We start from the raw sequence: 55,255 nt of genomic DNA, 5'->3' as shown, positions 1-55,255 counted from the left end.
GATCGGCTTGAAGCCGTCCAGATCCAGATAGCAGACCACCCCCATGCCGCCCATGCGGTCGTCCAGTGCAAAGGCCTGCCGCATGCGATCGGACAGCAGCAGGCGATTGGGCAGCCCCGTGAGCGGGTCGTGAAAAGCGATGTGCTCGACCTGCTGCTGGTACTGCTTCATCTCCGAGATGTCTTGCATCAGCCACAGAGAAACCCCTTGCGCCTCCGAGAACTGCAGGCTGTTCATGTCGATCCAGATCGGGTCACCATTTTTGCGGGCCATCTGGATCTGTTTTCTGAAATGCACACCGCTGCGTATCAACGGATAGGCCTCACGACCCACCTCATCGTACGAGGCATCATCCAGGTAGAGACATCGGGCCGGCTGATCCAGCAATTCATCGGGTCCGTAACCAAATATGCGTTCCAGGGCTTTGTTCTTCCAGATGAGGCGGCGGTCCTTGAACTTGGCAATGCCCACCAGATCGTTGTCCAGCATGGCTTTTTGTTCATGCACCAGGGCGCGCATCTGGGTGCGCACCCCATAAAGTTCGGTGATGTCGTGCATCACCGAGCGGCTCATCAGGAAGTGGCCCTGCTCATCGCGCAGGGCCGTGGACAGAACACTGACTCGCCTTTTCACGCCCCGGGCGCTGATCAGGTCGCACTCGATGGCCCGGCTGTGGTCCTCGATCTTGAAGCGCTCGTAGTGGTGGCTGAACTTGCTTTTGCCCTCTTCAGGAAAAAAGTCCATGGGCCCCATGCGGTGCAACACCTGCTCGGCAGAACAGTCCAGCCAGGACAGGGCCACCTTGTTGAGCGAGATGAAACGGCCCTTCTCGTCGAGCGAGCAATAGCCGCAAGGTGCGTTGTCATACAGGTCCTGCAGTCGCTCGGCCGTCGTGCTCAACTCCTGCTCAAGCAGCTTCTGGGGCGTGATGTCACGGCCCACGGTCAGAATCTCGATCAACTGGCCTTGTTCATCAAAGGTCGCGCGGTTGTTGAACTGGCCCCAGCGCACGGCGCCATGGGCGTCCACGATGCGGTTCTCAATGGTCACGATGGGGCAATCCGGACTCAGCCTGGACAGCGCGGCATGCACTTGTGGCAAATCTTCGGGCAACACCACGGGAGACCACCTGGTGTTCAGCACCGCCTCGGACTCCACACCAAAAAGTCGGCAGTAGGCCTGATTCACGTAGGTGAGGCGGTGGTCGTGGGTGTGGCGACAGATGATTTCCGTCTGGTCCTCCAGAATGGATCGGTAGTGCTGTTCGCTCAGGTACAGCTGCTGGGTGCGTTCGGCAATCCTGTGCTCAAGGTTGGCATTGGCCTGTTGCAGTTCCCGGCCCCGCTCGATCAGCCGGCTGGTCATGCCGCGCAATGATTGACTCAAGCGCTGCAACTCGGCGCTTGCGCCATGCATGTCCCACCGGACATCTTCGTCACCGGCTTCGATGCGTTGGGCTGCCTCGGCCAGCACCTCCAGCGGACGGCTGAAACGACGCGCCAGCGCATACACCAGCGCCATCACCATCAGCAACAGTGCGCTCCCACCGAGGAGCAGACGTTGACGTGCCTCTGCCACCGGTGCCAACGCCATGGACAGCGGCTGCCGCAAGACCACCCGCCAGCCCAGATCGGTTTCGGTGCGGCTGCGCACGCGCAGCGCGCTGGTCAGGTACTGCTGGTCTGAGGCACCCCACTGGGTCACCGCATAAGGGTGCTCATCCACAATCAAAGCGAAGGGTGCCAGGGCCGCACCAACGGCGCTGTAAGGGTGCAGGATCTCACCGCGCCCGTCGAGAATGAACACTTCGCTCCCGCGGAATTGCTCAGTTCCCCCGAGCGAAGACCGGATCACCTCATTGATCCAGCTCAGGGTGACATGCGCTGCGATCACACCCCGCACTCGGCCATCGGAGCCCCGCAAGGGGGAGGCGAAATCGAGAAAGCGCAAGGGCTCTGCATTGTCCTGGGGCGGCAACAGGCGCTCCAGCATGACCGCTTGATGAGCGTCTCCCAGGTAGGGCCCCTGCTGCCCACCACTGAACCAGGGACGTTGGCGCACACTGGCCCCGGTCAACAGGCCGGACGTGGCCGCCTGCACCCGCCCTTGGACATCGGCCACGCCAATCCATGAGTAATTCGGGAAGGTTCGCTGTATTTCGTTCAGATAGGGCTCGACCCAGTCGGCGCCCAAGGGGCCCGACTGAAGCCCCGGCAGGCGTGCCAACATGGCGATTTCACGGTCACGCTCATGCAGGCTTTCCCCCAAGGCGTTGGCGATGGCCTGGGTTTGTTGGTGCAATGCTTCGCCCTGCGTTTGGGTGATGCGTTCCGTGAGGAACTTCGCCATGTACAAACCGCCCAGCCCCAGCACCACCAGGTAAAGCGCACCAAAGATCAGAGACAACTGCAGCCAGAAGGAGCCATACCAAAAACGGGGTTCTATTTTCAGCTGGAGGGCGGTTCCCGAATCTGACTCTCTTGGTTTGACCATTTGTCGATTCTCGCTTGATCTGGCGTGTCAGGACAGATTAGCACCCCATGCCAGGAAATGACAGACGAATAACCACTGGGTCTCATTCGTGAGCGAACCGGGCTGTGCATTCGCAAAGGCAGGCACGAGCACTGGTCGCAAGGGCTGGAAGTCGGGTCGACAAAACCATGCACATTACATTTAAATCACCTGATTCAATGCAGGCGTTTCATGTCGTCATGGGCTGTCCCAGGCGATGCCTGCACTGCCAGGGGCACCCATGAAAGGCATGCGCTATGGCATGCCGGCCAGGGAGGTGATCCCCTGGTTGGCCCATCTGCGGCCAAGCAGGGCCCCTTCGAAGGGCGTTGTTGAACGCGTTATTTCAGGTTCTCGGCCGACATCAACACCACCTTGTCCACCGCAAAGTTCACACGGATGCCCCGACTGGAGTCGCCCCATTGGCAGGTGCGCACACCCAGCGTCTCATCGCAGTGGGCTGGGTCGCCCACAATCTGGCGGACCTCCTCATAACTCTGGCCCACCTTGATGCGGTTGTAGTTCTCGAGACTCAATTTGTTGCCGCAGGCACTCAACAAGCCAACGCCCAACAACAGACAGAGCGCCTTCGCCCCGGGGGATAAAAAAGTCATCACTTCTCCTTGTTGAACAAGTCGCAACCCTCTGCACAAGACACGGCAAAAGGCTTGATCCGGGCTCAGTCCTACCCAGGACTCACCGATGGACGGGCTTCATTGTGGCCTGCCACCCCTCCAGCCCCACCGAGATCGACAGCCAATCCGCCAATTTGGACACACCAGCGCCCGATTTAGCCCCCAGACCGACCTGTGAATCTGGCGTACTGGAAACATCTTGGTATGCTTGTAGCATTATTAAAAATCTGCCTGGTGGGCTACACGCGAAGGCGGCCCAACCAAGAAATGGGAGTGTTCTTCACATGATGCGCACGCGAGAGTTCGTCTTCAGAGACCGCTTGCTGGATTGGAGCGCCACGCTGCCGTGGTGGCTGGACAGCATCGTGGCCGTGCTCGTTTTCGCCCTGCTTCAGATGCTGAGCCAGGGCACGCAACCCCTCCCCCATGAGCCGGCCCCGCAAGGGTGGCTGTCTGATCTGGTGCTTTATGGTCGCTTCGTGGTGCCCGCCCTGTTCTTGATGATGGCCGCGGCATCGGTATGGCGCAGGCACCAGCGAAAGCGCCTGATACAGCAGGCCGCCGTGAACCCGTCAGCAGATATGCTCGACAAACTGAGCCAGCGCGACTTCGAACTACTGGTCGCCGAGATGTTCCGAATCCAGGGCTACGAAGTCGATGACCTGGGCTCTGACAGCACCGACCAAGGCGTGAATCTGGTCCTGTGGCAAAACGATTGCAAGACATTGGTGCAGTGCAAACCATGGACCTCATACCGCGTGGGCGTCGAAGTGGTCCGCGAGTTGACCGGCCTCATGCATGCGGTGGGTGCCAGTTCCGCGTTTTTGGTCACCTCGGGTACCTTCACCCGCGCAGCGCGTCACTTCGCAGCCGGTCAAGCGGTCAAGCTGCTCGATGGCGCAGCACTGCGCGAATGGATCGCCAAAGTGCAAGCCCGACAGACAGCCTCGGCAGCCAACACAGCCCCGGCGAGCGCCACACCCGGCACGCCCACCAAAGCCGGACTGCTGGCCGCCCGCCACGGCGAGGTTCAACCCCCGCTCGACGCCGCCGCTCTGCTTGCCCTGGCACAAGCCAGGGAGGCGGTGATCCCGGCTTGCCCTCGCTGCGGCAAGGCCATGCAACGACAGGCAGCCCGGACGGATGCACAAGGCGGCCCGTCTTTCTGGGGCTGTACGGCGTTCCCGAGCTGCAGAGGCACACGGGAATTGCTTCAGTCGGCGCGCCTCTGAACCGGGGCAAGGCCAACCGGATTGGCACGGCCGCGACAGGGACAGCCACCCGCAATTCAGCAAGCAGGTCTCAGCCACGACATACTAGGCAGGAAGGAACGGCCATCTGGCGCCTATCCCAACCGCTTGACAGATGCGAGGCCCGATTGCAAGAACAACACCCACCCAAGTCCAAAGACCCCCTCGATTACCCCTTCGAGACCGTGCCCCCGCGCGGCACGACCCTGGAGGTCGCCCCCGGCGTGCACTGGATCCGCATGCCCCTGCCCTATGCGCTGGACCACATCAACCTCTGGGCGCTCGACGACGAAGCTGGCTGGGCCATCGTCGACACGGGTACCCGCACGGACGAAAACGCCCAGGTCTGGCGTGAGCTCTTTGCCCATGCGCCCGACCAGCGCGGCATCACCCGCATCTTTGTCACCCACATGCACCCCGACCACGTGGGCATGGCGGGCTGGCTGACCCGCAAGTTCAACGCCCGGCTCTGGATGACCCGGCTCGAATACATGAGCTGTCGGGTGATGGTGTCCGACACCGGGCGCGAGGCCCCGCCCGAAGCCATCGAGTTCTTCCGCCAGGCCGGTTGGGGCGAGGCCGCCATCGAACGCTACCGCCTGCGCTTTGGCAATTTCGGCAAGCACATTCATGCCTTGCCGGAGAGTTTCAAGCGCCTGCGCGACGGCGACATCATCCGCATCGGCCGGCACGACTGGCGCGTCATCGTCGGCACCGGCCACTCGCCCGAGCATGCCTGCCTGTATTGCGCCGACCTGAAGGTGCTGATCTCTGGTGACCAGGTGCTGCCACGCATTTCGTCCAATGTGTCGGTGCACCCCACCGAACCCGACGCCGACCCCATGAGCGAATGGATGGCCTCGATCGAGAAGCTGCGCCGCGAGGTGCCGGACGACGTGCTGGTGCTGCCCTCGCACAACGAGCCCTTCCGCGGCCTGCACCTGCGGCTGGACCGCTTGGCGGAGGGTCAGCACAAGGCCTTCAACCGCCTGCGCGAGACGCTGGGCAGCGAGCCGCGCCGCGTGGTGGATGTGTTCGGTGCCCTGTTCTCACGCCCCATCGCCGAGAGCGACACCGGGCTGCTCGGCATGGCCACGGGTGAGACCCTGGCCTGCCTGAACTACCTGATTGCCCGCGGCGAAGCCACCCGCACCTTGAGGGATGGGGTTCACTGGTATGCGCTGACGACCGGCACGCCTGGCACGCCGGGATGAGGGCCGCAACCCGGCGCCGATGCGCCAGGGACTTCAGGCCTCAGCCAGCGCCGTAGCCAAAGCCAACGAAGGCGATCAGTCGACCAGGCCCACGTAGACGTGCTGCACGTCGTCGTTGGCGTCGATGGCCGACAGGAAGGATTCAACTTCTTCCAGTTGTTCGGCGCTCAGGTCCGAGGCCTTCACCGGGTTCTTGGGCTTGTAGCCCAGCTTGGCGCTCAGCACGGTGAAGCCATGAGCCGGCAGCGCACGGCTCACCAGGTCCAGATCGGTGGGGTCGGTCAGGAACACGGTCACGCCGTCTTCATCGGCCGGCTCGAAATCCTGGGCGCCGGCTTCGATGGCAGCCAGTTCAGCGTCGGCGCCGGCAGCGGCGGGTTCGGCCTCGATCAGGCCCAGGTGGTTGAAATCCCACGACACCGAGCCCGAGGTGCCCAGCTGGCCCTTGCGGAACAGCACCCGCATCTCAGGGGCGGTGCGGTTCACGTTGTCGGTCAGGCACTCGACCATCACCGGCACGCGCTGCGGGCCGTAGCCCTCGTACATCACATGCTCGAAGCTGACGTTCTCACCCGTCAGCCCGGCGCCCTTCTTGATGGCCCGCTCCAGCGTGTCCTTGGGCATGGACACCTTGCGCGCCTGTTCCACCACCAGGCGCAGACGCGAATTGGCGGCCGGGTCGGCGCCGCCGCGTGCGGCCACCATGATTTCCTTGGCCAGCTTGCCGAACAGCTTGCCTTTGGCATCCGCAACCTGTGCCTTGCCTTTTGCTTTCCACTGCGCGCCCATGTCTGAAATTCCTTGTGTTGGCGGGCACACCCGGTGCCCATTGGGGTCAAGCCTGTGTTTTGTACGGACAGCACACAGGCCCTGAAGGGGGTCGGTTATACACCGAGCCGGTCGCCTGGCGGGGCTGAGCGGCCTGCGCTGGCGCAAATTCCAGCGTTCGGAGGCCAACCCTTCCAAGCACGCGCCAATGCGATTCGGCCTACAATTTTGCCGCTGACTACCGTCTCTGGGGTCACCGACGCAGTCCCTGACTCTCTTGCCTCGACCCGCTCCAGCCGCCATGCCCCACCCTCCCACCCCACGCCTGCCCTTGCGCCAAGCTGCATCTGGCTGCCTGGCCGTGGCCTGCCTCGTCATCGGCTCGCTGACCGGCGCGAGCGCCTGGGCCCAGGCCGAATTCCGCGACATCAAGCCCGACGATGTCGCCGTGGTCTTCGGCAGCGAACTGATCGAGATCAGCCTGGACACCCTGGCCCCCGTCACACCCGCCCAGGCCTGGGCCGTGCTGACCGACTACGAGCACATGAGCCAGTTCCTGCCCGGACTTGAGCTCAGTGAGGTCTACACCCGGCAGGGCAACACATTGCGGGTGCACCAGCGCGGCAGCACGCGCGCCGGTCTGCTGCACTTCGACTACGAGAACGTGCGCGATGTCAGCCTCTCACCCCAGCGCCTGATCACCACCCATGGTGTGTCAGGCGACGCGAAGCGCCTGGACAGCAGCACAGAACTGCGCCCGCGTGAAGGCGGCGTGCAACTGCACTACCACGTGGCTTTCGAGCCTGCCCGTCCCCTGCCCTCGTTTTTGGGCAACTCGGCCCTGAAACGCCAAACGGCCGACAATTTCAACGCTTTCATCCGTGAGATGATCCGCCGCCAAGACAATGCCCCCCGCCGCAGCACCGCAGGCGCCCCCACACCCAACAACACTGGCCTGCCCGACAACCGGGCCATGGCCGCCGAAGGCACGCCAGGATCCGCACCATGAACACCCCCTTCCACAACGAGCTGTTTCACCGCTTCACCGATCTGTTCGCGCAACTGGGCTTGCCGTCCGACCCGCACGCCATCGCGACCTTCATCGGCCACCATGCCCCGCTGGCCGACGACCTGGACTTGGCCGATGCGCCGTTCTGGACCGCGTCCCAGGCCGCCTTCCTGCGCGAGCAACGCTTGCAGGATGCAGATTGGGCCGAACTGGTCGACCAACTGAACCTGGCGCTGCGCTGAGCGCGCCGCATCACGCTGGCGGGCGGGCCTGACCCGCGATGCAGGGCAGCAAAGAGAAATCAATCACCGCGCTGACCAAGCCCTGCATGGTGGGCACCAGGCTGCGCGCATCACCCCGCCGCCACTGAAACGCATATTGCAAGGCCGCCAACTCGGGCTCAGCCTGCAGGCGCCGAAGGCCCAGGCCCTCAATCCAGCCCTCAGGCAGAAAGCCCACCCCCACCCCCTCACGCAGCATGCCGGCCACAGCAGCCCAGCTGTTGCACAGGATGCGCTCCTGCCGGTCACCCAGGCCCTGGGCCAGCAGCCAGTCGTCCAGCAGCCGCGTGGTGCCGGCCTGGGGGGGCAAGGTGATCAAGGGGTGGCGCTGCAACAAACCCGCCACCGACGACGCTTGCACGCCGGCCAGGTGAGGGGCCACCGCCCAGGCAAAATGCGCCGCCCCCACCGATTGGGACACCAGGGCACTGCGTGACGAACGCCCCGCGATCACCGCAAAGTCCAACTCGCCCTCAGCCAGGCGGTGCTCCAGCACGCCGCCCACATCCACACAGGCTTCCAGCGTGAGGCCGGGGTGATGCCGCCGGGTGGCCGCCACCAACGCGGGCAGCCAGGTCAGGGCCGACAGATCGCCCACACCAAAGCGGCAATGGCCTGAGAGCGACCCGGCCTCGGCCAGGCTGCGCCCCAATTCGGCCACCGCATTGAGCACCCCCAAAGCCGCCGGCAGCAGGCGCCGCCCCGCCTCGGTCAGCACGGCCTTGTGACCGCTGCGATCAAACAGCGCCTGGCCCAACACCCCCTCCAGCTCAGTGATGCGCTTGGACAGCGAGGACACCGACAAATGCAGGCGCTCAGCGGCCGTGCTGAAGTTGCTGCAGGTGGCGGCCCACCAGAAGGCCTCCAGTTGTTTGACGGAAGGTGTGGCCATCTATTTTCTATTTGGTGAACAAACTTCTTCTGAATATATCGCTTTCTTTCGCCAAGACGGGCTCCTACAGTGCGCTTCATTCCTTTGCCCAGAGGGCCCCCATGAACGCCACGCCGACCCACCTCAGTCCAGCCTCCCCAGCCAGCGCAGCGCCCGCGGCTCAATCCGGCGCACCGCCAAGGGTTCTGCGCCGCATGCTGTCCTTGCAGGATTTCGAGGCCGCGGCACGCCGTCGCCTGCCCCGCCCCATCTTTGGCTACATCGCCGGCGCGGCCGAAGACAACGCCTCCCTGCACGACAACCGCGCGGTATTCGACGAGTACGCCTTTGTCACCCGGGTGCTGCGCGACGTGTCGCAGCGCAGCCAGGCCGTGGAACTGTGGGGCAAGCGCTACCGCTCGCCGTTTGCGATCGCCCCCATGGGCATCAATGCCCTGTCCACCTACCGCGGCGATGTGGTGCTGGCCCGGGCGGCCCAGGCCGAGGGCATTGCCTCGATCATGAGCGGCACCTCGCTGATCCCCATGGAGACCGTGGCCCAGGCCTGCCCGGGCACCTGGTTCCAGGCCTACCTGCCGGGCGATCAGGCCCGCATCGATGCACTGATCGACCGGGTGAGCCGTGCCGGCTTCGACACCCTGGTGATCACGGTCGACATCCCCATCTCCGCCAACCGCGAGAACAACATCCGCACCGGCTTCTCCACCCCCTTGCGCCCCAGCCTGCGCCTGGCGCTCGATGGCGCGCTGCGGCCGGGCTGGGTGCTGGGCACCTTCGCCCGCACCCTGCTGCGCCATGGCATGCCGCATTTCGAGAATTCGTTTGCCACCCGGGGCGCGCCCATCGTGTCGTCCACGGTGCTGCGTGATTTTTCAGCCCGCGACCACCTCAGCTGGCAGCACCTGCAAAACATCCGCCAGCGCTGGTCCGGCCGCCTGGTGGTCAAGGGCGTGCTCAGCGTGGCCGATGCGCAGGCCGCGCGCGATGCGGGCGCCGATGGCGTGATCCTGTCCAACCACGGCGGGCGCCAGCTCGACGGTGCGGCCTCAGCGATGCGGGTGCTGGAGGCCGTGGTCCAGGCCCTGGGGCCTGACTACCCGGTGCTGATCGATGGTGGCTTTCGTCGCGGCTCCGACGTGCTCAAGGCCCTGGCCCTGGGCGCCCGCATGGTGCTGGTGGGCCGGCCCTTCAACTACGCCGCGGCCGTGGCGGGCGAGGCGGGGGTGCGCCACGCCATCTCCCTGCTGCGCGACGAGGTGGACCGCAACCTGGCCATGCTGGGCGTGAACCAGCTGGACGAGCTGGGCCCGCACACCCTCATCCGCAAGCGCTGAGCCGCCCCCCCCTTCAACAAGCACGGAGACCTGAGTCATGACCCTTTTTCACCTCTATTCCAACCCAATGACACGGCGCGCCAGCACCACACTGCTCGCCGCGTTGCTGGCCGCCCCCGCCTTCGCAGCCGAGCCCTACCCCAGCAAGCCGGTGCGCCTGATCGTGCCCTTTGCCCCTGGCGGCACCACCGATCTGGTGGCCCGCGCCATCTCGCAGCGCACGGGCGAAGCCCTGGGCCAGCCCCTTGTGATCGACAACAAGGGCGGTGGCGGCGGCTCCATCGGCGCCCATGAGGCCGCCCGCGCCCTGCCCGACGGCTACACCCTGGGCGTGGCCACCGTGTCCACCACCGCCACCAACCCGGCCATCAACCCGCGCCTGCCCTACAACCCGCTGACCGATTTCACGCCCATCACCAACATCGCGGCCACCCCCAACGTGCTGGTGGTCAGCCCTGGCTTCAAGGCCCAGAACTTCGCCAGCTTTGTCGACGAGGTCAAAAAGAACCCCAACCGCTACAGCTACGGGACGGCCGGCACCGGCTCGATCGGCCACCTGTTGATGGAGCTGATGGCCAGCAAGAGCGGCCTCACGCTCACCCACGTGCCCTACCGGGGTTCGGGCCCGGCGCTCAACGACGCGATTGCCGGGCAGATCCCCATCGTGTTCGACAACCTGCCCTCCGCCCTGCCCTTCATCAAGAGCGGCCGCCTGACCGCCCTGGCCGTGGCCGCGCCCAAGCGCCTGCCCCAGTTGCCCCAGGTGCCCACGTTTGCCGAGCTCAAGCTCGACGAAGTGAACCGCAGCGCCTTCTATGGCCTGGTGGGCCCCAAGGGCCTGCCGCCCGAGATCGTCAAGCGGGTGCACGCCGCCGTGCAAAAAGCCCTGGCGGCCCCCGAGGTGCGCCGCCAGATCGAAGACACCGGCTCGCAGGTGGTGGGCAACCGCCCGGATGAATTCGCCCAGGAGATCGCGACCGAAAACGCTGTCTACAAGAAGATCGCGGCCGAGCGCCACATCAGCGCCGATTGAGCCAAGTTGGCCGCGCCAGGCCGAGGCGCCTCAATCCCGCATGTGGGCGTAGTCCACCAGGCCCGCGTACAGCCGGGTCTCGCGGGTCATCATCGCGGCCAGGTCTTCGCGACCGGTGGCCAGCACATTGCCGCCGTCCTCCAGCTTGCGGCGCACCGCCGGGTCTTGCAGCACCTCTTGCAGGGCCTGGCTCAGGCGCTGGGCGATGGCGGGCGGCAGGTGGGCCGGTCCCATCAGCGCAAACCAGCCGCTGAGCTCATACCCCTTCAAGGCCGGCACTTCACCCACTGTGGGCACCTTGGGCAGGGCCGACAGGCGCTGCGCCCCGGTACAGGCCAGGGCCGTGATGCGACCACTTTGCAGAAACGGCAACGCCGCCGGCACCGACAGCATGGCCAGGTCCAGGTTGCCGCCGGCCAGATCGCTGGTCAGCGAGGCCACGCCCCGGTAAGGGATGTGGGTCATGAAAATGCCCGCACGCTGCTTGAGCAACTCGCCGGCAAAGTGCAGCGTCGAGCCCACCCCCGAGCTGCCATAGCTGAGCTGGCCGGGCTTGCGCCGCGCCAACTCGATCAGCTCGGGCAGGGTCTTGACGGCGGCACGCGGTCCGGCCACCAGCAGCACCGGCGCGGTGGCGATCAGGCCCAGCGGGGTCATGTCCTTCTGAGCGTCGTAGCGTTGGGCGGGGTTGACCAGGCGGGTGGCCACCAGCTCGTTGCTGGAGCCCACCAACAGGGTGTAACCGTCGGCCGGGCTGCTGACCACGCGCTGGGCGGCGATAGCACCTGCGGCGCCGCCCTGGTTGTCGATCACCACCGGGGTTTTCAGGCGTTGCCCCAGGGCCTCGCCCACCAGACGGCCGACATAGTCGACCGAACCCCCAGGCGGGTAGCCGATCACGATCTTGATGGGTTTGTCGGGGTAGGCCGGCTGGGCCAGCGCCGACCGTGCGGGGGCCAGCAGGCTGCCGGCCAGCAAGCCGCCCAGCGCGCGGCGATTCAGGGAGATGGGCGAGTTCATGGTCATGGTGGTGCCTCTGGTACAGAGCAGACTCAGGCTGCGGTGGCCAAAAAACGCTCGGTCAGGCGCACCCAGTAGGTGGCCGCCAGCGGCAAGATCGCATCATTGAAGTCGTAGCCCGGGTTGTGCACCATGCAGCCCCCGCTGCCGTGGTGCTCGCCCACCCCGTTGCCCACGATGAAGTAGCTGCCCGGGCAACGCTCCAGCATGAACGAGAAGTCTTCGCTGCCTGTCAGCGCCTGCACGTTCTCCATCACGCCCTGCGGGCCCAGCCAGTCCAGCGCCACCTGGCGGGCAAATTCGGTGCTGGCCGGGTCGTTCACCAGGGCCGGGTAGCGCCAGTGGTAATCCACCTCGGCCACGCAGCCCAGGGCCGCCGCCTGGGCCTGGGCTAGCTCGGTGATGCGCTCGCGCAGTTGCGCCCGCACCTCGGGCCGGTAGGCCCGCACCGACAGCTTGAGCGCGACCGACTCGGGGATCACATTCGGGGCATCGCCGGCGTGGATGGCGCCCACGCTCACCACCGCCATGTCACGCGGGTCCACATTGCGCGCCACCACGGTCTGCAAGGCCAGGATCAGGGTGGCCGCCGCCACCACCGGGTCGCGCGACTGATGGGGCGCCGAACCATGGCCGCCCTGCCCCTTCACGGTGATCAGCACGGTGTCGGACGAGGCCATGAACGAGCCCGACTTGAAGCCGAACTGGCCCACCGGAAAGCCCGGCATGTTGTGCAGCGCAAAGATCGCATCACACGGAAACAACTCGAACAGACCGTCTTCGATCATGCGGCGCCCACCGCCCAGGCCCTCTTCGGCCGGTTGGAAGATCAGGTTCAGCGTGCCGTCGAACACGCCCTCTGCGGCCAGGTGGCGCGCCGCCGCCAGCAGCGTGGCCGTGTGGCCGTCGTGGCCGCAGGCGTGCATCTTGCCGGCATGGCGGCTGGCATAGGACAGCCCCGTGTTCTCGTTGATCGGCAGCGCGTCCATGTCGGCCCGCAAGCCCAGGCGGCGCCCGCCAGCGCCTCGGCGCAGGGTGCCCACCACCCCGGTGCCGCCCAGGCCACGGTGCACCTCATAGCCCCACTCGGCCAGGCGCTCGGCCACCAGATCGCTGGTGGCCAGTTCTTCAAAAGCCAGCTCGGGGTGGGCATGCAGGTGATGGCGCAGGGCCACCATCTCGGACTCGATGGCACGGATGCCGGGGGCGACAGGGTCGGCTGCAGCCGACGCTGCAAGAGTGGGGACAGTGCTCATGGGGGTCTTCTGTTCAGGCCGGAGCCGGGAGGGGAAAGGTCGCAGTCTAGAAACCCACCCCCGCGGCCATAAGACAGGGATGACCTGCCTTGAAAGGTAGTATCTGTCGGGCGAACGGCTGGCCCAGGCACAATCCCTGCTGCCCTGGGTCGAGGTCTTCGCCGTGAAACTGCACCAAATCCGCTACCTGATCGCCGTTGCCAGCCAAGGCAGCATCCGCGCCGCAGCGCGCGCCCTGGGCCTGACCCAGGCCACCCTCACCCAAGCCCTGCGTGAGCTTGAAGAGGGCCAGCAGATGCCCTTGTTCGTGCGCCAGAGCTCGGGCCTGGCCCTGACCGAGGCGGGCGCCGCCCTGCTGCGCCATGCCCGCCTGATCGCCGATCAACTGGAGCATGCAGAGGCCGAGATGGCCAGCCTGCGCCAGGCCGGCAGCGTGCAGCGCCTGAGCGTGGGCGTCACGCCCTGGATTGCCCAGAGCATCCTGCCCGGCGTGGTGCAGGCCTTCACCCAGGACCAGCCCCAGGTGCGGCTGGAGCTGTTCGATGGCCTCTCGGCCGTGTCGCTGCCCCGTCTGCGTGAGGGCGCCCTCGACCTGCTGCTGGGCCGCCTGCCCGAACCCGGCGCCGCGCACGATCTGCATGTCACCCCCTTGTTCCGCTACGAGGTGACCGTGGGCGCCCGCGCCGGCCACCCACTGGCCCAGGCCCGCTCGATGCAGGCCCTGCGCGAGGCCCGCTGGCTGCTGAACTACGCCCCGCAAGAGGAGGCCGCGATGTTCCACACCCTGTTCGAACAACATGGCCTGCCTGTGCCCCACGGCCGCATCCACCTGGCCCAATCGGCCGCCCTGATGCTCAAGCTGGTGGCCAGCACCGACATGCTGACCCTGCTGCCCTGGCCCTTGATCGAATGCGAAGGTGCCCATGGCCTGCTGGTGCCGCTGAACCTGGACACCCGCTTCGCCCCGCGCGAGATCGGCGTGCTGCGGCGTCGCCAGGCCCCCCTGAGCGCCCCGGCCGAGCGCTTTCTGCACCACCTGATGGCCCAGGTGCGACTGTGCCAGACCTCGTCTGACGCCATGCTGCAGCGCGTGTTCCGCTCGATTGATCTGCTCGATCTCGGAACACGCAGCGTGTAGCGATCGCGGGATAGCGAGCGGCTCGCCCCAAGCTCAAAGGCTGCGCCGATTCAACAAAATGGCCAGCGCAGCCAACACCGCCGGGGCCGCCAGCGCCATGAAGATCCCGTCAAAGCCCCAGCCCTGGCTCAGCAGCACGCCCCCAATCGACGAGCCCAGGATGCTGCCCAGGCGGCCCACGCCCAGCATCCAGCTCACGCCCGTGGCCCGGGCCACGGTGGGGTAGCAAATCCATTTTTCGGGGCGAATCCCAGACGCCAGTTTGAGACGAAAACCAGACAAAGGGGCTGCTCCAGAAGACTAATGCGCCGTGAACTGGACAAAAGCCCACAAAAATCGATGCCACCATCCTCGCAGCAATCAGAACGCAGTCAAAAAATATCGAATAAATGACACAAAGCGACAAAAAAACACAGCACCACCCAAAGAGGTTCAAACATCGAATAGGAGTAAATTATGCTGGAAATAAAAAATGGAGTAGTCAGGCATAACCGAATAACACGACGCATCTCCCCAGGCATCGAGCACGGTGAAATGAAGTTCATTCATGGCATCATAATTCATCAAACAAGCAGCAACAGCACGACAAAAACACTATTGGAATACACATTCTCCTTCATTAACCATGGGAACGGTGCCCACTTCCTCATCGATCCATCCGGAATTATTTACCAAACTGCGAGATTGAATAGAGAATGCTGGCATGTGGGGCGCATCAAATCCATGTGCGCAACTGTGCATTCATGCGCCCCAAAATACCAAGAAATCCTTCATCAAATAGATGTAGCTTTGAAGGCAAAAAAAATTTCAAAGGAGGAGGCCTGGAAAAAAAATTGATCTACTCGAACAAGCCAAAGATGCAAAAGAAAGATACCCTACAAATCATGACTCTATCGGTATCGAGTTGGTCGGAGCGCCTGTCCAAGACGTATATCTTGCACCACCACCCGCGCAAAATGACGCTGCTCAATGGCTTCTTCATGAGTTGCTCGACACCTTTCTGTTGAAAATAGATCGTGTCTGTACACATGGCTTCATTTCACCACATAAAAACCAAACCGAAGCTGGATTGTTCAACTACTTCCCCCACAATTAATGCTCGCCCTCATTAAGATAGTGATTAAATTCATTTTGACATCATTTCTCGCACTGACCGCCGCCATCTTGCCATTTCAGATTTGGTGGCACTTCCCCATCTGGGTGAGTGCCCATAATATCGAAAAATCAATTCCCCCAGAAATAACAGATGCCGATGAACTGGAAAATTGCCAGCAGACCTCGATAAGTGATGCCGAATTCAACGACTATTGGCAAGAAGTTCGCCCGCTGTTTTCAGGAGAATTACACGGATACGGGTCCATGGGATGTTATTACAGCTTCAAAAGCGCAAGCAATAAGGAGTATCGCGTCGGCATCGAAAAAGACATCAGCGAGATCATCAAAAATGGAAAGACATACCACTATGTCAAAAAGAATGCAGTCCCCGATTTAGCCACCGAGCAAGATCTAAGAGACGTAAAGGCACCCAATCTTTTCGAGCAGGTGTTTGAATGTTTGGCGGCATACTATGCAGGCATCATTTTCATCGCCTTCGAGTTGGCCGACTGAGCCCCTGCGGCATAAGGGCCCCTCGTCGTTTCGTGTGGAAAGCAACATCAATAATGACGTGGTTGAGCCGGGCCCTGTGGGCTTTTGAAGAGGTTGAGGCAAAGGGTTGAGATGAGCATTGGGGTCGAAGCGCTGTTCACCAGCGCGCTGGGGTTGGTGCCCCTTGGGAAGTCCAGGACGTGCAACTGGACGCCGTGCGCAAGCGCATTGACTTCGAGGTTCGATGCGGCGCGGGTTTGCTGGCCTGCCCGGCTTGTGGCGCTGCAGCCCAGAAGGTCCACGACCGGCTGCGCCGCTCCTGGCGCCACCTGGACTTCTTCCAGTTCGAGGCCTGGCTGCACGCCGATCTACCGCGCGTGGTCTGTTCGGGCTGCGGCAAGACTACCCAGCTTGAAGTGCCATGGGTGCGACCGAGCTCGGGCTTCACTGCAGCCTTCGAAGCGCTGGCCTTGGCCCTGTGCCGCGAGCTCCCGGTACGCCAGGCAGCCAAGCTGCTGCACTGTGCCGACAAACCCCTGTGGAGGCGTATCGAGTTCTACATTGCACAAGCCCGCGCGCTCGAATCCTTTGCCGGCGTGGAGCTCATCGGCATTGACAAGACCAGTTTGCGGCGAGGCCAGCGCTACATCAGCGTCGTGCATGACCTGCAGGCCAAGCGGCTGCTCTTGCCTGCGAGGGGCGCAGCCACCAGACGGTGCAGGACTTCGTGGTGGATCTCAAGGCGCATAGTGGGGGATCCGGCCCAGGTGCGCCATATCTGCATGGACATGAGTGCGGCCTACACCAAGGGCGCGGCACTGGCCCTGCCGCAGGCCGCTATCAGCTACGACCGCTTCCATGTGGTGGCACTGGCCATCGAGGCGATGGACGCGGTACGCCGCCAGGAACTGCAAGACGAGCCGCAAGCGGTGCAGCGCACACTGCAGGCGGCGGGCCCCAAGGCCCGGCGGCAGTTGATGTGGGGCATGCGCAAGAACCCGGCCGGCTGTAGTGCAGCGCAATGGCAAAGCATGCACAGCCTGCAGCGCTCGGGCCTCAAGAGCGCACGTGCTTGGCGGCTGAAGATGGCCTTGCGCGAGGTCTACGCCCGGGCACGTGCACACAACGACGAGGCCATCGCCCGGCAGGAGTTGAACGCTTGGTTGAGTTGGGCACGGCGTTGCCGACTGGCACCGATGCAGCAACTGGCCCAGACCCTCAAGACAAGGCTGGCCGGAATCGTGCGCGGGATGTTGGATCACCGCTCCAACGCACTCGTGGAGTCTATAAACGGACTTCTGCAACAGGCCAAGCGCGCGGCGCCCGGCTTCAGGACGGCTAAGCATTTCATCGCGGTGGCCTATCTGCGGATGTCAAAGCTGAGCAACTTGCCGGTCAACCCCATGAGCCCGGCAGACGCGCGCTGAGGCCTTGGGGTTCCACACGAAACGGCATAGTGCCGTGAGGACGATGAGAGAACAACGTAGCCCGATACGGACAAGACTTCAAGAACAAGGCATTGGCAAAGCTGTTGCCACCCGAAAGCGCTCCACTGGACCAAGTGGCAGCCGAGGTCGGTGTGAGCGCCTCGACCCTGGAGCGTTGGCGCAGTGATGCTTTGAGCCAGCCCCGCAGTGACAGCAAGGTTTGGAGCGCAGCTGCCCGCTTTGATGCCCTGCTGACCACAGCCGCCATGGACGAAACCACCAAGAGTGCCTGGTGCCGAGCCAATGGGGTGCTGCTGCACGATCTGCAACTGTGGCGGCAAACCGCGGCCCAGTCGCTGGCCGATCCTCAAGATCAACGGGCCAGCCCTTCACAAACCGCCCAGGACCGGCGCCGAATCAAAGAGCTCGAGCGCGACCTGCGTCGCAAAGAGAAAGCCTTGGCAGAAACCGCAGCCTTGCTGGTGCTGTCAAAAAAGTTAGAGACGATCTTCCAAAAGGACAGAGACGAGGACAAATGACCTCGCTTGAAGATCGTCAACAGATGTCTGAACTCATCACCCAGGCCTGCAACGCCGGGGCCCGACTGGCACAGGCCTGCGAGCTGTGTGGCCTGAGCGAAAGCACCCTGCAGCGCTGGCGAAGCCGGGCAACGGGTGCCGTGCTGGGTGGCGATCAACGCCCCCATGCCCATCGCTCAAGCCCTTCACATGCCTTGAGTGAGGCCGAACGCGCCGAACTGCTGCGCGTGGCCAACGAGCCGCGCTTTGCGGACTTGCCGCCAGCGCGCATCGTGCCCCTGTTGGCCGACGAAGGCCGATACCTGGCCAGCGAATCGAGCTTTGCTCGGGTGCTGCGCCAGGCTGGGCAAAACGCCCACCGTAGCCGATCCCGAGCACCGAGAGCGCAACGCCCACCGACCACGCACATCGCCACAGCATCAGGCCAGGTCTGGTGCTGGGACATGACCTACCTGCCAGCCACCGTGGCTGGGCGTTGGTTTTACCTGTACCTGATCGTGGACCTGTACAGCCGCAAGGTGGTGGACCGGGAGGTTCACGCCGAAGATGATTCGGACCACGCGGCTCGCCTGGTGCAGCGCACGGCCTTGGCCGAAGGGATTGCCGCCCAAGACAGCAAGCCTGTGCTGCACGGCGACAACGGCGCCACGCTCAAGGCCACGACGGTGCTGGCCATGCTGCACTGGTTGGGGGTCAATCCCTCTTACTCGCGGCCCCGGGTGAGCGACGACAACGCGTTTGTCGAGGCGCTGTTCAGAACAGCCAAATACCGCCCGGAATACCCCAAGAGCGGGTATGAGGACCTGAGTGATGCTCGGGCCTGGGCTGCGAGATTCGTGCGTTGGTACAACCTGGAGCACCGCCACAGCGGGATTCGATACCTGACACCAGCGCAGCGACACAGTGGGCAGGATGTGGAGATATTGAAACGCCGCGATGAGCTGTACCAGCGGGCCCGCCAATGCCATCCGGCGAGGTGGGCAAGGCACACCCGAAACTGGGATCACATTGCGGTGGTCAAGCTCAATCCGGAGAGGGATTCAGAGCCTATCGCAGCGCTGGCATCAGCACTGGATAAAGCGCCTCGGCGCGCATGAATCAGGCGACAACTGTCTTGACACGCACCGACCCGCTGCGGACAAGGTCCACGGCCTGTGGCTCCGCGCTGAACCAGGTGGCTGAGCTTCAAAGGGTGCGCCGATTCAACAAAATGGCCAGCGCAGCCAACACCGCCGGGGCCGCCAGCGCCATGAAGATCCCGTCAAAGCCCCAGCCCTGGCTCAGCAGCACGCCCCCAATCGACGAGCCCAGGATGCTGCCCAGGCGGCCCACGCCCAGCATCCAGCTCACGCCCGTGGCCCGGGCCACGGTGGGGTAGCAACCGGGCGCAAAGCCGTTCAGCCCGGTCTGTGCGCCGCTGAGGCAAAAGCCCACGGCCATCACCAGCCACACGATGGATTCGGACATCAGGCCGTTGAAGCCCATCACCACCAGGGCCACGGCCCCCAGGGCGTAGGCGCCGGCCATCACCCGGTTGGGGTTCATGCGGCCCATCAGCCAGCCCACCAGCAGCGCGCCCACGGTGCCTCCGAGCTGGAACATCGCGGTCACGTTGGCAGCGCGGTCGATGCTCATGCCGGCGTCTTTCATCATGGTGGGCAGCCAGCTGGTGGTCAGGTAGATCACCAGCAGGCCCATGAAGTAGGTGACCCACAGCGTGGCCGTGCGCAGCCTGAAGCCCTGCTCGAACAGCACCGCCAGGGGCTGGCGGGCCGGCACGGCGGCTTCGCCCGAGACAAAACTCTTCACCCCATCCAACGAGGCCCGGCACACCCGGCCCAGCACCGCGCTGACGCGCTCAGGCGCCATGTTGCGCGCCACCATGAAACGGGCCGATTCGGGCAGGTAGACATACAGAACCGGCAGCAGCAGCAGGGGCAAGGCCCCGCCCAGCACCAGCACCGAGCGCCAGCCCGCGTGCGGAATCAAGTCTGCTGCTGCAAAACCCACCAGGGCCGAGCCCAAGTTGAAGCCCGTGAACATGGCCGCCACCAGAAAGGCGCGCCGCCGCTCCGGCACATACTCCGACAGCAAGGTGGTGGTGTTGGGCATGGCCGCGCCCAGGCCCAGGCCGGTCAGAAAGCGCAGCGCGGCCATCTGGGTGGTGTCTTGCGCCAGCGGCGTGAGCAAGGTGCACAGGCCAAAGCCCAGCACCGAGCCCATCAGAACGCGGCGCCGCCCCCACCAGTCCGACGACGATCCCGCCAGCACCGCGCCCACGGCCAGGCCAATCGGGGCCGCCCCCATCACCACTCCAAAGGCCGGGCGAGAAATGCCCCACTCGGCCAGGATGGAGGGCGCGACAAAGCCCATGATGGCCACGTCCATGCCGTCCACGGCCACGATGAAAAAGCACAGCAGCACCAGCACCCACTGGTTGGGCGAAAGCGCTCGCGCGTTGATGAACTCCCTGACATTCAGGGTTGTTGTTGCGTTGCTCATGAAGTCTCCGTGTTCTTGTTCAGGCTTGAGTCGGCGGGGCTCAGTTGTTCCAGCTCAGGGTCTTGCTGTCCTGGCCGGCCACCGAGTACAGGGCCCCGGGGGCGTTGCGCGTCTTCTGGAACTCTTCCAGCGACTCGCCCCGCATGGCGGCATAGATGTGCAGGTTGGACACCCCGATCACCGCGCCCAGCTTCTCCAGCATGAAGAAGATCACGCCGTAATGGATCAGGCCGCGCCAATGGCGCTCGCGCACCAGCGTGCGCTCCTCGTCGCTCAGGCCGGCCTGCTCGAAAGCAGCCTCAGGGTCGGCCATGAAGGCCTGGCGGTGTGCCGGCACGATGAGCTCGTGCAGAAAACGGTTCAGACGGTAGGCCTTGACGCTGCGCGCCAGGTCGAAGGGGTAGGTACCGCTCAGGCCGCCGGCCCCAGCCAGCTCCTTGGCCATGTGGGCGCGATGCCGCTCCACCTCGCCGGCCACGGGGCCCGGTGAGGCCTGGTTTTCATAGATGGCGGTGGCAATGCCCGTCATCGAGGGCAGGTAGTAGCTCTGGTGGATCTTGCGCACATTGGCCGACAGGGCGCCGCGCATGATCAGCCACATGATGACCTCGGCGCCCTCCATGCCGCCCAGGCTGGCGAACTCGGCCTGCGTCATGCCGGCCAGGCGTTCCGGGTCTTGCTCGATCAGGTCCAGAAAGCGCTGGTCCCAGGCCGGGTTGTTGAAGCCGGCCCGCTCACCATGCACCTGGTGCGACAAGCCGCCCGTGGCCACCACCGCCACCTTCAGGTCTTCGGGGTAGCTTTCGATGGCGCGGCGCAGGGCCTGGCCCAACTTGTAGCAGCGCCGCGCCGAGGGCACCGGAAACTGCAGCACCCCCACCTGCAAGGGCACGATCTGCACTGGCCAGGCCGGCTCGTGCGGGCACAGCATCGACAGGGGTGAGAAGCAGCCGTGGTCCAGCGGCTTGTCTTGAAAGAACGACATGTCGAACTCATCGGCCACCAGCGACTGGCCCACGTGCCGGGCCAGGGCCGAGTGCCCGCCCACCGGGGGCAGGTCACGCGCACCGCCTCCTTCGTCGGCCACCTCGTAGCGCTCGCCCACGCCCAGGGCAAAGGCCGAGTAGTGGTCGAAGAAGAACGAGGTGACGTGGTCGTTGTAGATCACAAACAGCACATCGGGCTGGCGATCTTTGATCCATTGCTGCACCGGCTTGAAGGCCTCGAAGATGGGGGCCCACACCGGGTCGTGCTGCTTGTCGCGGTCAAAGGCAAAGCCGATGGTGGGGGTGTGCGAGGTGGCGATGGCGCCGATGATCTGTGCCATGGGGTGCTTTCGGAAAACGGTCCTGGGGCAGGCCACCCGCCAGGGCGACCCGAGTTGAGCGCCGGATTCTCAACAAGCCCGCACCGGCCGAAAAGATGCCACGCACCAAGGCGCGATACAGCTGGGTTATCGGCGCGCCTCAGGCCCTGACGACCGCCTCATGCGCAGAGCGACTATCCATGCGCCCAAATATTCGCCCCGGCCCAGCCCAGGCTTTCTATATTGGGCACCCAGGCGGATTGACCGCCATCCACCCAGAACCCCCATGACCCGCTACCTTGCCGCGCCCGATCGCTACACCCGCATTCCCTACCGCCGCACCGGCCGCAGTGGCCTGCAACTGCCTGCCCTCTCCTTGGGCCTGTGGCACAACTTCGGCGACACCACGCCGCTGAGCACCCAGCGCGAGTTGCTGCGCACCGCCTTCGACCTGGGCATCAACCACTTCGACCTGGCCAACAACTACGGCCCGCCCTATGGCAGCGCCGAGACCAACTTCGGCCGCCTGTTGCGTGAAGATTTCAAACCCTACCGCGACGAGCTGATCATTTCCAGCAAGGCCGGCTGGGACATGTGGCCCGGCCCCTATGGCCAGGGCGGCGGCAGCCGCAAGCACGTGCTGGCGAGCCTGGATCAGAGCCTGCAGCGCCTTGGCCTGGACTACGTGGACATCTTCTACTCACACCGCTTCGACCAGCACACCCCGCTCGAAGAAACCGCCTCGGCCCTGGCCCAGGCTGTGCAGCAGGGCAAGGCCCTGTATGTGGGCGTGTCGTCCTACTCGGCCACCAAGACCCGTGAGATCGCCGCCCTGTTGCAAAGCTGGAAGGTGCCACTGTTGATTCACCAACCGGCCTACAACCTCTTCAACCGCTGGATCGAGAAAGACCTGCTCGATGCCACCGACGAACTGGGCGCCGGCGTGATCGCCTTCACCCCGCTGGCCCAGGGCCTGCTCACGGACAAGTACCTCGACGGCACACCGGCCGACGCCCGCATCAACCGCCCAGGCGGCCAGTCGCTCAAAGCGGCCCACCTCTCAGAAGCCAACCTGGCCCGCGCCCGCGCCCTGCGCGAAATTGCACGCCGGCGCGGCCAGAGCCTTGCCCAACTGGCGCTGAGCTGGACGCTGCGCGACCCGCGCGTCACCTCGGCCCTGATCGGCGCCAGCACCGCCGAACAAGTGCGCGAAAACGTGGCCGCCCTGAGCCACGCCCCCCTGAGCCCCGCCGAACTGGCTGAGATCGATCAGCACGCGGTGGAAGGCGGCATCAACCTCTGGGAAAAGCCCTCGACCGACTGGGCCTGAGCCCCTCCTCAAACCGCAAGCCCTTCACCAGAAGAACACGCCCATGCCACAGACCCTCCAAGCCGTGTCGGCGCCCCACCTGCCCCTTCACGACGAACCTGCACCCAGCCTCGACCACCCCAACCTTTGGCTGGACCTGGCCCAGGCCCTGGGCATTGCGGTGCTGCTGGTCAGCGCCCTGTTCCTGATCATGGGCTTCCTGATCATGCCCGGCACTCCCGGGGTGTGATCCAAGTGATCTCTGACTATCGTTATGCAAGCTCCTTCGTTCACGCAAGCCGGGCTTGATGCGACAGTAGAACCCAAGCAACGATGAGTTGAAGCCCACGGACCAGCAAACCGGATTTCATCTCATCGGCACCGAATGGCTCGCGGGGGTGAGCTATGTCCGGCCCACAGACCGGACCTTCCTGATGGCCGCCAGAAGTCTCTTTCTGGCGGCCTTTTTTTGTGTCCAGGCGCCGCCTGGCATGCTGGCTAGAATCTCGGCCAGCCCCCTCAGAAGGAGACACTCCGTGCCCATCCCCCGCAGAACTGCACTGACCCTGCTCGCCCTGGCGGCCGCCAGCGCACCAGCCCTGGCGCAAGACAGCAAGTACCCCAGCAAGCCCGTGACCCTGGTCGTGCCCCAGGTGGCCGGCGGGGCCAACGACGCGATCGCGCGCATCGTGGCGCAGAAACTGTCTGAGACATTGGGCCAGCAGTTCATCGTGGACAACCGCCCCGGCGCCGGGGGCAACATCGGCACTGCGGCCACGGCCCGGGCCAAAGCAGATGGGTACACCCTGCTGCTGACGGCCGACAGCGCCTATGTGATCAACCCGGCACTGTACAAGTCCACCGGCTTCGACCCCTTGAAAGACTTCGAGCCCGTGGGCACGGTGGCCTCGTCGGGCTATGTGGTGGTGGCCAACAACCATTTCGCGCCCAACAACATCGCCGAGCTGATCACGGCCGCCAAGGCAGCACCCGGCAAGATCAACATCGCGTCGGCCGGCAATGGCACGGTCAACCACCTGTTCGGCGAGATGCTGGGCAAGGCTGCCGGCATCGACATGACCCATGTGCCCTACAAGGGCGCCTCGGCCGCGGTGACCGATCTGGTGGGGGGCACGGTGCAAGTGTCGGTGCAAAGCCTGCCCTCGTCCATTGCCTTCATCAAAGGTGGCAAGCTCAAGGTGCTGGCCGTGGTGAACGAAAAGCGCATCGCCGCCCTGCCCGACGTGCCCACCGTGGGCGAGACCGTGAAGAACCTGGGCTACACCCCCTGGTACGGGGTGTTTGCACCGGCTGGCACGCCCAAGGCCATCGTGGCCCAGTTGCAGGCCGCCATCGGCCAGGTGCTGGAGGCGCCCGATGTGCGCGAAAAGCTGGCCGGCATCGGTTGCGAGCCCTTGAAGATCGGGCCCGAGCCTCTCGCCGCCCTGATCCGCAAGGAGCTGCCGCGTTGGGCCAAGGTGGTCAAGGAAGCCGACGTCACCCTCGATTGACGAAACAAGTTCACTGACTTCTCACAGAACTTTACCGTTGCATTGCCACGGTGGCCGCCTGCCGCGCCAGACAGAGCCAAGACCGCCGATACACTGGACCAGCCCCTTTTCAGGGGCTTTTTCTTTGCTGCCCGCAAGCTTGTCTGTGGGCCCCGGCCATGTCTGTCTCACTTCCAATCCTCTGTCGCCTGCGGGCCTGCTCCTGGGCCTGCACTGCGGCCTGGGCGCTCGCGCTTGCGGGCCATGCCTCTGCCCAGAACGCAGCGCCCAACCAATGGACGCTGTCCCTCTCGCCCTTCACCCAGCACTGGCACGACGACCCGGCCCACCGCCACGTCTACCTGGCCGGCCTGGAGCGCTCCGGGCCTGAGGGCAGCTTCACGGGCCTGAGCCTGTTCCGCAACTCCTTTGGCCAGCCCGCCGCCTACGCCTACCGAGGCTGGCAATGGCAGCCCTGGGCGGCGTACCCGGCCCTCTACACCAAGCTCAGCGTGGGCGTGATCTATGGCTACCTGCCGCCTTACAACGACAAGGTGCCACTCAACTACCACGGCTTTTCGCCGGGCCTGATCCCGGCACTGGGCTACCGCCTCGGCAAGCGTGATGCGATCCAGATCAACCTGCTGGGCACGGCGGGCTTCATGCTGGCCTACAACCACGACCTTTGACGGCCGGGCGATGGGGCCCACGCAGGGGCCATTTTTCGTGCTTGCTTATGCGTTTTTCAAACAACGCAGGCAGGCCGGGCTGCAGACAATCGCGGGCACAAGGCCCGTGCAGTGACCAGAAACAGCGCCTGGCCTGCACCTCTGCCCACACACCCCATGCCCCACATCGCCCCCCACACACCCGCCACACCCACCGATGCGGTCCACCTGGACCACAGCGTGGAGCAATTGCTCAGCGGCCTGCAGTGGCAGGGATTCGATCTGCATGTGGGGCAGTACTGCGGGCCCTGGACGGCCTCCACCGCAGGCCACCAACGGGCCAGCTTTCACCTGGTGCTGCAGGGCCATTGCCACCTGCACCGGCCAGGCCTGCCCAGCGTGCACCTGGGGCCCCGTGACGGCGTGTTTCTGCTGCAGGACCAGCCCCACCACCTGTCACCCAGGCCCACGCCGGACACCCCCCGCCAGCCTTCGCCCGCCATGCAAAGCCTGCGCGATGTGACTGAAGCCGGTACCGGCCTGGCCTGTGGCTTTTTTGAATTCAAAGGCGCCTACAGCCAGTTGCTGCTCGGCACCTTGCCGGCCCAGTTGGTGGTGCGCGCCGGCAGTGCCCCCGCCAACCAGCTCGATGCCCTGTTCACACTGCTGCTGGCCGAGGCCCATCAGTCGCCTTACCCAGCACTGCAGGGTGACTCACCGGTCGCACGGCGGCTGATCGAGCTGATCTTCTTCCAGGTGCTGCGCCAGCACGCCCGCAGCCAGGCGGCCCAGGGGCTGTGGTCGCTGGTCAGCGAGCCCGCCCTGTTGCCCCTGCTCGAGGCCCTGATGCGCCAGCCCGAGCTGGACTGGACGGCCGACACCATGGCCCGCCACGTGCACATGTCGCGAGCCCGGTTCTTCCGGGTGTTCACCCAGGCCTGCGGACAAAGCCCGGCCCAGTTCCTGGCCAGCCTGCGCATGCAATTGGCGGCGCGGCAGATCGACCGGGGGGCCAACCTGGCCCGCACGGCCCAGGCCGTGGGCTACCAGTCGTATGCAGCGTTCTCACGCACTTTCAAGAAGGTGATGGGCCAGCACCCCGGTGGCTACCAGCAACGCGACCCAGCCCGCCTGCTCACCGCCATCCGAGACGCTTGAGCATCAAAGCGGGACGGCTGAAGGGGCGAGAGAGGTAACAAACGGTAGACAATTCAGTATCGGCGTAACAGCCTTCATTCCTCCCACCGCCTTCAAGCCATGACCCGTCTGCCCCTGCACACCCTCGAAACCGCCCCCGAAGCCAGCCGCCCTTTGGTGCAACAGGCCCTGAACAACAACGGTTTTCTGCCCAACCTGATCGGGGTGCTGGCGAATGCGCCCGCCGCCCTAGAGACCTACTTCACCGTGTCGGGCCTGAACGCCCGCGCCAGCCTGAGCCTGGCCGAGCGTGAGGTGGTGCAGATCACCGCGGCGCGCCTGCATGGCTGCGAGTTCTGCGTGGCCGGTCACACCTCGGTGGCGCTCAAGAAGGCCCAACTGGACAAACTCACCGTGCAGCAATTGCACCTGGGCGGGAGCACCGGCAACACCCGCCTGGACGCCGTGGCCCGCTTCACCGCCGAGGTGATCGCCTCGCGTGGCAATGTGGGCGACGGCGCCCTGGCCGACTTCGTGGCTGCGGGCTTCGAACCGGCCCAGTCTCTGGAAGTGGTGCTGGGGGTCAGCCTGGCCACGCTGTGCAACTTTGCCAACAACCTGGGCCGCTCGCCCATCAACCCCGAGCTGCAAGCCTTTCGCCCCGGAGCACTGAACGCATGAGCACGAGCCGCCTGTTGCCCCAACCCTTGCTGAACTGGCTGCAGCAACACGCCGACGCCCTCGACCAGGGCCAGGGCCCGGCCGATGAGCTGGTACCCCGCCTGGGCCAGGCCGGCCTGCTGCGCCTGGGTGTGCCCAGCGCCCTCGGCGGATCCGATGGCACCATCGGCGACGCCATCGAGGCCATCGCCCAGGTGGCCGAACATTCGCTGACAGCCGCTTTTGTGTTCTGGGGCCAGCGCACCTTCATCGACTACGTGGTGAACGGCGAAAGCCCTGCTCTGCGCGAGCGCTGGCTGCCCACCCTGCTGACAGGCGAGTTGGCCGGTGCCACCGGGCTGTCGAATGCGATGAAGTTCCTGTCGCAGATCGAGCAGTTGCAGATCCAGGCCAAACCCAACACTGACACCGAGCAGCCCAGCGGCCTGCGCCTGGATGGCGGCCTGCCCTGGGTCACCAACCTGCAGCCCCAGGGATTTGTGGTGGCTGCGGCCGTGGACATGGGCCCGGGCCAGCCCCCGGCCGTGGTGGCCATCGAAAGCGGGCGCACCGGCCTGCAACGCACGCCCGATCTCGGTCTGGTGGCCTTGCGCGACAGCCGCACCGCCGCGCTCAAGCTGAAGGATGTGGTCTTGCCGGCCGATCAGGTGCTGGCCCGCAATGGCCCCGACTACCTGCGCCGCATCCGCCCCCACTTCCTGGGCATGCAATGTGGCATGTCGATCGGGCTGGCCCGCGCCGCCCTGGCCGCCAGCCGTGCCGCCTGTGGCCCGCGCACCAGTCTACAGGCGCCCTTGCAGGCGCTGGAGCAAGATCTGGCGCAGGCCACTGCCGCGTTGCAGGCCGGTGTGGCCTCGGGCCAATACGCCAGCCAGGCGGCGCCCTTGTTCGAGCTGCGCATTGCGCTGGCCGGACTGGTGCAGACTGCCGTGCAGCTGGAGCTACAGGCCACCGGTGGCCGCGCCTACCTGCAAGGCCAGGCCCCGGGCTTTGCCCGCCGCTGGCTCGAAGCCGCCTTTGTGCCCGTGGTCACGCCCAGCCTGACCCAGTTGCAGGCCGAACTGGCGCGCCAACGCGCCCAGGCCGCACCGAGCGCACCGAGCGGGCAGCTTGCACCCGCCGTGGCGACCGCCTGACGCCCGCCATGAGCAGCACGCTCCCACCCAGTGCCGCCACCGCTGAACCCGCCCTGCGCGCCCAGGGCCTGAGCCGCCGCTGGCCCGGCCGGCCGGTGCCGGTGTTCGGCCCGCTGGACCTGCAAATCGCCCCGCGTGAAATCGTCTGCCTGCTGGGCGGCAGCGGCTGTGGCAAATCCACCCTGCTGCGTGCCCTGGCGGGCCTGGAGCCGCCCCATGAAGGCCGCGTCGAGTTCATGGGCCAGCCCCTCACCCAACCCCACCCGAGGGCGGTGGTGGTGTTCCAGCAGCCCAGCCTGCTGCCTTGGCTGAATGTGCAGGCCAATGTGGGCTTCGGGCTCGATTTCAAGCACCAGCCCGCCACCCGCCGGCCCGACCGCGAGCGCCGCATCAACGAGGCCTTGGCCGCCGTCGGCCTGGCCGGCAAAGGCGGGCTGTACCCCAACCAGTTGTCAGGCGGCATGGCCCAGCGCGTGGCGCTGGCCCGCGCACTGGCGCGCGAGCCCGCCCTGCTGCTGGCCGACGAGCCCTTCTCGGCGGTCGACGCCATCACCCGCACCGAGCTGCAAGACCTGCTGGTCGAGGTGGTGCACCGCTGGCACAGCGCCGCCTTGCTGGTCACCCACGACATCGACGAGGCCCTGCTGGTGGCCGACCGCATCGTGCTGATGGGCGGCCACCCCGGTGAACCCGCCCGCCTGGTGCGCGAATGGGCCGTGGGCCTGAGCCGCCCGCGCCTGCAACACCCGGCCGAACTGACCCGGCTGCGCCTGGACATCCTGGCCGCCCTGCAAGACCTGCGGGCCGCGCACTGACGCGCCCCGCCCACCCACTTCCCTACGGATTGACCATGAACCTCGACCCACGCCCGAACTACCAGCACCTGTGCGCCAGCGCCGACTGTGGCTGCGGCATGACCCGGCGCGACCTGTTGCGCCTGGGCGCACTGACCAGCGCCAGCGTGGTCGCCCCCTTGCTGAGCGCCGGCGACGCCCGGGCCCAGACCTTCAAGGGCGACGACCAGCCGGTGCGCATCGGCTACCTGCCCATCACCGATGCCACCCCGCTGCTGGTGGCCCACCAGCGCCGCCTGTTCGAGGCCGAAGGGCTGCGCACCGAGGCGCCGCGCCTGTTCCGCTCGTGGGCCCAGTTGGTGGAGGCCTTCATTGCGGGGCAGGTGAACGTGGTGCACCTGCTGTCGCCCACCACCCTGTGGGTGCGCTACGGCAGCAAGTTCCCGGCCCGCGTGGTGGCCTGGAACCACGTCAACGGCTCGGCCCTGACCGTGGCCAACGACATCCAGTCGGTGGCCCAGTTGGAAGGCAAGACGGTGGCGATCCCGTTCTGGTATTCGATCCACAACATCGTGCTGCAGCAGCTGCTGCGCCAGCACGGCCTGACCGCCGTCAACCGCCCGCGCGGCGAGGCCCTGAAGCCTGGCCAGGTGAACCTGGTGGTGCTGCCGCCGGCCGAGATGGTGTCGGCCCTGGCCGCACGCTCGGTGGCGGGCTTCATCGTCGCCGAGCCCTTCAATGCCGCGGCCGAGAACCTCAAGGTGGGCCATGTGCTGCGCTTTGTGGGCGATGTCTGGAAGAACCACGCCTGCTGCCTGGTGACCCTGGCCGAGCGCGATCTGGTCGAACGCCCCGAGTGGGCCCAGCGCGTGACCAACGCCCTGGTCAAGGCCCAGCTCTGGACGCGCAACAACCAGTTGGAGACAGCCAAGCTGCTGTCCAACACTGGCGAGGGCAAGTACACACCGCATGCCCTGCCCGTGCTGTCCAAGGTGCTGGCAGCCACCGACTACAGCGAGTACGAGAAGGCCGGCATCGTCAAGAACAAAGGCTGGAACCAGCGCCGCATCGACTTCCAGCCCTACCCCTACCCTTCGTACACCGAGCAGTTGGTGCGCTCGCTGCGCGAGACCACGGTGGAAGGCGACACCCGCTTCCTGCAGGCGCTCGACCCCAGCTTTGTGGCCCGTGACCTGGTGGACGACCGCTTTGTGCGCCAGGCCCTGCAAAGCGTGGGCGGCCTGCCCGCCTTCGGCCTGAGTGCCGACTTCACCCGCCGTGAGGTGCTGGGCGCATGAAAGCCTGGTTGGCACGATTGGGCTGGCCCCTGCTGGGTTTTGCCGGGGCGGGTGTGCTGTGGCAAGTCGGGGCTGGCCATCTGTCGGATGTCGAGGCCATCAACCAGGCGTTCTCGCCGCAGGCCGGCCTGAGCACCCTGGTGGCCCTGCTGGGCGAGGCCAGCTTTTGGGGCCACATCGGCACCAGCCTGCAGCGCATCGGCCTGGCCCTGGCGGGCGCCTTGCTGATCGGGCTGCCGCTGGGTTTGCTGAGCGGGCTGTCGCCGCGCTTTGCGCGCATCACGGGCACGCTGTTCCAGTTTCTGCGCATGGTGTCGCCACTGTCGTGGATGCCGCTGGCCGTGATGGCCCTGGGCCTGGGCAATGGCGCGGTGGTGTTTCTGCTGGTGTTCGCCGGGGTCTGGCCCATCGTGCTGAACACCGCCGCCGGTGTGGCCGCCCTCGACCGGCACTGGCTGCAACTGGCCGCCAGCCTGTCGGCCACCCACTGGGAACTGATCAGCCGCGTGGTGCTGCCGGGCATCCTGGCCCATGTGCTCACGGGCTTCCGCCTGGCCTTGGGCGTGGCCTGGATCGTGTTGGTGCCGGCCGAGATGCTGGGGGTCTCGTCAGGCCTGGGCTACTTCATTCTCGATGCCCGCGATCGCCTGGCCTACCAGGAGCTGACCGCCGCCATCGTCGTGATCGGCGCGCTGGGCTTTGCCCTGGACAGCCTGGCCCGCACCCTGATCGGGCGCTGGACCCACGGCGGGCCCAGGCAACAGTGACCCTGCCCAGGCGCGCTGTGCTTATGCGCACAGCGCGCTAGCAACGGCGAAATGAGCGCATGCAAGAGACGCCCTGGCGGCTAGGCTTGGGCCCACAAGCCAGCGTGGCTGGCCTATGGGCCACCGACTGGAACCCCCACCGCCCACACGCCTCTTTGCCCATGACCGACACCCCGACCCGACGCCGCCTCTTGCAGGCTGGCCTGGCCTTGCCCGGCACCTTGTTGCTGAACCCTTTGCAGGCCGCTGAAGCCGATCGCCTGCGCATCGGCTACCAGAAGTCATCCACCCTGATGATCTACCTGAAGTCCAAGGGCGTGCTCGAAAAGGCACTGGCGCCCTGGAACGTGGCGGTGCAATGGCACGAGTTCAACTCGGGCCTTCCCCTGCTGGAGGCCTTGAATGTGGGCGCCATCGACCTGAGTGCCGACGTGGCCGATGCCGTGCCGCCGTTTGCACTGGCCGCCGGCGCACAGCTGACCTACTACGCGATCGAGACCCCCTCGCCCCAGGCCCAGGCCATCGTGGTGCGCAAGGATTCGCCCGTGACCAGCGTGGCCCAGCTCAAGGGGCAGAAGGTGGCCTTTGCCAAAGGCGCAGGGGCCCATTACCTGCTGCTGGAGGCGCTGGCGCGCAACGGCCTGAGCATCCAGGACATCGAGCCGGCCTACCTCAGCCCGGCCGACGCCCGCGCCGCCTTCGAGACCGGCAAGGTGGCGGCCTGGGTGATCTGGGACCCCTTCCTGGCGGCCGTGCAGCGCCAGTCGGGCGCCCGCGTCCTGGTCGATGGCACCCGGCTGTCGGCCTACCGGCGCTTTTACCTCGCGGCCACACCCTACGCCCAGCGCCGCCCCGATGTGCTGGGGCTGGTGTATGGCGAGCTGCAGCGCGCCGGCAACTGGATCAAGCACAACCCCAATCAGGCGGCCGAATGGCATGCCCCGGTGATCGGTCTGGACGCGGCCACCGTCGAGGTGGCCAACCAGCGCCGCAGCTACCAGGTGCAGCCGCCCGACGCCGAAGCCCTGGCCGAGCAGCAGCGCATTGCCGATGCCTTCAGCCAGGCCCAGATCATTCCGCGCAAGGTGCGCATTGCCGATTCGCCGGTGTGGCGGCCGGCCAGCTGATCAGGCAGCTGCCCAGCGCAGGGTGCAACGGTCACCCACCGCCTGGCGCTCCACCGTGATGGCGCTGAGCTGGGGCAGCACCGGGGCCAGTTGGCGGCCGATGAACAGGCACAGGTTCTCCAGCGTGGCGGGGCCCAGACCGGGTACCTCGTCAAGAAAGTGGTGGTCGAGCTGCTCGCGCAGGCGGGCGATCTCGGCCCGCACAAAGCCCAGGTCCACCACCATGCCGGTGGCGGGGTCGGGGGCACCGCTCACATGCACCTCGGCGTGGTAGGTGTGGCCATGGATGCGGCGGCTGCCTTCCGCCTCGATCTGGCGTTGCAGGGTGTGCGCGGCGTCAAAGAAAAAGCGCTGCGACAACTCGAACACCGCGCCCGTGCGTGGGAAGGGGGTGGCAGGGCTTGCAGGGGTGGAGCTCATCGGATGTCCAGAACTTTGTGGGTTTGCACCGACAGGCGCCAGCGGGGCTGGGCCTGGCAGTAGGCGATGCAGGCGCGGGTGTTGGCGCGCTGCTCGGGGTTGTCCATGGGCTGCAGCAGAAAATGCTCGAAGTCCAGCGCCTGCAGCTCGGCCGGGTCCAGCCCGGGCTGCGGGTAGACCAGCTTGAGCTCGTGGCCGCTGCGCTGCACCAGGGGCGCGCCGGCCTTGGGGCTGACGCAGATCCAGTCGATGCCCGGCGGGGCGAACAGGCTGCCATTGGTTTCCACCGCGATCTCAAAGCCTTCAGCGTGCAAGGCCTGGGTCAGGGCCTCATCGACCTGCAGCAGGGGCTCGCCCCCGGTCAGCACCACATAGCGGTGGCCCTGCCCTTCGGGCCACTGGGCCGCGATCAACGCGGCCAGGGCCTGGGCATCGGCAAACTTGCCGCCCAGGGTGCCATCGGTGCCCACGAAGTCGGTATCGCAGAAACGGCACACGGCCGTGGCGCGGTCGGCTTCACGCCCGCTCCACAGGTTGCAGCCCGCAAAGCGGCAGAACACCGCGGGCCGGCCGGCGCGCAGGCCTTCGCCTTGCAAGGTGTAGAAAATTTCCTTCACGGCATAGCTCATGCCAACACCTCCAGAGGTGTTGCAAGGCCCAGGCCGGCGACCAAACGATGGTGTGAATCGGACGGGGAGCGAAAAACGACAGGCAGCCGCACGGAGTGCGGCAACGAGGTTTTGAACATGGTGTTCCTCTACATGGCCCCGGGCGTGAACGACATGAACCTTGGCCGGGGCGGCAAGGTGCGGTATTTTAAGCGATGAACGGTTGGTGCCCTGCCAAAGCCGCCGGCCCACCTCACTCGCTCAGGGGCTGCACCAGCTCGGCTCCCTCAGCGGGCACGCCAACGGGCCCACAAGCGGCTCCACCAACCCATCGGCTCAGTACCGCGGCCAGCCTGGCGCCTCGCACTGCGGACCTTGCGCCGGTTGGACAGCCGGGCCGAGGGGGGTTTGGCCAACTCCCAGTTCCGGACAGCCTGCGTCGTCACCGTGCCCAGGTCGGAGTCGTATTGGTTGATCTCGCTGATCACAAAGTTCTCGGCCACCAGGGTCTCGGCACGGGCCCCTTCGTGATGGAAGCTGTCCTCCAGACGGTTGTACAGATCAACATCGTTGCCCTCGGGTGCAACCGAATCCAGAAACTTGACCTCCAGGCCCACTGATTTCATCTTTCCTCCACGGACTGTTCGCTCCAGCGCACCCGGCACAGCCCGGATCTCGCCTTTTGCAAAGTCTCATCTGGACACCCGTGGTTCAGCAACTATCAAATTTGATGGCCTTGGGCTTTCAGAAATGGCTCAGGCACCTTTCTTTGAGCCAGATCAACCCTCACGCGGACACGGGTCAAGGCCGTGCCGCCCTCTGGGCAAGGCGTGTCGCCAGAAGATCACTATCAAAACTGATAGTTGTGAGCGCCACCCGTCTATGAAAAATCACAAGCTGGCAGCACACCCACCCGAGTACCCCACTGGAGTGCCCCACTGGGTGCGCCCCTTGCTGCGTTTGTCCCAGCCGGAAGGCCCATGAAAGCATTGAGTTTGAGTTCCCACAAACCACAGTCACCCGCCCCAACCGACCTCCCAGAGCCCACATCGTTCATCCAAGGCTGGATTGAAGTCTGCCTGTGCCTGGCCATCTTCGGGATGGTGTTTGCCATGGTCCTGCCCACGTTGAAGAGCACCACTGCGCCCAAGCCGGTGGACCGTGCTGCGGCCTACCTCAAAGCCATGGCTGAAGTGCTGGAGCGCGGCTACCAACAGACCCAGAGCTACCCGCAGATCACCCGCATGCCCCTGCCTGATCTGGCCGCCTTGCAGGGCGGAGAACGCGACAGCCAAACCGCTTCGACCTACCTCTTCGAACTGAACTCGGAGCCACAGGCCTACACCTTGACGGCCACGGCCCAGAACGGCTTGCGCTGCGTCCTCACATTGAATCAGGCACACATCCGCACGGCCACCGGGCCCGACTGCGGCAAGGTTGCGTGGTGATCGTCCAACCCGCAGCGCAGATACCGGGCGCCTGTAGACCAGCCCCGGGACACGCCAAAGCCCTTCAGACCGTGCCGTGGCGCAGGGCCGGCGTCGTGGCCTCAACCACCACCACGCAAATCGACCCACCCCCGTGACAAAGCCAGTGCCACCGCATGGGCTTTGGACGCCGCATTCATTTTGGCGATGGCATTTTTGAGGTGAAAAGCCACCGTTGCTTCAGACACCGACAAAATCAGTGCGGTGTCAGCACCCGTTTTACCCAGAGCGGCCCATTTAAGACACTCCAGCTCACGCGGAGTTAATGTCTTGTTCTTGATGCGTTCGAGTGAATTCTTGAATATACGCATCAAGGCAACACGACTGGCCGCCAATATCAAGCGGGTGGCGTTGGCCAGCTCGGACTCGGCCTCGGGTGATACACGTTGCTGTGTGAGTGAGAGCACCAGACGGTGCGGCAGACCCACGCCCACCGGAAACTCCATCACCTGACGGAGTTCAATCTGCTGCCCGCTGGGCGACTCCAGCATCTGGATGTCCGTGGACGGACGCTTCGAGGAGGCTTCGCACTGCTGGGCAGGCGCAAGTTCGGCGCGTGAGGCCGCACCAAAGAGGAAATCCGTGTCTTGTGCCTCGGCGGCGGGCCCCTGCCCTTCTTCGACCGTGGAAAACCACAGGCGCCGCGCCTCGCCAGAGATGGACCAATACTCCACCAGCAAGTCCAGCTGCGCCACACCGAGCATGCAGGCCATGTGCATCAGTTGATTGCGCAAATCCACCAGATGGATGGCCTTGGAGAGCAACGATATTCTGGAAATCAGCGCAAGTTCAGTCGGAGGCATACAGGGTAAAGCATCTGCCTCGCACCTTCAAAATGAGAAACCGGCGGCCCCGCGAATCCTGCGCGGCCCATCAGCAGTCAAATTTGAAGCTCAAGTGCTAAAAATCAATTGAAACCAGGCCCTGTTTGAATCACGGGCCGGCCAGATTTTAGCCACAATTTGAATCACTTCTTTTGAAGATGAGTGATATTCAAAGGGATGCGCCACATCACGGTCAGGCCGCTCATGCCGGGATGAAGCCGCAGTGGATGCCTGCCCTGGGCCGGGCAGGCCGCGCCGCCGTCAGACCACCGACTGTGCGCCCCCCACCAGACCCACTTCGGCCGTGTGCGGCACCTGGGGCGGGTGGGTCACGATGCTGTCCAGCGCCGGCACCGGTGGCTTGAGTGCGGCCAGATCGGGCAGAGGGCGGCGCAGCACGGGCGAGCCCGCAAAAGCCTGCTCCAGGGCACGCGAGGCCGAGAGCAGCTCCAGATCACCTCGGAAGCGGCCCACCACCTGCAGCCCGAAGGGCATGCCCAGCGGATCGGTGCCGCAAGGCAGGCTGATGGCCGGGTGGGTGGTGAGGGTGATCACATAGGTCAGGGCCAGCCAGCGGTAGTAGTTGGCCTGAGCCTTGCCATCGATCATGTCCGCGTGCGGCAGCGTCCAGGGGAAGGGCGACACCGGCGTGGTGGGCGTGAGCAGCAGGTCGTAGTCGGCGTACACGGCCTGGAAGCGATTCAGGATGCGGGTCTGCTCGGCCTGGGCCCAGGCGCTGTCGAGCAGGCTCATGCGCATGCCGATCTCATAGTTGGCGCGCGGGTTGGGGCCCAGGCTGGCGGGGTCGCGCTCGTAGGCCTCGCGTGTGCCGGCCACAAAGGCCTCGGCGCGCAGCACGTCAAAGCAGCGGTGCACATCGCCCAGTTCCAGCTTCACCTCGTCGCAGCGGGCGAACAGGTGGCGCATGGCCTCGATCTTGGCCAGGAAGGTGGCACGGATGAGCGGGTCCACATCGCACGAGCCCAGGTCGGTGCTGTAGGCCACGCGCAGGCGGCCCAGATCGCCCATGGGGGGGCGCAGAAAGCTCAAGGGGTCGAGCGGGTAGCTCAGCGGATCGCCCGGGTGCATGCCGGCCGAGGCCGCCATCTGCAGGCAGGCATCGTCCACCGTGCGCCCCATGGGGCCGACCACCGAGATGGGGGTCCAGCCCAGCAGCTTGCGCACACTGGGCACCACGCCGGGCGAGGGGCGCAGGCCCACCACACCGCATTTGGCCGCCGGGATGCGCAGCGAGCCGCCGGTGTCCGAGCCGGTGCACACCGGCAGCATGTCAGTGGCCAGGGCCGCGGCCGAGCCACCGGAGGAGCCGCCCGCGTTCAGGTTCGGGTTGAAGGGGTTGCCCGTGGCGCCCCACACCGGGTTGCGCGAATTGGCGCCGGCCCCCATCTCGGGCACATTGGTCTTGCCGGTGACGATGGCGCCGGCCCGGCGCAGCCGGGCCACCAACTCGATGTCTTGCGCCGGGATGTTGTTGCGGTAATTGGGCGAGCCGAAGGTGCTCAGCAGCCCGGCGGTGGGCTCCAGGTCTTTCACGCCCAGGGGCAGGCCATGCAGCAGGCCCAGGGGCTCGCCCCGCAGCACGGCCTGCTCGGCCGCCCGGGCCTCGACCCGGGCACGGTCATAGCACTTGGCGGTGACGGCGTTGATGCTGGGGTTGACGGTTTCGATGCGCTCGATGCAGGCCTCAAGCAGTTCGACGGGTGAAATCTGGCGTTGGGCGATCAGCTCGCGCAATTCGACAGCAGAGCGGGTGACGAGGTCGGCAGAAGAAGATGCGGTCATGGGCAGGGCTTGGGATGAACGTCGTGAAGGTCGTGAACAGAGGGGCTGCGGCCTCAATCGGCCTGGATGTTGGCGCGCACGGCAGTGGCGCGCATCAGCGGCAGTTCACTCTCGATCAGGGCACTGGCTTCGGCCGCCGTGGAGAAACTGGGCTCCAGGCCCTGGTCGCTCAGGGCCTTGCGCACACCCGGGTCGGCCAGGGTGTCGCCCAGCGCCTTTTGCAGCTTGGCCTTGATCGGTGCGCCGACACCGCGCGGTGTCAGCAACATCACCCAGGAATCGAGCTTCACGTCGGGGTAGCCCGATTCTGCGAAGGTGGGCACGTTCGGCAAGGCCGCCAAGCGCTTGGACGAAGCCACGGCAATCGCGCGGATCTTGCCGGTCTTGAGCTGGGGCAAGGTGGCGGTGACGGTGTCAAAGGCCAGCGGCACCTGGCCGCCCAGCAAGTCGGTCATGGCGGGGGCACTGCCCTTGTAGGGGATGTGGGTGACCTTGAGGCCCATGGCATAAAAGGCCATTTCCGCCACGAAGTGGGAGCTGGTGCCGGCACCAAACGAGGCGTACGAGTACTTGTCTGGCGCGGCCTTGACCGCCGCCTTCAGCTCGGCCAGGTTCTGCACCGGCACCTGGGCATTGGCCAGCAGCACCAGGCCGGCGCGGGTGATCATGCCGACGGGCTCGAAGCTCTTGACCGAGTCATAGGGCAGGTTCTTGCGCACCGCGGGGTTCAGCGTGAGCGTGGAGCCCGGGCCCATGAACAAGGTGTAGCCGTCCGGGGCAGCCTTGGCCACATAGGCCGCGCCGATGGCGGTGCCTGCGCCGGGCCGGTTGTCGACCACGATGGTGGCGCCCAGGCGCTCGCCCAGCTTGGGCGCGATGGCGCGCGCCACCACGTCGGTGCTGCCCCCCGGTGGGAACGGCACCACCAGCGTGATCGGGTGGGCGGGGTAGACCGCCTGCGCACCCGCCAGGCCGGTACACAGGGCCCATGCCGCCAGGCCCAGGGTGTTCAGAGTGGCACGGCGGTTCAGGACAGAAGAAAAGGACAGCTTCATGGCGCAGGCTCCAGACGACTTGAAAGGGTTGTTCCAAGCCATGTTAGGCAGGCCTGCACCTTCCAGCAACGGCAATCCAAACAAACCTGCGTTGCGAATCACGCAACCCATCCGGCGCCAAGGCGCCGTGGCTCAGCGCACGCGGTCCAGGTTGTATTCGGCATCGCGCACCCGGTCGCGGGCGCGGCGCAGGTTGCGGTCGTTGTCCGACAAGTCGTCGCGCAGCTTCTTTCGGGCGTCGTCGCTGCCAGCATTGCGCAGCTTGTTTTCCAGTTCGATGCGGCGGTTGTCCAGGTAGCGCACCTGTTCACGCGAATCGCGCACCTCGCGCCCCACGTTGACGCGGCGTCGGAACTCTCCATCGATGGCCGCCGGGCAGACGCCGTTGTAGTACTTGCCGTCCAAGCCCAGACGGGTCGCATTGGGCAATTGGCAGTAGCTGTACAGCCCCTGATCGCGTCCGGCCATGTAGGCCCGGGTGTCCACCACCACCTTGGCTTCGGCACAGTCCTTGGACAGGTCGTTGAGCTTGGACAGCGGCTCGCCGGCCATGCCATCGCGCAGGCCCACATCGTTCCAACGGGCCAGCTTGCACTCTTCCACGCTCATGGTGGAGCAACTGGCCAACAGGCCCAAGGCCGCGATGGCAAGCCAGAACATCAACTTCTTCATGTGCTTCATATGCTTCATGGGTATTTCTCCTCCTAGGATGGTTGCTCGGCCCACTGGGCTCGATCGATGTATCGGTGTGTGCGAGCCCCGCAAGGCCTCACCCCCGCGCCGATGATAGGAGATCAGATACATTAAGTTGCAATTCTGGCCAGCGCGCCGTCTGCTTAACATGTCGGCCTCGATCGCTTGCGCCGCACCGCGCCCTGTTTTCCGATGAACCGCCCCGCCATGAACCACCAAGCCCTGCAAGACACCTCCTTGCGCTACTTTCTGGAGGTGGTGCAGACCGGCTCGGTGACCGAGGCGGCGGCACGCCTCAATGTGGCCCCCTCGGCGGTCAGCCGGCACATCGCCCGGCTGGAGGCCGAACTGGACACCCTGCTGTTCGAGCGCCGCGCCCGCGGCATGGTGCCCAACGCCGCCGGCGAACTGCTGGCCACGCATGCACGCCGTGCCTGGCAGGACATCGAGCGGGTGGCCGACGAGATCCAGTCGCTGCGCGGTCTCAAAAGCGGCGTGGTGCGGGTGGCCTGCACCGAGGGCTTCGCCTCTGAGTTCGTGCCCGGCCTGATTGCCGGATTCCAGCGCCAGTACCAGGGCATCCGCTTCGGCATGCAGGTGAGCCTGCAGGCCCAGGTGCCCGAGAAAGTGCGCCAGGGCGAAGTCGACATCGGCATCACCGTGAGCACGGTGTCCGAGCGCGGCATCAGCGTGGCGCTGCGTCACCCCTCGCCCATCATCGCCGTGCTACACCCCGAGCACCCGCTGGCGGGCCGCAGCCAGCTCTCGCTGGCCCAGTTGGTGGGCCATGCCGTGGCACTGCCAGGGCCAGACTCCACCCTGCGCCAGCTGTTCGACATCAGCTGCAGCCGTCAGAGCCTGGACTTTGAAGCGGTGTTCGAATGCGACCGGCTCGATCCCTGCCTCTCTTTCGTGCGCGCAGGAGGCGGCATCACGTTGAACGGTGAATTGGCCCTGCGCGAGCGCCTGCGGCGCGGCGAGGTGGTGGGCATCCCCTTGCGCGACCGCGAAATGAACGAGCGCCATTTCGAGGTGCAAACCCTGGCCGGCCGCACCCTGCCCCGGGCCGCCAAAGCCTTTCTGGAGCACCTGCTGGAGGCGCTGGGCCGACCGGGTTGAGACCCGCGGCGCACAAGGCAACCTTGCCCCGGGCAGGGGCCTGGCGCACCTCAGCCCTCTGCCCAGCCGCAGGCATCCGAAGCTCAGCCCATGAAGCTGCACCAGACGCCTTGGCGAAAGCCGCTGCGCCTGCTCTGCGTGGCAACCAGGGCTGAGCCACAATAGGCCGGCGGCCTGGGTGAACCCGAGCCGGTCACCCACCGATCGCCATGAACCAACTCGACTCTTTGCGCGCCTTGCTGGCCGTCAACGATCTGGGCGGCTTTGCCGCCGCAGCCCGGGCCCTGGACACCTCACCCGCCAAGGTGACGCGCCTGATCCAGGACCTGGAGAGAACCCTCAACACCCGACTGCTGCAGCGCACCACACGCACCCTGTCCCTGACCGAGGCGGGCGAACTCTACATCGCCCGCATACGCCCGGTGATCGATGCGCTGGACGCCGCCAACGACGAGGTCAGCACCAGCGGGCGCCTGCCCAGCGGGGTGTTGAAGGTGCGATCGTCATTGGACTTTGCCGCAGCCCAGTTGATCCCGCGCGTCTCACGCCTGCAGCGGCTTTACCCCAAGCTCGAAGTGGAGATCAACACCAGTGACCGGCTGCTCGAGTCACCCGATCTCGAATCTGACCTCACCATGCTGTTCTCACGCAACGGCCTGGCTGACGGGGATTTTGTGGCCCGAAAGCTGGGCATGACTTCGGGTGTGATGTGCGCATCGCCCCAGTACCTGAAGATCCACCCGGCCCCCAACCATCCCTCGGAGCTGGTGCGTCACGAATGTCTGCTGCCTTCGGGCAAAGACCTGCCTCATTCCTTTCTGCTGGCCTCGGTCGACCCCCATGACCCCCAGCAGTTCGAGTTCCGCCCCGGGCCGGCCAAATTCCACTCCAACAGCTCGGAAGCGCTCTACCACGCCGCCCTGCAAGGCCTGGGCTTGGTGGGCATGCTGTCGGTGCACGCCCAGCCTTACATCCGCAGTGGCGCCTTGGTGCGCGTGCTGCCGCAATGGATCGGCGAACGCTGGCAGGTGTGGGCGGGCTACGCGGGGCGCCGGCACGTGCCACGCAAGGTCCAGGCTTTTCTGGAGTTTCTGCAGACCGAGTTTGGCGATCCGGAACTGGACCCCTGGCTGGTCTGACGGATTCAGCCACCGGCAAAAGGTTTGAATCCCGATATTCCTGCAAGGCCTGAAGGGATTCCCTGCCAAGGCGTTCAGGCGGGTGATATGGGATCGCGAGACATACTCACTGTTACATTCAAAATTGATAGTAACAGGCATGTAAGCGTAAGATTCAAATCATTTTGTGAGGTCATCATGCGCCCATCCTTTCTGCATTCCTTCTTGTTGAGCGCCGTAGCCTTGGCCATGGCCTCGTCCGTCCAGGCCCAGGCACCCGCCGACACGCAACAAGCCAAGAACCGTTACAAGCAAGACTTGCAGATCTGCGCCAGCGAGACCAGCGCCGACAGCCGCATGCAATGCAAGCGCGACGCCAAGACCGAATACGACCAGGCCCTGGCCAACCTCAAGGCCAGCCAACCCGTGACGGCGCCCGAACATGCGGGCCCGGCAGGCTGTGCAGACTGCGGCACGGTCAGCTCGGTCAGCCAGATCGAGCGCGAGGGCGAAGGCAGTGCCTTGGGCCTGATTGCCGGCGGCGTGGCCGGCGCGGTGCTGGGCCACCAGGTGGGGGGCGGCTTTGGCAAGGACCTGGCCACCGTGGCCGGTGCGGCGGGCGGCGCCTACGCGGGCCGCGAGGTCGAAAAGAAGGTCAAGAGCCACAAGATCTGGGTGGTCACGGTCCGATTCAACGGCAACAGCTCTCAACGCTATGAATTCCAGAACGACCCGGGTTTCAAGGTCGGCGACGCGGTCAAAAAATCGAATAAATCGATTGTTCGGCCCTGATAAGCATTTTTGCAGTTCGCCTGGGCCTGCCCAGAAATACCTGCTGCGCCGGCCCAGATAATCCACCCATGAAAATCTCTGCCATTTTCACCAGCGCGCTTCTGGCTGCGCTGCCCCTGCTGAGCGCAGCCCAGTCGCTGAAATGCGGCAACGACTTCACCCAACTCGGCATGAGCAAGCTCGATGTGCTGCAGAAATGTGGCCAGCCCCTGGCCACCGACAGCTTCTGCAAGCCCACCGACCCGGCGCGCCCGCCGGCCCAGAATGTGGCCGCCTGTGAGAAGGTGGAAGAACTGCTCTACAACCCGGGCTACGGGCAGTTCATGACCGTGCTTCGCTTTGAGAGCGGCGCCCTCAGGGAAGTGCGCTACGGCGACCGGGCCCGTTAGAGCAGGCTGTTGAAATACCTGCGGTCCGGGCGAATTTCCGCTTCGGCAATCGCATGACGACGCTCGGTACAGAAAGTTGACTTCAGGAAATTGAGCGGAAGACCGCAGGCACCAACTCGCCAGACAGCGATCAGGAGCGAAACAGCTTGTTGTACTCGAATGGCCGGACCACCTTTGCGGTGATCTTGGCCGACTCGGGGTGCAAGGGGTTGATGAGGGCTGCGAACTCTTCTGGCACGATCACCGACGGCACAAGCATGATGGGGCATCGCAGCGAAGTCAGCCAAGATGAGCCAACCTTGACACTAGCCCCGCCTGCCGGAATGGCCGACCAAGCTGGCGGCAGGGAGGTCAGCGCAGCCTCCTCATGCAGCGCCCACACCTCATCTGGCACGTCGATTTCAACCAGGAAACGGTTGAGCGGTAAGCCAGCATCATCAATGTGTGCAGCGGTTTCCAACACAGCGATGGCAATGGTGGGCGCGCTGTAGACGACGGCCTGTTTCTCCTCATTCCAGCGTCCTGGCGACACCGCCGCACCGCCTCCACTGAGGTCACTTGCAGGATATTTGCTCGTCTCAGCCGCGATGCGCCAAAGTTTCACAGGTAGGCACCGCTTCGGATGGCACCCAGCAACTGCGTCACGATCTGCAAGCCCGTGGGCGTGTCCAGGTAGTCGGCAGGCTTGCGCCCGCCCAGCGCCGCCTGTGGCCGCTCGATCCACTGACCCAACCACTTCACAGTGTCGAAGTTCCTGGCTTCGTCCGCGGTGCTGTCGTCCACGATGTCCTGGGCGATCCCCAGCAGCTTGATCATGCCGATGGCAGCCAGGCCCGCGCGGCCATCCACCAAGGCGCCTGCCGCTGATTTGCGCGCGGCTGTCGCTGGCGGGATGCGCAGCATGTCAAACACCCGAGAAGATGGCAGTGCCATTCGCTTGGACAGGTCGGTGATGAAAGTGCCTGCTACGCCCAGACGCTCCATCTCCACCATTTGCTCAGGCGTGGCCTCGTGCACCTGCTTGAGGTAGGCGTCCACGCCTTGGCTGCGCTTGTAGGCCAGTGTCAAGCCACTGGCAGCCCCTACCGGGGAGGAAGTTTTCGTGGAATGGAAGCCGGTGCTGGCTTTGCGGGCCCGGCTTGTCTGGCTGACGACCATGGGCGCGCCGGCCTGTGCACTTTTGATGGCGGCCCGCTTGGTGGCTGGTGTGCTTTTGCTGGGGGCAGTGGCCATGGAGTTTATCCAGTGCATTCAATCAATTGATAAGAAGTCTATTCTCATTTGAAAGAGTGCGCCAGCGAACCAGATCGCCTGCAGCAGCAGGTGGTGGTAGGGGTGGCCTTAACAGCCCGTTCCCCTTTGACGACACCCGCCCCTATGTCGATGCCCTGCTGCAGGCCTTCGGCCTGGAGCACTGCCTGTGGGCCTCGGACTGGCCGTGTCTGAAGGCCCCGTTCCGCCTGGACTACGGCCCCGTGCTCAAGCGCTGGGAGCGGCACTTCACCCGGGCCGAGTGGCAGCAGATCATGTGGGACAACCCGCTGCGGCTGTTTGGGTTCAGTGCGGCGGTTCAGCCGCCATAGGCCCTCAGGCTGGGCGGGTGTCCAACCGGGGCTTGCCCCGTGACGGGGAACGCCGAGCGGCAGACTGCCCGGCCGCAAAACAGATCACCCACCGATTCGATGACCTCGATCTGGTACGGCAGGCCGGATTCAAGATGCATTTTCATTCGTCCGACTCCGGTCGCTCTGCGCTCAGGCGCTGAGCGTCTTGCAATGCCTCCCGTTCGCGTTCGATTTCCTGGCGCAGTTCCTCTTCCGATGGCAAAACCAAGCGGTATTTGGTGGCGAACAGCTGCTCGCTTTCGTGCAGCACGGAGTAGCGAACGACCGATTTGTCTTTGTGCTCGCACAGCAGAATGCCCACGGTCGGGTTGTCGTCCGGCCCCCGCTTCAGGTCGTCATACATCCGCACATACATGTCCATTTGCCCAATGTCCTGATGCGTGAGTTTGTCGGTTTTCAGATCGATCAGCACAAAGCACTTGAGCAGGTAGTTGTAGAAGATCAGGTCCACATAAAAGTCTTGCGATTCCGTGCTGATGCGCTGCTGCCGTGCCACAAAGGCGAACCCTTTACCCAATTCCAGAAGGAAACCTTGCAATTTGTCCATCAAGGCTTGCTCTAGCCGGGACTCCAGCAATTTGCCCGTGCCAGGCAAGCCCAGGAACTCCAGCATCACTGGATCACGCACAAACTCACGGGGCGACTGCGGCAAGGCCGCCACGTTGCTGTCGGCCTCTTCCTTCACACCCACCTTGTCATCGCTGAGCAACAAACGCTCAAAATACATGGTGCCAATCTGCCTGTCTAAGGCGCGGGCACTCCAGTTCTGCTCGGCAGCCTCTTGGGCATACCAGTGTCTGGCCTTGCCATCGCCCACTCGCAACAGGGTTCGGTAGTGGGTCCAACTCAATTCGGTACGCACTGCGTCCCAAATTGGAAAGGCTAGGTAAAACGCTCGCATGTGACGCAAATTGCGCTCATCAAAGCCCCTGCCAAACTCACGGGCCAGCGCATCCGAAAGGCGAGGCAGCAGCTTCTTGCCGTAAGCGGCACGCGCCTCACCACCCTGCTCGAATTCAACAATGTGGCGGCCAATCTCCCAGCAGGTTTGCACCTGCACCATGTCCACAGCGCGCAAGGCGCGGTGGCGACCTTGCCGAATCAGACTACGCAGATCATCCAGCAGGCCCGTCAGTGGCATATGGCTAATTTGTGGCTGATCCATGCTCACAGGCTCCGCACTTGCTTGATGCCGTGCCGTTCGAGGAACGCGGCCCGATGGCTCTTGCCAACGTAGTTCTCGTCGTTCTCGTCGTTCTGTTTGCGCGAGCCTGTGAAAGGGGACTCACACCGCTGGCTGAGAATGCCATAGGGCCTCCGGGAGTTTTTCACAGTTTACGATCCCTGCCCCGGGTTGGCCCCGCACAGCCCCCACGCCATTGAAGCCGGTTCCAAGCCTCCCGGGGCCGCCGCCAGGCTCACCCCTCGACGTCGAACTTCACACCCTGGGCCAAGGGCAGCTCGCGCGAGTAGTTGATGGTGTTGGTGGCGCGGCGCATGTAGGCCTTCCAGCTGTCCGAGCCCGCTTCACGGCCGCCACCGGTTTCCTTCTCGCCGCCAAAGGCGCCACCGATCTCGGCACCGCTGGGGCCGATGTTGACGTTGGCAATGCCGCAGTCCGAGCCCACGGCCGACATGAAGCGCTCGGCCTCGCGCAGGTCCAGCGTGAAGATCGACGACGACAGGCCGGCGCCCACGGCGTTGTTCAGTGCAATGGCCTCGTCCAGCCCGGTGTAGCGCTGCACGTACAGGATGGGGGCAAAGGTTTCGTGCAGCATGGGGCCGGCTTGGGCCGGCATTTCCACCAGGGCCGGGCGGGCGTAGCAGGCCGCTTCGCCCGCTTCGGTCAGCACGCGCTCGCCGCCGTGCACCTGGGCACCCAGCGCGCGGGCCTGTTGCAAGGCCTGCTGCATGGCGGCCAGGGCGGCCGCGTCGATCAGCGGGCCCACCAGCACGCCGTCTTCGCGCGGATCGCCCACACGCACGCTGGCGTAGGCCTTGATCAGGCGCGGCACCAGGGCGTCATAGACCGAATCGTGCACAAACAGGCGGCGCAGCGTGGTGCAGCGCTGGCCGGCCGTGCCCATGGCGGCGAAGGCGATGCCACGCAGCGCCAGATCAAGGTCGGCACTGGGGGCCACGATGGCCGCGTTGTTGCCCCCCAGCTCGAGGATGGCGCGGGCAAAGCGGGCGGCCAGCTTGGGGCCCACGGCGCGGCCCATGGCGGTGGAGCCCGTGGCCGACACCAGGGCCACGCGCGGGTCGTCCACCAGGGCGGCGCCCACCTCGCGCTCGCCCAGCAGCAGGGGCAGCAGGCCCTCAGGCGCGCCGCCGAAGCGGGCCACGGCGCGCTGCACGATGGCCTGGGTGGCCAGTGCGGTCAGCGGGGTTTTCTCAGAGGGCTTCCAGACCACCGCGTTGCCACAGACCAAAGCCAGCGCCGCGTTCCACGACCACACGGCCACCGGGAAGTTGAAGGCCGAAATCACCCCGCACACGCCCAGCGGGTGCCAGGTTTCCATCATGCGGTGGCCGGGGCGCTCGGTGGCGATGGTCAGGCCGTGCAGCTGGCGCGACAGGCCCACTGCGAAGTCGCAGATGTCGATCATCTCCTGCACCTCACCCTCGCCTTCGGAGGGGCTTTTGCCCACTTCAAGCGTGACCAGCTGGCCCAGCAAGGCCTTGTGCGTGCGCAGCTCTTCGCCGATCAGGCGCACCAGCTCGCCGCGGCGCGGGGCCGGGGTTTCACGCCAGGCCAGAAAGGCTTGCTGGGCCTGGCCGACCACGGCCGCCACATCGGCGGCCTGTTGCAAGGGCAGTTGGGCCATCACCTCGCCGGTGATGGGCGAGCGCACCGGCAGGCCACCGGCCTGGCGGTACTGGCTGGGTGCCACGCCCAGGGCGCCCATCAGGCGGTCCAGCTCTTGCGGCGCCGGCGGAAAGCCGCTGGACAAGGGGGTGGAAGGGGTGGACTGGCTGGGGGTGCTGCTCATGGACATCTTTCGGGGAGGGGCTCGGAAGGCCGCACTATCGCGCAAACCGCGCGCCCTGCCTATCGACGTTTGAGAAAGACTTGATTCCTTCTGGGCATCAAGTCAGGCCACACCCTACCTGAATCAACAGCCTATCATTCTGATGATGCATCAAGGGGTGGCACCGGACTCTGGGGCCACCGGCTCCGACCAGGGCTCGGCCAGGCTTTGTGAGGGGCGGCGCAGCACCGGGTCGAAGGGGTTGATGCGCGGGCCGATCTGGGCCGCCTCGCGTTGCAGCAGGGCCACCACGGTGGGCAGGCGCTCGGGGTTGAGGCGGTCGGCAATCGTGCCCACGCTGAGGGCGGCCACGGCCCGGCCATCCGAGCCCAGCACCGGCACGGCCACCCCGGCCATGCCATCGAGCAAGCCGGTGTTGCGACCGGCATAGCCCAGTTGGCGCACCCGTTCGACCTCGGTGCGCAGGTACACCTCGTCGTACACCCCGAACTCGCGCACCCGCGACAGGTTGAAGCGGATCACCTCTTCGCGCTCTTCTTCGGGCAGGAAGGCCAGGATGGCCAGCGCGCCCTGCCCCACCCCCAGGGCCACCCGCCCGCCGATGTCACCCGTGAACGAGCGGATCGGAAACGGGCCCTCGGCCCGGTCCAGGCACACCGCATCAAAGCCGCTGCGCACCAGCAGGAACAAGGTGTCGCCCAGGCTGGCGCACAAGCGCAGCAAGGCCGGGCGGCACAGGGCGCGCAGCCCGCCGGTGTTGCCGGCCTGGGCGGCCAGGGCAAAAAAATCGACGCTCAGGCGGTACAGCTTGCTGCGCCCGTCCTGCTCGACCATGCCTTCGGCCACCAGGGCCTGCAGCAATCGGTGCGTGGTGGCCTGGGTCAGGCCCACGGCCTGCGCCAAATGGGTGACCCGTGCACCTTCCGGGGGCACGCGGCTCAGGGCCCGGATCACCGCAAACACCCGCTGCACACCGCCTGTGCCGGTTTCTGCTTCTGCCATCTTCACCTCGCTGGAATGGACTTGGGGCCATCATCCCCATTTATTTCATTTAACGGAATATTTTATAAATATCTTCTGTTTAATGGAATATCCCATTGTTTCAGGCCCGGCTATTGCAATAGATTGAAAAAAGAACGAGCGACTTTCCAGCTTCCACTCTTCATCGACGCCGATGCCCCCCGGCATCTGCTGAAAGGCTTTGACGATGTCCTTTTTGCAACTGCACGCCCTGTGCAAGAACTACGGTGCCACCCGGGCCGTGAGCGATCTGAACCTGACGGTGGAGCAAGGCGAATTTGTCTCGCTGCTGGGCCCCTCGGGCTGCGGCAAGACCACCACCTTGCAGATGATTGCCGGCATCGAGGCCGTGAGCAGCGGGCGCATCGTGCTCGATGGCCAGGACATCACCCACACCAAGACCAGCAGCCGCGGCCTGGGCATCGTGTTCCAGACCTATGCGCTGTTCCCGCACATGACGGTGGCCGAGAACGTGGGTTTTGGCCTGGAGATGCGCCACTGCCCCAAGGCCGAGCGCGAGCAGCGCGTGGCCGAAGCCCTGGCCCTGGTGCGGCTGGACCAGCATGGCCAGCGCTACCCGCGCCAGCTGTCGGGCGGCCAGCGCCAGCGCGTGGCCCTGGCCCGGGCGCTGGTGATCCGCCCGCCGGTGCTGCTGCTGGACGAGCCCCTGTCCAACCTGGACGCCAAGCTGCGCGAAGAGATGCAGTTCGAGCTGCGCCGCATCCAGCGCCAGGTGGGCACCACCACGGTGATGGTCACCCATGACCAATCGGAGGCCCTGTCGGTCAGCGACCGGGTGGTGGTGATGGAGGCCGGGCGCATCACCCAGGTCGACCACCCCGAGGCGGTGTACGAGCACCCGGGCAACCGCTTCATTGCCACCTTTGTGGGCAAGGCCAACCTGATCCCGGCCCAGGTGGTGGCCGGCGAACACGGCCCTGAAATCAGCCTGGGCCCGCTGCAACTGGCCGTGCCGGGCCTGCGCCAGGCGCCGGGCACTGGCGTGCTGGTGGGCCTGCGCCCCGAAAAGCTGCGCCTTTGCGCGCCCGGCCAGGGCCGGCTGAGCGCCAAGGTGCTGGAGCGCTTCTTTCTGGGCAGCCAATGGCTGTACCGCCTGAACAGCCCGCTGGGTGAGTTGCTGCTGCTGGCGCCCAACGACGGTGGCGACACCCTGGCCGTGGGCGCCGAGGCCGGCATCGATTGGCCCTTGCACGTGACCCGGGTGCTGGACACCACGGGCGCTGCCGCCGCGCTGACAGCCACCGAGGCCCTGGCATGAAAAAGCCCATCCCCTGGCTGCTCAGCGCGCCGGCACTGTGCCTGTTTGCCACACTGCTGATCACCCCGCTGCTGCTGACCGCCGTGCTGTCGTTCAACGGCTTTGACTACGCCACCGGGGTGAAAGAGGGCGAGTACACCCTGGCCCAATACACCCACCTGTTCAGCGACAGCTATTACCTGGGCATCTTCTGGCGCACCTTCTGGGTGGCCGGGCTGACCACCCTGATCTGCATGCTGGTGGGCGCCCCCCAGGCCTATGTGCTGAGCCGCATGGGCAGCCCCTGGCGCTCGATTCTGCTGCTGGTGGTGCTGGCGCCGCTGCTGGTGTCGGTGGTGGTGCGGGCCTTTGGCTGGTCGATGCTGCTGGGGCCTGAGGGGCTGATCAACCAGGCCCTGATGGCCCTGGGCCTGGGCCGGGTCAAGCTGCTGTACACCGAGGCCGCGGTGGTGATCGCCCTGGTGCACGTGATGCTGCCCTTCATGGTGATCCCGGTCTGGACCTCCTTGCAAAAGCTCGACCCCAGCGTGGAGCACGCCGCCGCCTCGCTGCAGGCCAGCCCCTTCACCATCGTGCGCCGCATCGTGCTGCCGCAGGTGATGCCCGGCATCCTGTCGGGCAGCCTGATCGTGTTCGGCCTGTCGGCCAGCTCGTTTGCCATCCCGGGGCTGCTGGGCGGGCGCCGGCTCAAGATGGTGGCCACCATCGTCTACGACGAGTACCTGCATGAATTGAACTGGCCCCAGGGCGCGGCAGTGGCCCTGACCCTGCTGGTGGCCAACCTGATCGTGATGCTGAGCTACAACCGCCTGGTGGAGCGCCGCTACCAGAAAGCCTTGGGGTGAATCCGACATGAGCACAACTGCAACCTCCCCTGCCCAGGCCCCCAGCGGCTCTGGGCGCATCCCGGGCAAGAATGGCCCCCTGGCCCTGCTGTTCAACGCCCTGGTGGTGAGCTTCATGCTGGCCCCGCTGCTGATCGTGTGCGTGGTGGCCTTCACGCCCGAGAACACCCTGACCCTGCCGAGCCACGGCCTGTCGCTGCGCTGGTTCAAGGCCGTGTTCGAGCACCCCGACTTCGTGTCTTCGTTCTGGAACAGCCTGTGGCTGGCCCTGGGCTCGGCCACGCTGTCCACCTTGTTGGCTGTGCCCGCCGGCCTGGCGCTCACGCGCTACCAATTCCGTGGGCGGGAGCTGATCAATGCGCTGTTCCTGTCGCCGCTGATCATTCCGCACCTGGTGCTGGGCGTGGCGCTGCTGCGCCTGTCCAGCCTGGTGGGCGGGGCCGGCAGCTTCGGTTTTTTGCTGCTGGCCCATGCCCTGGTGGTGACGCCCTATGTGCTGCGCCTGGTGCTGGCCTCGCTGGTGGGCTTTGACCGCAGCATCGAGCAGGCCGCCCTGTCGCTGGGGGCCTCGCCCTGGCGCAGCTTTGTGCGCGTCACCCTGCCGATGATCCTGCCCGGGGTGAGCGGCGGCTGGCTGCTGGCCTTCATCAACAGTTTTGACGAGGTCACGCTGTCGATCTTTGTCACCTCGCCCTCCACCGTCACGCTGCCGGTGCGCATGTACATGTATGCCACCGAGTCGATCGACCCGCTGATGGCCGCCGTGTCGGCCCTGATGGTGGGCCTGACCGCCGTGGCCATGCTGGTGCTGGACCGCCTGTACGGGCTCGACAAAGTGCTGGTCGGAGGCCACCGATGAACCCCCATGCCCTGAAGAAAGCCGGCCTCGGCCTGCTGCACCGCGTGGCCGAAACCGGCCGCACCCCGCTGACCCTGCTGGTGGACGGCCAGCCCGTGCAGGCCCTGGCCGGGGACACCGTGCTGACCGCCATCCTGCAGCACCAGGCCGCCCTGCGCCACAACGAATTCAGCGGCCAGCCGCGTGCCGGCTTCTGCCTCATGGGGGCCTGCCAGGATTGCTGGGTGCGCACCGCGCAAGGCCAGCGCCTGCGCGCCTGCAGCACCCTGGTCAGCCCCGGCCTGAGCGTGCTGACCCAGGCCGAGGAGAGCCCGCTGTGAACACACCCCAAGCCCCCGACAAGGCCCCTGCCGACACCCCAGCGGTGATCGTGGGCGCCGGCCCCGCCGGCATCCGCGCCGCCCAGACCCTGGTCGCCCATGGCCTGCGGCCCATCCTGATCGACGAGGCCGCGCGCGGCGGCGGCCAGATCTACCGCCAGCCCCCGCCCGGCTTTTCACGCCCGCCCGAGGCGCTGTATGGCTTCGAGGCCGGGCGCGCCCGCGCCGTGCACGAGGCCTGGCTGGCCCTGTTGCCCCAGGTGGACTACCGGCCCGAGCAACTGGTGTGGAACGCCGGCCCCGGCTGGCTGGATGTGCTGCAAGGCGAGCGAAGCCAGCGCCTGGCCTGGTCGCAGCTCATCGTGGCCACCGGCGCCACCGACCGCGTGCTGCCCCTGCCGGGCTGGACACTGCCCGGCGTCTACACCCTGGGCGGGGCCCAGGTGGCCTTGAAATACCAGGGCTGCACCATCGGCCAGCGCGTGCTGCTGACCGGCACCGGCCCCCTGCTCTACCTGGTGGCCTATCAGATCGCCCAAGCCGGCCGCGCCCATGGCGTGCAGGTGGCCGGGGTGCTGGACACGGCCGGCTGGGCCGGCAAGATCGCCGCCCTGCCGGCCCTGCTGAACCAGCCCGCCACCCTGGCCAAGGGCCAGTACTTTCTGGCCTGGCTGCTGGCCCATGGGGTGCCGGTGCACTGGGGCGTGCAGCCGCTGCAGGTGCTGGGCAGCCAGCGCGTCGAAGGCCTGCGCTGGCGCGACCGCCAGGGCCGCGAGCACAGCACCGCGGCCGACGGCCTGGCGCTGGGCTACGCCCTGCGCTCCGAAACCCAGCTGGCCGATCTGCTGGACTGCCGCTTTGAGTTCAACGCCCTCAACCGAGCCCACCTGCCGGTGCGCGATGCCGCCGGGCGCAGCAGCGTGGCCGGTGTGTACCTGGCTGGCGACGGCGCCGGCATCCAGGGCGCCGATGCGGCCGAATGGGCCGGCGAACGCGCCGCCCTGGCGCTGCTGGAAGACCGCCAGGGCCTGGCCCCGGGCCCGCGCAGCCGAGCGCTCGATGCCAAGCTGGCGGGCATTGCACGCTTTCGCCAAGGGCTGGAGACCGCCTTCCCCTTCCCCACCGATTGGGCAGCCCAGGCCCCCGATGAACTGGTGGTGTGCCGCTGCGAAAACATCACCGCAGGCGAGCTGCGCCAACAGGTCAAAGACACGGGCGCCCCTGAGCTGAACCGGCTCAAGGCCCTCAGCCGCGTGGGCATGGGCCGTTGCCAGGGCCGCATGTGTGGCCTGGCGGCCGCCGAGATCCTGGCCCACGCCAGCGGCCAGCCCATAGAACAGGTGGGCCGGCTGCGCGCCCAGGCTCCCATCAAACCCCTGCCCCTGATGGCCCAGGCCAGCCTGGGTACCCCAGGCACCGCCCCGGAGAACGATTGATGCAAACCCTTGATTGCGATGTGCTGGTGGTGGGGGGTGGCATTGTGGGCAGCTCGGCCGCGCTGGCGCTGGCCCGCAGCGGCAGCAAAGTGGTGCTGATCGAGCGCGACCTGTGTGGATCGCGCTCCAGCGGCGTCAACTTTGGCGGCGTGCGGCGCCAGGGCCGCCCCTTGAACCAACTGCCCCTGGCCCAGCGCGCCCACGGCATCTGGGGGCGCCTGACCGAGCTGATCGGCATCAACGGCGAGTACCAGCGCAGCGGCCACCTCAAGCTGGCGCGCAGCGAGGCCGACCTGGCCTCACTGGAGCGCTACCGCGAGCAGAGCGCCGCCTTCGACCTGGGCCTGCAGGTGCTGGGCCGCGCCGAAGTGCGCCGCCGCTGGCCCTGGCTGGGCGAGGTGGCGGTGGGCGGCTCGCTGTGCCCTGAAGACGGCCAGGCCAACCCCAGGCTGGTGTCGCCGGCCTTTGCCCGCGCCGCCGAGCGCGCCGGGGCCCGCGTGCTGGAGCGCACCCCTTTGCTGGCCCTGGCCCACGATGGCCAGCGCTTTGTGGCCGAAGCCGGCCCCGACGGGCAGGCCTGCTGGCGCCTGCGCGCGCCCCAGTTGATCAACTGCGCCGGGGCCTGGGCGGGCCAGCTGGCCGCCCAGTTTGGCGAGGCGGTGCCCCTGGTGTCGGGCCACCCGGCCATGGCCGTGACCGAGCCCCTGCCGTTTTTTGCCCCGGTCAGCCTGGGCGTGGAAGGCGGTGGCATCTACGGTCGGCAGGTGCGACGCGGCAATTTTGTGCTGGGCGGCGGCTCGGGCCTGGCGCTGGACGGCCAACGCGCCCGCAGCAGCAGCGAGGCCCTGCTCAAGCTGACCCAGCAAGCCATCGAGCTGCTGCCCGCGCTGCGCGGCGCCCACATCATCCGCACCTGGAGCGGCACCGAAGGCTACCTGCCCGACCGCCAGCCCGTGCTGGGCGCGAGCCAGCAGCGCAGCGGCCTGTGGCATGGCTTCGGCTTTGCCGGGGCCGGCTTCCAGATCGGCCCGGCCGCCGGCGAGGTGCTGGCCGAGCTGGCCCTGCAGGGCCGCAGCAGCACGCCGCTCGACGGCTTTGACATCGCCCGCTTCCAGCCCACCTAGCCGAGCCGCTATTGAAGCCCCGTTCACCCCTTCCCCTTTTCTTTCACCCCCTAGCCAACAAGGACCACAGCATGAAAACCACCCCCTCCGTGCCAGCACGTCGTTTCAGCCGCCTGGCCTGGGCCGGCGCCGCCCTGTGCGCCAGCGCCGCCCTGGGCAGCAACGCCCTGGCCCAGACCAAAACCCTGTACATCGGCATGAACGGGGGGCAGATGGAGAAGGCCTACACCCAGTACGTGTTCCCGGCCTTCGAGAAAGCCTATGGCGCCAAGGTGGTGGTGGTGCCGGGCACCTCGTCCGACATCCTGGCCAAGGCCCAGGCCAACAAGGACAAGCCGCAGATGCATGTGATGTTTCTGGACGACGGCATCATGGTGCGCGCCATCAACATGGGCTTGTGCGAAAAGCAGCGCGACACCCCGGTGCTGAAAGACATCTACCCCGCCGCCCGCCTGAAGAACGACATGGCCACCGGCGTGAGCCTGGGCATGACCGGGCTGGCCTACAACAAGAAGATGTTCACCGAAAAAGGCTGGGCCGCCCCCACCTCGTGGATGGACCTGGCCGACCCCAAGTACAAGGGCAAGGTGGTGTTCCAGTCGATGCCGTCATCCACCTTCGGCCTGCACGGCTTCTTGATGTTCAACCGCATCCAGGGCGGCACCGACAAGAACGTGGAGCCCGGCTTCAAGGCCTGGCCCAACACCATCGGCCCCAACGTGCTCGAGTACATCCCCAGCTCGGCCAAGATCTCCGAGATGGTGCAGACCGGCGAGGCCGCGTTGTTCCCGCTCACGCCCACCGCCGTGGCCGGCCTGAAGGCCAAAGGCATCCCGGTCGAATACGCCCAACCCAAAGAGGGCTCGGTGGTGCTGATGGTGGCCCAGTGCGTGATCGCCAAGAACAGCGAACCCGAACTGGCCCAGAAGCTGACCGAGTTTCTGCTCTCGCCCCTGGCCCAGGCCAATGTGCTGCAGTTCGGCGACCAGATCCCCACCAACCCCAAGGCCCCCGTGGTGGGCAATGGGGTGGAGCAGGTCAAGCTGATCAATGGCTACATGAAAAACGCCGTGACCGTGGATTGGGACGCCATCAACGAACAACGCCCGGGCTGGAACAGCCGGTGGAACAAGACGATTGAGCGTTGAGGTCGGGGGCGGGCTGGGGCGGCAAAAGGCCGCGCGCGACCCGGCGACAGGCTGACACCTGTCTTCTGTAGAACCACCGGGGCAGAACCACCGGGGCAAAAGGCCGCGGGCCTGCCAGAGTCATGGCATGGCCCGCGATGGCGGCTATCCCCAGCCTTGAATCTGAGACAGAGACCTGCGAGGAGAGAT

Annotated in this window: 58 protein-coding genes and 1 pseudogene (1 of these 59 cut by a window edge); 37 read left to right on the top strand and 22 right to left on the bottom strand. The window is 65.8% G+C overall.

What is annotated here, in order from left to right:
• Positions 1-2,406: the 5' portion of a sensor domain-containing diguanylate cyclase gene (locus tag L880_RS0107780; RefSeq protein ID WP_027475195.1), read on the bottom strand. The gene continues 357 nt to the left of window position 1, outside the view; 2,406 of the gene's 2,763 nt are visible here — the first part of the coding sequence; it begins with the start codon at positions 2,404-2,406; the stop codon falls past the left edge of the window.
• 446 nt (positions 2,407-2,852) lie between these two features.
• A complete protein-coding gene (locus L880_RS0107775; protein WP_027475194.1) occupies positions 2,853-3,125 on the bottom strand; it encodes a hypothetical protein in 273 nt (90 codons plus the stop codon).
• A 305-nt stretch (positions 3,126-3,430) separates the two neighbouring features.
• On the opposite strand from L880_RS0107775, the gene L880_RS0107770 reads away from it, so the two are divergent.
• A complete protein-coding gene (locus L880_RS0107770) occupies positions 3,431-4,378 on the top strand; it encodes a restriction endonuclease (RefSeq protein WP_027475193.1) in 948 nt (315 codons plus the stop codon).
• Positions 4,379-4,524: 146 nt separating this feature from the next.
• Complete coding sequence (locus L880_RS0107765; RefSeq protein WP_027475192.1) at positions 4,525-5,610, top strand: MBL fold metallo-hydrolase; 1,086 nt, start codon at positions 4,525-4,527, stop codon at positions 5,608-5,610.
• Between the two features lie 75 nt (positions 5,611-5,685).
• On the opposite strand, the gene L880_RS0107760 is transcribed toward L880_RS0107765, so the two are convergent.
• Positions 5,686-6,399: a YebC/PmpR family DNA-binding transcriptional regulator gene (locus L880_RS0107760; protein ID WP_027475191.1), complete on the bottom strand. Its 714-nt coding sequence runs from the start codon at positions 6,397-6,399 to the stop codon at positions 5,686-5,688.
• 280 nt (positions 6,400-6,679) lie between these two features.
• Here L880_RS0107760 and L880_RS34315 point away from each other — a divergent pair, with 280 nt between their 5' ends.
• Together L880_RS34315 and L880_RS0107750 are read left to right on the top strand one after the other, a co-directional pair.
• Positions 6,680-7,387, top strand: a complete 708-nt coding sequence (locus L880_RS34315) for an SRPBCC family protein (RefSeq protein ID WP_051443149.1) — start codon at positions 6,680-6,682, stop codon at positions 7,385-7,387.
• Positions 7,384-7,629, top strand: coding sequence for a DUF2789 family protein (locus L880_RS0107750; RefSeq protein WP_027475190.1), 246 nt, complete (start codon positions 7,384-7,386; stop codon positions 7,627-7,629). Before L880_RS34315 ends, L880_RS0107750 begins: the two co-directional genes overlap by 4 nt.
• Positions 7,630-7,639: 10 nt before the next feature.
• Here the strand turns inward: L880_RS0107750 and L880_RS0107745 are convergent, their stop codons facing one another.
• Positions 7,640-8,560 carry a LysR family transcriptional regulator gene (locus tag L880_RS0107745; protein ID WP_027475189.1) on the bottom strand — a complete coding sequence of 307 codons (921 nt, stop codon included), beginning with the start codon at positions 8,558-8,560 and terminating at the stop codon, positions 7,640-7,642.
• 101 nt (positions 8,561-8,661) lie between these two features.
• Between L880_RS0107745 and L880_RS0107740 the strand changes: the two genes are divergently transcribed.
• Together L880_RS0107740 and L880_RS0107735 are read left to right on the top strand one after the other, a co-directional pair.
• Positions 8,662-9,894, top strand: a complete 1,233-nt coding sequence (locus L880_RS0107740) for an alpha-hydroxy acid oxidase (RefSeq protein ID WP_027475188.1) — start codon at positions 8,662-8,664, stop codon at positions 9,892-9,894.
• Positions 9,895-9,961: 67 nt separating this feature from the next.
• Entirely contained in the window at positions 9,962-10,927 is a 966-nt protein-coding gene (locus tag L880_RS0107735) for a tripartite tricarboxylate transporter substrate binding protein BugE (protein WP_027475187.1), read from the top strand.
• A 30-nt stretch (positions 10,928-10,957) separates the two neighbouring features.
• On the opposite strand, the gene L880_RS0107730 is transcribed toward L880_RS0107735, so the two are convergent.
• Complete coding sequence (locus L880_RS0107730; protein WP_027475186.1) at positions 10,958-11,953, bottom strand: Bug family tripartite tricarboxylate transporter substrate binding protein; 996 nt, start codon at positions 11,951-11,953, stop codon at positions 10,958-10,960.
• Between the two features lie 26 nt (positions 11,954-11,979).
• Positions 11,980-13,203: a M20 aminoacylase family protein gene (locus L880_RS0107725; protein WP_027475185.1), complete on the bottom strand. Its 1,224-nt coding sequence runs from the start codon at positions 13,201-13,203 to the stop codon at positions 11,980-11,982.
• Positions 13,204-13,366: 163 nt separating this feature from the next.
• On the opposite strand from L880_RS0107725, the gene L880_RS0107720 reads away from it, so the two are divergent.
• Entirely contained in the window at positions 13,367-14,341 is a 975-nt protein-coding gene (locus L880_RS0107720; protein ID WP_027475184.1) for a LysR family transcriptional regulator, read from the top strand.
• 33 nt (positions 14,342-14,374) lie between these two features.
• On the opposite strand, the pseudogene L880_RS0107715 reads toward L880_RS0107720, so the two are convergent.
• A pseudogene (locus L880_RS0107715) lies at positions 14,375-14,566 on the bottom strand (aromatic acid/H+ symport family MFS transporter); the annotation flags it as partial.
• 231 nt (positions 14,567-14,797) lie between these two features.
• On the opposite strand from L880_RS0107715, the gene L880_RS34885 reads away from it, so the two are divergent.
• The 5 genes from L880_RS34885 to L880_RS0107690 all read left to right on the top strand — a co-directional run bounded on the left by L880_RS34885 (position 14,798) and on the right by L880_RS0107690 (position 18,991).
• Positions 14,798-15,178: a peptidoglycan recognition protein family protein gene (locus tag L880_RS34885; protein ID WP_084461120.1), complete on the top strand. Its 381-nt coding sequence runs from the start codon at positions 14,798-14,800 to the stop codon at positions 15,176-15,178.
• Positions 15,174-15,437 carry an N-acetylmuramoyl-L-alanine amidase gene (locus tag L880_RS36800; protein ID WP_084461118.1) on the top strand — a complete coding sequence of 88 codons (264 nt, stop codon included), beginning with the start codon at positions 15,174-15,176 and terminating at the stop codon, positions 15,435-15,437. Before L880_RS34885 ends, L880_RS36800 begins: the two co-directional genes overlap by 5 nt.
• A complete protein-coding gene (locus L880_RS0107705) occupies positions 15,437-15,949 on the top strand; it encodes a hypothetical protein (protein ID WP_027475181.1) in 513 nt (170 codons plus the stop codon). Before L880_RS36800 ends, L880_RS0107705 begins: the two co-directional genes overlap by 1 nt.
• 179 nt (positions 15,950-16,128) lie before the next feature.
• Entirely contained in the window at positions 16,129-17,355 is a 1,227-nt protein-coding gene (locus tag L880_RS31940) for an ISL3 family transposase (protein WP_245615014.1), read from the top strand.
• Positions 17,356-17,447: 92 nt separating this feature from the next.
• Positions 17,448-18,991 (top strand): IS3 family transposase gene (locus L880_RS0107690; protein WP_157462701.1). Its coding sequence is split into 2 segments (ribosomal slippage): positions 17,448-17,853 and positions 17,853-18,991, totalling 1,545 coding nucleotides; the frame shifts between segments, so codons are not numbered across the junction.
• Between the two features lie 88 nt (positions 18,992-19,079).
• Here L880_RS0107690 and L880_RS31935 read toward each other — a convergent pair.
• Together L880_RS31935 and L880_RS0107680 are read right to left on the bottom strand one after the other, a co-directional pair.
• Complete coding sequence (locus L880_RS31935) at positions 19,080-20,396, bottom strand: MFS transporter (protein ID WP_043328835.1); 1,317 nt, start codon at positions 20,394-20,396, stop codon at positions 19,080-19,082.
• A 40-nt stretch (positions 20,397-20,436) separates the two neighbouring features.
• A complete protein-coding gene (locus L880_RS0107680) occupies positions 20,437-21,723 on the bottom strand; it encodes a gallate dioxygenase (RefSeq protein WP_027475178.1) in 1,287 nt (428 codons plus the stop codon).
• A gap of 265 nt (positions 21,724-21,988) precedes the next feature.
• Between L880_RS0107680 and mgrA the strand changes: the two genes are divergently transcribed.
• The 11 genes from mgrA (at position 21,989) to L880_RS0107625 (ending at position 32,109) form a co-directional block, all read left to right on the top strand.
• Positions 21,989-23,032 carry an L-glyceraldehyde 3-phosphate reductase gene (mgrA, locus tag L880_RS0107675; RefSeq protein WP_027475177.1) on the top strand — a complete coding sequence of 348 codons (1,044 nt, stop codon included), beginning with the start codon at positions 21,989-21,991 and terminating at the stop codon, positions 23,030-23,032.
• A 43-nt stretch (positions 23,033-23,075) separates the two neighbouring features.
• Positions 23,076-23,261: a hypothetical protein gene (locus L880_RS0107670; protein WP_027475176.1), complete on the top strand. Its 186-nt coding sequence runs from the start codon at positions 23,076-23,078 to the stop codon at positions 23,259-23,261.
• 286 nt (positions 23,262-23,547) lie between these two features.
• On the top strand, positions 23,548-24,522 hold the full coding sequence (locus tag L880_RS0107665) for a Bug family tripartite tricarboxylate transporter substrate binding protein (RefSeq protein ID WP_027475175.1): 975 nt from the start codon (positions 23,548-23,550) through the stop codon (positions 24,520-24,522).
• Between the two features lie 158 nt (positions 24,523-24,680).
• Entirely contained in the window at positions 24,681-25,190 is a 510-nt protein-coding gene (locus L880_RS0107660) for an ABC transporter ATP-binding protein (protein ID WP_051443147.1), read from the top strand.
• Between the two features lie 156 nt (positions 25,191-25,346).
• Positions 25,347-26,327, top strand: a complete 981-nt coding sequence (locus tag L880_RS31930) for an AraC family transcriptional regulator (RefSeq protein WP_051443146.1) — start codon at positions 25,347-25,349, stop codon at positions 26,325-26,327.
• Between the two features lie 99 nt (positions 26,328-26,426).
• Positions 26,427-26,987, top strand: a complete 561-nt coding sequence (locus tag L880_RS0107650; RefSeq protein ID WP_027475173.1) for a carboxymuconolactone decarboxylase family protein — start codon at positions 26,427-26,429, stop codon at positions 26,985-26,987.
• On the top strand, positions 26,984-28,123 hold the full coding sequence (locus tag L880_RS31925) for an acyl-CoA dehydrogenase family protein (RefSeq protein ID WP_043328831.1): 1,140 nt from the start codon (positions 26,984-26,986) through the stop codon (positions 28,121-28,123). Before L880_RS0107650 ends, L880_RS31925 begins: the two co-directional genes overlap by 4 nt.
• 8 nt (positions 28,124-28,131) lie before the next feature.
• Positions 28,132-28,938 carry an ABC transporter ATP-binding protein gene (locus tag L880_RS0107640; RefSeq protein ID WP_027475172.1) on the top strand — a complete coding sequence of 269 codons (807 nt, stop codon included), beginning with the start codon at positions 28,132-28,134 and terminating at the stop codon, positions 28,936-28,938.
• Between the two features lie 35 nt (positions 28,939-28,973).
• On the top strand, positions 28,974-30,215 hold the full coding sequence (locus L880_RS0107635) for an ABC transporter substrate-binding protein (RefSeq protein ID WP_027475171.1): 1,242 nt from the start codon (positions 28,974-28,976) through the stop codon (positions 30,213-30,215).
• Positions 30,212-30,982, top strand: a complete 771-nt coding sequence (locus tag L880_RS0107630; protein ID WP_027475170.1) for an ABC transporter permease — start codon at positions 30,212-30,214, stop codon at positions 30,980-30,982. Before L880_RS0107635 ends, L880_RS0107630 begins: the two co-directional genes overlap by 4 nt.
• Before the next feature lie 161 nt (positions 30,983-31,143).
• Complete coding sequence (locus L880_RS0107625; RefSeq protein WP_027475169.1) at positions 31,144-32,109, top strand: aliphatic sulfonate ABC transporter substrate-binding protein; 966 nt, start codon at positions 31,144-31,146, stop codon at positions 32,107-32,109.
• Here the strand turns inward: L880_RS0107625 and L880_RS0107620 are convergent, their stop codons facing one another.
• The 3 genes from L880_RS0107620 to L880_RS0107605 form a co-directional block, all read right to left on the bottom strand.
• On the bottom strand, positions 32,110-32,529 hold the full coding sequence (locus tag L880_RS0107620) for a 6-carboxytetrahydropterin synthase (RefSeq protein ID WP_051443145.1): 420 nt from the start codon (positions 32,527-32,529) through the stop codon (positions 32,110-32,112).
• Positions 32,526-33,158, bottom strand: coding sequence for a 7-carboxy-7-deazaguanine synthase (queE, locus tag L880_RS0107615; protein ID WP_027475167.1), 633 nt, complete (start codon positions 33,156-33,158; stop codon positions 32,526-32,528). Before queE ends, L880_RS0107620 begins: the two co-directional genes overlap by 4 nt.
• Positions 33,159-33,424: 266 nt before the next feature.
• A complete protein-coding gene (locus L880_RS0107605; RefSeq protein ID WP_027475166.1) occupies positions 33,425-33,763 on the bottom strand; it encodes a hypothetical protein in 339 nt (112 codons plus the stop codon).
• Between the two features lie 486 nt (positions 33,764-34,249).
• Here L880_RS0107605 and L880_RS0107600 point away from each other — a divergent pair, with 486 nt between their 5' ends.
• Positions 34,250-34,585 (top strand): type IV pilin protein, encoded by a 336-nt coding sequence (locus L880_RS0107600; protein WP_157462697.1) that lies wholly within the window; start codon positions 34,250-34,252, stop codon positions 34,583-34,585.
• A 101-nt stretch (positions 34,586-34,686) separates the two neighbouring features.
• On the opposite strand, the gene L880_RS36300 is transcribed toward L880_RS0107600, so the two are convergent.
• The 4 genes from L880_RS36300 to L880_RS34305 form a co-directional block, all read right to left on the bottom strand.
• Positions 34,687-35,427: a helix-turn-helix transcriptional regulator gene (locus tag L880_RS36300; protein WP_051443144.1), complete on the bottom strand. Its 741-nt coding sequence runs from the start codon at positions 35,425-35,427 to the stop codon at positions 34,687-34,689.
• 282 nt (positions 35,428-35,709) lie between these two features.
• The gene (locus L880_RS31915) at positions 35,710-37,251 is read right to left on the bottom strand and encodes an amidase (RefSeq protein ID WP_051443143.1); all 1,542 of its coding nucleotides are present in this window, start codon (positions 37,249-37,251) and stop codon (positions 35,710-35,712) included.
• A 53-nt stretch (positions 37,252-37,304) separates the two neighbouring features.
• Positions 37,305-38,306 (bottom strand): Bug family tripartite tricarboxylate transporter substrate binding protein, encoded by a 1,002-nt coding sequence (locus L880_RS0107585; RefSeq protein WP_027475164.1) that lies wholly within the window; start codon positions 38,304-38,306, stop codon positions 37,305-37,307.
• Between the two features lie 132 nt (positions 38,307-38,438).
• Positions 38,439-38,996: a DUF2799 domain-containing protein gene (locus L880_RS34305; protein ID WP_169737734.1), complete on the bottom strand. Its 558-nt coding sequence runs from the start codon at positions 38,994-38,996 to the stop codon at positions 38,439-38,441.
• 210 nt (positions 38,997-39,206) lie between these two features.
• Between L880_RS34305 and L880_RS0107575 the strand changes: the two genes are divergently transcribed.
• The 4 genes from L880_RS0107575 to L880_RS0107560 all read left to right on the top strand — a co-directional run bounded on the left by L880_RS0107575 (position 39,207) and on the right by L880_RS0107560 (position 42,417).
• Positions 39,207-40,118, top strand: a complete 912-nt coding sequence (locus L880_RS0107575; RefSeq protein WP_027475163.1) for a LysR family transcriptional regulator — start codon at positions 39,207-39,209, stop codon at positions 40,116-40,118.
• Positions 40,119-40,327: 209 nt separating this feature from the next.
• A complete protein-coding gene (locus L880_RS0107570; RefSeq protein WP_084461114.1) occupies positions 40,328-41,257 on the top strand; it encodes a LysR family transcriptional regulator in 930 nt (309 codons plus the stop codon).
• 177 nt (positions 41,258-41,434) lie between these two features.
• Positions 41,435-42,028 carry an outer membrane lipoprotein gene (locus L880_RS0107565; RefSeq protein ID WP_027475161.1) on the top strand — a complete coding sequence of 198 codons (594 nt, stop codon included), beginning with the start codon at positions 41,435-41,437 and terminating at the stop codon, positions 42,026-42,028.
• A 68-nt stretch (positions 42,029-42,096) separates the two neighbouring features.
• Positions 42,097-42,417 (top strand): DUF2845 domain-containing protein, encoded by a 321-nt coding sequence (locus L880_RS0107560; RefSeq protein WP_027475160.1) that lies wholly within the window; start codon positions 42,097-42,099, stop codon positions 42,415-42,417.
• A 130-nt stretch (positions 42,418-42,547) separates the two neighbouring features.
• Here the strand turns inward: L880_RS0107560 and L880_RS0107555 are convergent, their stop codons facing one another.
• Both L880_RS0107555 and L880_RS0107550 read right to left on the bottom strand, forming a co-directional pair.
• Positions 42,548-43,021 carry an RES family NAD+ phosphorylase gene (locus L880_RS0107555; RefSeq protein ID WP_027475159.1) on the bottom strand — a complete coding sequence of 158 codons (474 nt, stop codon included), beginning with the start codon at positions 43,019-43,021 and terminating at the stop codon, positions 42,548-42,550.
• Complete coding sequence (locus L880_RS0107550; RefSeq protein WP_027475158.1) at positions 43,018-43,485, bottom strand: antitoxin Xre/MbcA/ParS toxin-binding domain-containing protein; 468 nt, start codon at positions 43,483-43,485, stop codon at positions 43,018-43,020. The genes L880_RS0107555 and L880_RS0107550 overlap by 4 nt, the downstream gene beginning before the upstream one ends.
• A 34-nt stretch (positions 43,486-43,519) precedes the next feature.
• Here L880_RS0107550 and L880_RS36020 point away from each other — a divergent pair, with 34 nt between their 5' ends.
• The gene (locus tag L880_RS36020; RefSeq protein WP_169737729.1) at positions 43,520-43,702 is read left to right on the top strand and encodes a hypothetical protein; all 183 of its coding nucleotides are present in this window, start codon (positions 43,520-43,522) and stop codon (positions 43,700-43,702) included.
• Between the two features lie 4 nt (positions 43,703-43,706).
• Positions 43,707-44,000 (top strand): amidohydrolase family protein, encoded by a 294-nt coding sequence (locus tag L880_RS0107545; RefSeq protein ID WP_027475157.1) that lies wholly within the window; start codon positions 43,707-43,709, stop codon positions 43,998-44,000.
• Here the strand turns inward: L880_RS0107545 and L880_RS35535 are convergent.
• The 4 genes from L880_RS35535 to L880_RS0107530 all read right to left on the bottom strand — a co-directional run bounded on the left by L880_RS35535 (position 43,988) and on the right by L880_RS0107530 (position 48,037).
• Positions 43,988-44,146, bottom strand: coding sequence for a hypothetical protein (locus tag L880_RS35535; RefSeq protein WP_157462695.1), 159 nt, complete (start codon positions 44,144-44,146; stop codon positions 43,988-43,990). The two genes, L880_RS0107545 and L880_RS35535, sit on opposite strands and share 13 nt — an antisense overlap.
• Entirely contained in the window at positions 44,143-45,207 is a 1,065-nt protein-coding gene (locus L880_RS0107540; protein WP_027475156.1) for a PDDEXK nuclease domain-containing protein, read from the bottom strand. Before L880_RS0107540 ends, L880_RS35535 begins: the two co-directional genes overlap by 4 nt.
• Before the next feature lie 253 nt (positions 45,208-45,460).
• Entirely contained in the window at positions 45,461-46,951 is a 1,491-nt protein-coding gene (amaB, locus tag L880_RS0107535; RefSeq protein ID WP_051443164.1) for an L-piperidine-6-carboxylate dehydrogenase, read from the bottom strand.
• Positions 46,952-47,185: 234 nt separating this feature from the next.
• Positions 47,186-48,037: an IclR family transcriptional regulator gene (locus L880_RS0107530; protein ID WP_027475154.1), complete on the bottom strand. Its 852-nt coding sequence runs from the start codon at positions 48,035-48,037 to the stop codon at positions 47,186-47,188.
• A gap of 205 nt (positions 48,038-48,242) precedes the next feature.
• Between L880_RS0107530 and L880_RS0107525 the strand changes: the two genes are divergently transcribed.
• From L880_RS0107525 to L880_RS0107495, 7 genes are all read left to right on the top strand, one after another.
• A complete protein-coding gene (locus L880_RS0107525; RefSeq protein ID WP_027475153.1) occupies positions 48,243-49,334 on the top strand; it encodes an ABC transporter ATP-binding protein in 1,092 nt (363 codons plus the stop codon).
• Positions 49,331-50,179: an ABC transporter permease gene (locus tag L880_RS0107520; RefSeq protein ID WP_027475152.1), complete on the top strand. Its 849-nt coding sequence runs from the start codon at positions 49,331-49,333 to the stop codon at positions 50,177-50,179. The genes L880_RS0107525 and L880_RS0107520 overlap by 4 nt, the downstream gene beginning before the upstream one ends.
• 7 nt (positions 50,180-50,186) lie before the next feature.
• Entirely contained in the window at positions 50,187-51,038 is an 852-nt protein-coding gene (locus tag L880_RS0107515; protein ID WP_051443141.1) for an ABC transporter permease, read from the top strand.
• Positions 51,035-51,358 carry a (2Fe-2S)-binding protein gene (locus tag L880_RS0107510; protein WP_019572866.1) on the top strand — a complete coding sequence of 108 codons (324 nt, stop codon included), beginning with the start codon at positions 51,035-51,037 and terminating at the stop codon, positions 51,356-51,358. The genes L880_RS0107515 and L880_RS0107510 overlap by 4 nt, the downstream gene beginning before the upstream one ends.
• The gene (locus L880_RS0107505) at positions 51,355-52,794 is read left to right on the top strand and encodes an FAD/NAD(P)-dependent oxidoreductase (RefSeq protein WP_027475149.1); all 1,440 of its coding nucleotides are present in this window, start codon (positions 51,355-51,357) and stop codon (positions 52,792-52,794) included. Before L880_RS0107510 ends, L880_RS0107505 begins: the two co-directional genes overlap by 4 nt.
• A complete protein-coding gene (locus L880_RS0107500; protein WP_043328825.1) occupies positions 52,794-53,918 on the top strand; it encodes an NAD(P)/FAD-dependent oxidoreductase in 1,125 nt (374 codons plus the stop codon). The genes L880_RS0107505 and L880_RS0107500 overlap by 1 nt, the downstream gene beginning before the upstream one ends.
• Positions 53,919-53,989: 71 nt before the next feature.
• Positions 53,990-55,066, top strand: coding sequence for an ABC transporter substrate-binding protein (locus L880_RS0107495; protein WP_027475147.1), 1,077 nt, complete (start codon positions 53,990-53,992; stop codon positions 55,064-55,066).
• The last annotated feature ends 189 nt before the right edge of the window (positions 55,067-55,255 follow it).

Source organism: Curvibacter gracilis ATCC BAA-807 (assembly GCF_000518645.1).
GTDB classification, from domain to species: domain Bacteria; phylum Pseudomonadota; class Gammaproteobacteria; order Burkholderiales; family Burkholderiaceae_C; genus Curvibacter; species Curvibacter gracilis.
Note: the sequence above shows the minus strand (reverse complement) of the source record. Positions and strands in the feature narration are given on the sequence as shown.

Bases quoted from the DNA above. Each gene is read 5' to 3' on its own strand.
- L880_RS0107745 (WP_027475189.1), bottom strand. From the start codon at position 8,560: ATGGCCACACCTTCCGTCAAACAACTGGAGGCCTTCTGGTGGGCCGCC.
- L880_RS36300 (WP_051443144.1), bottom strand. From the start codon at position 35,427: ATGCCTCCGACTGAACTTGCGCTGATTTCCAGAATATCGTTGCTCTCC.
- L880_RS0107600 (WP_157462697.1), top strand. From the start codon at position 34,250: ATGGTCCTGCCCACGTTGAAGAGCACCACTGCGCCCAAGCCGGTGGAC.
- L880_RS31935 (WP_043328835.1), bottom strand. From the start codon at position 20,396: ATGAGCAACGCAACAACAACCCTGAATGTCAGGGAGTTCATCAACGCG.
- L880_RS0107570 (WP_084461114.1), top strand. From the start codon at position 40,328: ATGAACCAACTCGACTCTTTGCGCGCCTTGCTGGCCGTCAACGATCTG.
- L880_RS0107585 (WP_027475164.1), bottom strand. From the start codon at position 38,306: ATGAAGCTGTCCTTTTCTTCTGTCCTGAACCGCCGTGCCACTCTGAAC.
- L880_RS0107650 (WP_027475173.1), top strand. From the start codon at position 26,427: ATGACCCGTCTGCCCCTGCACACCCTCGAAACCGCCCCCGAAGCCAGC.
- L880_RS0107495 (WP_027475147.1), top strand. From the start codon at position 53,990: ATGAAAACCACCCCCTCCGTGCCAGCACGTCGTTTCAGCCGCCTGGCC.
- L880_RS0107775 (WP_027475194.1), bottom strand. From the start codon at position 3,125: ATGACTTTTTTATCCCCCGGGGCGAAGGCGCTCTGTCTGTTGTTGGGC.
- L880_RS34885 (WP_084461120.1), top strand. From the start codon at position 14,798: ATGCTGGAAATAAAAAATGGAGTAGTCAGGCATAACCGAATAACACGA.
- L880_RS0107680 (WP_027475178.1), bottom strand. From the start codon at position 21,723: ATGGCACAGATCATCGGCGCCATCGCCACCTCGCACACCCCCACCATC.
- L880_RS0107500 (WP_043328825.1), top strand. From the start codon at position 52,794: ATGCAAACCCTTGATTGCGATGTGCTGGTGGTGGGGGGTGGCATTGTG.
- L880_RS0107730 (WP_027475186.1), bottom strand. From the start codon at position 11,953: ATGACCATGAACTCGCCCATCTCCCTGAATCGCCGCGCGCTGGGCGGC.
- L880_RS0107640 (WP_027475172.1), top strand. From the start codon at position 28,132: ATGAGCAGCACGCTCCCACCCAGTGCCGCCACCGCTGAACCCGCCCTG.
- L880_RS0107660 (WP_051443147.1), top strand. From the start codon at position 24,681: ATGTCTGTCTCACTTCCAATCCTCTGTCGCCTGCGGGCCTGCTCCTGG.
- L880_RS31915 (WP_051443143.1), bottom strand. From the start codon at position 37,251: ATGACCGCATCTTCTTCTGCCGACCTCGTCACCCGCTCTGCTGTCGAA.
- L880_RS0107725 (WP_027475185.1), bottom strand. From the start codon at position 13,203: ATGAGCACTGTCCCCACTCTTGCAGCGTCGGCTGCAGCCGACCCTGTC.
- L880_RS0107635 (WP_027475171.1), top strand. From the start codon at position 28,974: ATGAACCTCGACCCACGCCCGAACTACCAGCACCTGTGCGCCAGCGCC.
- mgrA (WP_027475177.1), top strand. From the start codon at position 21,989: ATGACCCGCTACCTTGCCGCGCCCGATCGCTACACCCGCATTCCCTAC.
- L880_RS35535 (WP_157462695.1), bottom strand. From the start codon at position 44,146: ATGAAAATGCATCTTGAATCCGGCCTGCCGTACCAGATCGAGGTCATC.
- L880_RS0107605 (WP_027475166.1), bottom strand. From the start codon at position 33,763: ATGAAATCAGTGGGCCTGGAGGTCAAGTTTCTGGATTCGGTTGCACCC.
- L880_RS0107735 (WP_027475187.1), top strand. From the start codon at position 9,962: ATGACACGGCGCGCCAGCACCACACTGCTCGCCGCGTTGCTGGCCGCC.
- L880_RS0107740 (WP_027475188.1), top strand. From the start codon at position 8,662: ATGAACGCCACGCCGACCCACCTCAGTCCAGCCTCCCCAGCCAGCGCA.
- L880_RS34315 (WP_051443149.1), top strand. From the start codon at position 6,680: ATGCCCCACCCTCCCACCCCACGCCTGCCCTTGCGCCAAGCTGCATCT.
- L880_RS0107630 (WP_027475170.1), top strand. From the start codon at position 30,212: ATGAAAGCCTGGTTGGCACGATTGGGCTGGCCCCTGCTGGGTTTTGCC.
- L880_RS0107705 (WP_027475181.1), top strand. From the start codon at position 15,437: ATGCTCGCCCTCATTAAGATAGTGATTAAATTCATTTTGACATCATTT.
- L880_RS0107510 (WP_019572866.1), top strand. From the start codon at position 51,035: ATGAACCCCCATGCCCTGAAGAAAGCCGGCCTCGGCCTGCTGCACCGC.
- L880_RS0107760 (WP_027475191.1), bottom strand. From the start codon at position 6,399: ATGGGCGCGCAGTGGAAAGCAAAAGGCAAGGCACAGGTTGCGGATGCC.
- L880_RS0107565 (WP_027475161.1), top strand. From the start codon at position 41,435: ATGCGCCCATCCTTTCTGCATTCCTTCTTGTTGAGCGCCGTAGCCTTG.
- amaB (WP_051443164.1), bottom strand. From the start codon at position 46,951: ATGGGCGCCCTGGGCGTGGCACCCAGCCAGTACCGCCAGGCCGGTGGC.
- L880_RS31925 (WP_043328831.1), top strand. From the start codon at position 26,984: ATGAGCACGAGCCGCCTGTTGCCCCAACCCTTGCTGAACTGGCTGCAG.
- L880_RS0107750 (WP_027475190.1), top strand. From the start codon at position 7,384: ATGAACACCCCCTTCCACAACGAGCTGTTTCACCGCTTCACCGATCTG.
- L880_RS0107525 (WP_027475153.1), top strand. From the start codon at position 48,243: ATGTCCTTTTTGCAACTGCACGCCCTGTGCAAGAACTACGGTGCCACC.
- L880_RS0107670 (WP_027475176.1), top strand. From the start codon at position 23,076: ATGCCACAGACCCTCCAAGCCGTGTCGGCGCCCCACCTGCCCCTTCAC.
- L880_RS0107625 (WP_027475169.1), top strand. From the start codon at position 31,144: ATGACCGACACCCCGACCCGACGCCGCCTCTTGCAGGCTGGCCTGGCC.
- L880_RS0107515 (WP_051443141.1), top strand. From the start codon at position 50,187: ATGAGCACAACTGCAACCTCCCCTGCCCAGGCCCCCAGCGGCTCTGGG.
- L880_RS0107770 (WP_027475193.1), top strand. From the start codon at position 3,431: ATGATGCGCACGCGAGAGTTCGTCTTCAGAGACCGCTTGCTGGATTGG.
- queE (WP_027475167.1), bottom strand. From the start codon at position 33,158: ATGAGCTATGCCGTGAAGGAAATTTTCTACACCTTGCAAGGCGAAGGC.
- L880_RS0107560 (WP_027475160.1), top strand. From the start codon at position 42,097: ATGAAAATCTCTGCCATTTTCACCAGCGCGCTTCTGGCTGCGCTGCCC.
- L880_RS0107575 (WP_027475163.1), top strand. From the start codon at position 39,207: ATGAACCACCAAGCCCTGCAAGACACCTCCTTGCGCTACTTTCTGGAG.
- L880_RS0107530 (WP_027475154.1), bottom strand. From the start codon at position 48,037: ATGGCAGAAGCAGAAACCGGCACAGGCGGTGTGCAGCGGGTGTTTGCG.
- L880_RS34305 (WP_169737734.1), bottom strand. From the start codon at position 38,996: ATGAAGCATATGAAGCACATGAAGAAGTTGATGTTCTGGCTTGCCATC.
- L880_RS31930 (WP_051443146.1), top strand. From the start codon at position 25,347: ATGCCCCACATCGCCCCCCACACACCCGCCACACCCACCGATGCGGTC.
- L880_RS0107620 (WP_051443145.1), bottom strand. From the start codon at position 32,529: ATGAGCTCCACCCCTGCAAGCCCTGCCACCCCCTTCCCACGCACGGGC.
- L880_RS0107540 (WP_027475156.1), bottom strand. From the start codon at position 45,207: ATGGATCAGCCACAAATTAGCCATATGCCACTGACGGGCCTGCTGGAT.
- L880_RS0107520 (WP_027475152.1), top strand. From the start codon at position 49,331: ATGAAAAAGCCCATCCCCTGGCTGCTCAGCGCGCCGGCACTGTGCCTG.